This window comes from Marisediminitalea aggregata (genome assembly GCF_900129565.1).
Taxonomy (GTDB): domain Bacteria; phylum Pseudomonadota; class Gammaproteobacteria; order Enterobacterales; family Alteromonadaceae; genus Alteromonas; species Alteromonas aggregata.
Map to the genome: position 1 here is coordinate 461,373 of NZ_FQWD01000002.1, position 57,435 is coordinate 518,807.

A 57,435-nucleotide genomic window follows, 5' to 3' on the forward strand; every position below is an offset into this window, starting at 1 on the left:
CCATGCTGAACCGCCTGGGCGAAATATTCATTTTACAAATCCTGCGCCACGCCACCGAACACGGCAATTTGCAGGAAGGCACCGTGAGCGCCATCAATCACCCGCAGATGTCAAAAGTGATCAACCGCATCCATCAGGACCCGGCTTATCACTGGACCTTAGACAATCTTGCAAGTATTGCAGCCATGTCCCGGTCTAAATTCGCTGAGCAGTTCAAACAACTGGTTGGCCAAACGCCCAATGAGTACATCACAGGCCTGCGGCTCACGCTTGCACAGAAGTTACTGAAGAACAACAAGCCGGTGAACTATGTGGCCGGCGAAGTAGGTTACGAGCACGGTTCGGCGCTGGCGCGTATTTTTAAGAAAAAACTCGGTTTATCGCCGCGGCAGTGGTTGCAGCAAACGAAGCGCAACAGCGTGCAACAAGCCATTATTTAGAAGGAAATCTCGTGAATAATATTGCGGACATTCTACGTAAAACGGCCGTTAAGGCAGATGTATTTTTTAGCGGCCGACTTTGCGGTATTCAGTCGTTTGAAGGCAACGACAAAGGGCATTTGCACCTGTTGCGTTCAGGCAGGCTTACCCTGCTCTTGCGCGAAAAACAAAAGATCGTTATCGACGAGCCCAGCGTGATTTTTATTCCCGGGCCGGTCGAACACCGCATTCTGGCCAACCAGTCTGAAGACGCGCAACTGGTTTGCGCTACCGTGAGCCTGGAATCACACAATCGTTCGCTGCTGCTCGATGCCCTGCCAGAACTGTTGTGTTTGCCTCTTAGCATTGAAAAACACATCGGCCAGACGGCCAGTTGGCTGTTTGAAGAAGCGTTCAGCGAGTCGGTTACCCGCTCGGTGATGATCGACAAACTCAGTGAAATGTTTTTACTGCAAGTGATGCGGTATGTGCTGGACAACAACCTTAGTCAGGGTGGCATGCTGGCGGCCTTGTCTCACCCGGCGATTGCCAAGGCTATGAGCGCGATGCACCGCAATCCAGCCCACAACTGGTCGGTTGAATCGCTGGCTGGCGAGGCTGCTATGTCACGTTCTAAATTTGCCGCGACGTTCCGCGAAGTGGTAGGCACCACACCCAACGAATACCTCACGGAAATTCGCATTAATCAGGCGCAGGAACTGCTGCTTAGCCAGAAGCCCGTTAATTTGGTAGCCAACGAAGTGGGTTATGAGCATGGCTCGGCGCTAGCTCGCATCTTCCGTAAAAAGCTGGGCCTGTCGCCCAAAGCCTGGCTCAAGTTGCGCGGCAACGCCTGATGTAATTTGGTTTGAAACGCAGGACGCACGGTTTCAACGCCCCGCCCGAATCCCCTTACATTAGCAGAGTGACACAGCCATTGCCGGGTCATAAGCCAAATTGACAACTTCTACACAAGGAATGCTTTTATGAAATCCATTGTATTGCAGACAGGCCGCGTTCTGGGCGGCATGTCTGGTGTATTTAACACCGTGCAACCCCTGCTTACCCTGGCGGGACGTATCTATGTTTCCTGGGTATTTTTTGCCTCGGGATTAACCAAAATTGCGGATTGGGAAACCACCTTATTCCTGTTCGAATACGAGTATCACGTGCCGTTTTTACCCGTAGTACTGGCCGCTTATTTAGCCACGCTGGCTGAGCTGATTGTACCGGTTCTGCTGACCTCAGGTTTAGCCAGCCGCTTAAGCGCTATTGTGCTGAGCATTGTAAACGTTGTGGCTGTCATCAGCCTGGAAGAGATTGCGCCCGCCGCTTTGTATGGCCATGTAATCTGGGGACTTATTCTTGCCCACGTTGTGTTTTGGGGTGCAGGGCAACTGTCGGCCGACCACGTTATTAAATGGTTGTATAACAAACGGTTGCCACAGGCAGCCACGGCGTAGGGGAACGGTAATGAGCAATCTGGCAGTCAGTGCCGAGCGCCCGCTACCCAATGCACCGCGTGTTCAGTTGAGCAGCGGTGCGTCCTGCGTGCCCCAGCATTACTTACAATACGTACAAACTCAGCGCAGCATTGAGCAAGTTGCGCTCGAATGTGCGTTTAACGACAACACCATAATCTTTGCCGGCCAGGACAGCCATGGTTTATACGTCCAGATTGGTTTAGTCGGGTTCGATACGTACCTGCCGGTTGCATCCCAGTCCAAACGTAAAATTGTCTATGGTCGAAAATGGCGCATTGACTACAACGTACCGACTTCCGAACTGGTACAAACCATCTTCTTAGCCATAAAAAAAGCCCGAGAACACGAAGTGCGTGAGCTACTTAAGATTCGCTTCGACAATCACGCCAGCGCGCCCTTCAGTACCCATCAGGATGCCCGGTTGATTGCTGAACAGGCAGACCGGTTATTCGACGTGCAAACCCCACTGTCACTGATGCAATTCCGGCGTCAGGCGACCACGCTGATGAAACGTTCCCGGTACGATACCTCGCCCATCCAGATCCTGAACATCGAACAGCGTTTTAATCAGCAAGTTCTGGTCGATATTCATATGCCGGGCGGTGACACCCCAATGCTTAACGACACTGCTGATTCCTCTCTGACCTTGCTGTTGCCTGCGCCCTCGGTGAACGCCCTGCTGTTCGCGCTGATGGACGCACTGATTGCTAAAAGCGATCGTCTGGTTAGCGAGGCCTTTACTTACCAGGGCGTTGCACGTTTCAGTCACGCCATATCGGTTGAAGAACTGGCTGGTTTGTCGGTGCATACCCGCCTGGCAGACAAACAGGCCCCACGCAGCTTTCGGCATCAATTGAAGCAATATAATCATGTTACCGACGCGTCACGGGTGCCCAATGTCGTCACGCCTGAACTGGCCGAGTCAATTCGCTCCCGACTTGCCGACTTCGGCGAGCTGGCGGGTCATTACCCGACGTTTACCGTGCCCCCTTCATTAACCTAATCTTTTGGCTGGCTGCCCACACAACACAATACAAAAAGCCCCGGTATTTATTGATACCGGGGCTTTTTTTATCCAGTCAGTTGCGTCTCTGGTATTTGGTCTCTAGTCTCTTACTTTCAGACTGCCATATAAGTACACACAAAACGGCACACAATAGATCAGCACGGCTTTGGTTACGTTTATCGCCATTGTGCCTTCGAACGCTTCAAACTGATTGATCAACATTAACACCGTGCCTACTACCGACGCGGTTTTAGCCGCTTCCACCAATAAAGCCGGCGAAAATTTTCTGGCCTGCTTGTTACAGGATGGCGGCAGTTGCATTTCTTCTGCTATGGGTCTGTTTTCTGTCATGGCCCTGTCTCCGAATTAGAAGCTGTTGCGCGACAGAACAGCTTCGATTCCCGCCGGGTAACGGTGACTGCGATACAGTATTTCACCGTGCTGTGATAACACCACGAACACCGGCGTACCATTCACCAAAAACTCGCTGGTCAGCTCGGCACTTTCGTCAAACATCACCGGAAAATCCATCGCATAGTCATGCAGGTACGCGTGCATCTTTTCCTGGGTATCGTTAATAGCCACGTTAACACCGAGCACATCTATGCTGTCACCGTAATCATTGTGCAGGGCAGTGACTGCCGGGGTCGCCTTTTTACAATAGGGACACCAGGTAGCCCAGAAGTAAAGCAACACCGGCTTTTGCTCCCAGCGTTGCTGAAGTGAAAAGGTCTCGCCATTAACCGAGTTGAAGGTTAAGTTTGGCGTTAAATCCGGGGCTAGCGCCTCGCTGGCGATATTGGCTTGTTGTGCATGGCTGCTGAAGGATGCCCATGCAGCAAGTGAAAGAGTGGCCGCCACAACCAGGCGGCGCAGGGTAAATTTCGTCATCATTAATGTCCGGGTTGGGTTGATAGTACATTGATCCTATCGCGAGGCGTTGTTGAAAAAGCAACCAAAGCGCCTTGAATACAACCCTATCTTCCAGCCGGACTACAAACGCTTGGAAAAGGACAGGCTAATATAGTCGTAGCCCGGATTCGGACTTTTAAGCCCGCCATTGGAGTAATGGAAATACCGTAGCGTAACTGCGTACTGTCGCGACTGACCAAAGCGATACCCCAGCCCCAGGCGATCCTCGAACTGAAAGTGGGTACTGATGTCCTTCCCCGCAAAGCGAGTGTCATCCAGCAACGATACCCCAATACCAAATTCACCATACACTTCACCGTGCTGATTTTCGTGAAAGGTGTGGCGAAATACCGGCGAGAACGCCAAGACAAAATTGCTGTCGTAACGACTTGGATTACCGTATTCCCAAACATTGATGCTGGCCTCAAAGCTCAGGTCCAGCTGAGGGAAGTACGCGTGCAGATAGTCACTGTCGCGACGGTAAGCCAGTTTGACTCCCTGAACGTCGCCTTCGCCTTGCAGGTAGTCAACAGACAGTTCATCTGCCAAACCAGACTGAGGCGCAGACAGGGCCAGTAAACCGGCCGTAAATACGGCACCTAACGATTGTTTAATTGTGCTAAATTTCATTATAACGTTCACCAAATGTAGTTAAGATGACGCCATTTTCGGTGAAATGAGATAAACAAAATTAGCCGTTCGTCTGTAAAACTGAACCCGCTTTACTCACAAACAAAGAGATGCGAAAGACATAAAAAAAGCGGCGCATTGACCTGAATGTATCCGGGCAGGAGTGTAGTGCCGGAGTCCGCTCAGGGTGCGCCGCAAGCAGGAGGGAGGGTTTTCACCTCGGGGACAAAATGGTCTCTATCCATTGACGCTCAATGGCCTGCGACAGCCATTGGGCAAAATCGATACCGGGATAGGTATCCAGCAGAGCCGCCAGATGCATGCCATGCTGCACACCTTGTAGCCAGGCATATTGCTGCTGGTCTACCACATCCGCTTTGGGCTTGTTGTGCTGCTGATACACCACAGCAAAGTGGGTGTTTTCACGATTTTGCATAATGATCTCCAGTCCTTCAGACAAGTCATGCTGGCCATGCGAGTCGCGGTGAAGCTGCCACATGGGCTGCACGGGAAACGGGCTTTCCAGCACTGTCAAAGAGGGTTGCAGCTTAATAGTCAGGTGCTCAGGGTCGACCTCTGTCAGCAGTTGCAAACTGGCGCGGTCAAACGCGTTAACCGTGCTGCGTCCAACTACCTGTACGGCCCATTCCAGTCTGGCTATGTCAGCCAGGTACGGGTGCTCGCCCGCCAACTCGCTGCTTTCTACAACCTGACCAAGCTGGCTTCCCCAGTCGGCCCAGTCACCGGTTGCAGGCTTTTCCCAGGCGAGCAGTCGCTGGGCCAGTATAAACATCGCTTGCTCCCCTACCATTTGCTGCAGCACCGGGTAGGAAATCGAAAGACTGCGCGCTGCGGTCATTTGTAAATTCTGCTGGTAAATCTTCAGGGCGCGCTCAGGCACGCCGCTTAGCGAGGATTGTGTAAAAATGTCAGTGATCAGGGCAGACTGATGATGGTTAGTTCGTCGGTGTCCTGCCAAGTCTGTGCTAAGGCGCGGCTTGTTATCAGTAACTACATTCATGACATTTCCTCAATCAGGGTTTGCGCTAAAATAAAACGTGCCGTGCCGGCTTCTTCCTGCAAGCGGCTCCAGGTGGGCAGTTGGTTATCCCACTCAATTAACGTAGTCGCGCCGGGAAACAGGTGAATGGCCTGTTGAAACAATGCCCAGCACGCATGGGATACCGGCTGAGCGTGATCGTCGATAACCAGTTCGCCAGGTGCTACCGCACTGCTGCCGGCAAGATGAATTTCCCGGACTGCTTTGGCAGGCAGTGTTTTTAACCAGTTAAGCGCGTACTGCGCTGTGTTGCCCGGATAAAAGTTCTGCCCGTTTACCAGCACATTGTTCAAATCCACCAGCAAGCCACAGCCGGTCAAAGTCGCAGCCTGTGCCAGGAATTCCGCTTCCTGTATAGGGTCACTGCGGTGGTTCACATAGCTCACAATGTTTTCAATAAGCAACTGCCGTCCCAATGCTTGCTGAACCCGGTCAATGTTGTTCACCAGGATGTCCAGCGAAGCCTGGTCGTAAGTCAGGGGCAACAGGTCACCGGCATGCAGAGGCTGATTGGCTGTGTGCCCCCAGGTAAAGCAGGCGTGATCTGACACCAGAATGGGATCCACCCGGTTTACCAATGCACAAAATCGTTTTAAATAGCCAGTATCAATGCCATTTGCCGAACCGAGTCCCATCGCCGTGCCGTGAATGCTAAGCGGATACTGTTCGGCCAGTGCGTCCAAAAACGCGGGGATCACGCCGCCTTCGGCGAAAAAGTTTTCGGCGTGTATCTCTAAAAAATCCACGGAGTGAGATGTCTGCGCCAACGCCTCGGCATAATGCTCGTGACGCAGGCCCACACCTACCCTGGTGTTTTCTACACGCTCATAGTGTTGCGAAATCGCAGACATCATATTCTCCTTTTGCTCATTTAACGAAACGCCCTGGCTTAGCCTTGTTTCGCAGCGTCGTAACGCTTTTTAGCTTCTGCTTTCAGCATGCCGCCCAGCGATTCACAGGTGCCTTTTGCCACCAGTTTCCACTCACCCGGGTCGTTATCTACGGTGGATTGCCCTGCGCAGGAATGGGTGCCCGCCAGGTTACCGCAGTCGTTTTGACCAGCGGCTGAAATGCCGTAGCACTTTTCTTTGCCTGCGGCCTGCGCCGGTGCAGACACGGCGGTTGCTAATGCCATTGCCAGTGCAGCGGCAGCAATTTTTTGTTTCTGATTCATGGTGATTTCCTATACGTCTTTAATTCAGGTGATAAGACACCCACTTGTTGAGTTCGCCGTAGTTCGACAAACCAACGTGTGTGTCCAGTCGTTTGGTGCGATCCATCAGGATCAGCGTCGGCACAGCCCGTACCCCCAGCATTTGGGCTAACCCATGCTCTTCATCTGCATCCACTTTAATGATCCGCAGTGAATCTTTATGCGCTTGCTCCAGCAAGTTAATAATGGGCGCAAGCTGCTTGCAGGGGCCGCACCAGGAGGCGGTGAACCACAACATCACCACCTGCTCCGGGTATTCATGGCCATTCGACAAAATGCCTTTCAGCTCGGTTTCCATATCGGATTAGTCCTCAGCGTTGGTCGCTTCAACAGACAGGCTTTCAATGCCATCCCATACGCGGTAAGCGGTTTTCAGGTTACCCGGCACGTCTTCCATCCATTTTTTCTGAACGGCTTTGTTCAGGTTCAGATACAGTTTGTCGTCTTTGATGTAGAACGCATCCGGATCCACATCCAGCTTTTTGTTCAGCGCTACACCCATTGCACAGTAACCACCAAATTGTGGGGCATAGTGCTCGGCATCGGCTTTAAACAGGTCGCGGTTTTTCGCGCTTGAGAAGCGGTAAATAGCGCCGTCATAGGTGGCGGTGTATTTTGCTGAACCTTCCACAGCTTTGTGTTTTACAAAGTAAGCAACCGGGTCATAGCCGTGAATGGCTACATCGTTTTCGCCCAGGTTGACTGCCGAAGCAAACGACAGGCTGCTGAATAACAGTGAGCCAGCAAGGCCGGCCAGTTTTAACGCGTTTAGTACTTTCATTGCTCTTTCCTCATTTTGACGCCGAATATCGGCTGGGTAGTGGTGGGAGAGGCTGTTTGCCTTCCCTGTGATATAAGGTAAGAAATTGAACGCATCGAAAGGCAACTGAAACACTTCAAAAACAACCGTAACGTCCAAACCGTATTTTGAACGTTTGGTCAAAGGATATGAACGCATTGTGACGCGCGCACAAACACAGGCATGGACAATACAAATAGCAACAACCAGGAGGCGAACCCATGCTTGTATTCACTGTGCTAACCACACTCGGCAAACTGAGTATGCTCATAATGACGGGGATTTACTTTATCTTTTCTTGCACCGTTATGGCTGCTTTGAGGCAATCGGAACAAGGCGCAGAAACCATGGTGCGGATCAACAAGGAAATCCTGAACCCGCTTTTTTACCTGTGTTTTTTTGGCTCTGCCCTCACCGCGCTGGTATTGGTGGTTACACGCTCAAACGATTATCTTGCCGGGCTAATCTTCTTCGCTGGCACCTTTCTTGTCACACTAATAAAGAATGTTCCGCTCAATAATGCTTTGTTAGCGGCAAGCGGTGAAATTGGATTTCAACACACCTGGCAGGCATACCTGCGCAACTGGGTATTTTGGAATCATGTGCGCACAGTGTCGGCAACCGTAAGCGGTGCATTGCTACTCTGGTCAGCGGCACTCTGATCAGCCAAACGGGAGAAATTGTCATGTCTTCTGCATTTCGCGTATATTGGTCTGCGGCCCCTCACAACAGGACAGGCAGACCTACCGATATGGAATTCGACCCCAATCAGCGCGCGGATACGCCCCTCGAAGACAGCCCGTTAGGCAAGTTGCTGAACAACCTGCATATCGCCACGGCCTTTTGCACCGACTCGCTGTTAAGCGATCCCTGGGCGGTGGATATGCCCGCTATTCCCCATTGCCTGATGTTCCACCTGGTGTTAAATGGCGCAGCCGAATTTCACTTTGATGATTCGTCCTGTACCCTGCAAACCAATGATTTTATTTTGTTTCCACGCGGCGAAGGCCACCAGCTCAACGGGCAGTCTCCTACGCCAGGCGTACCACTGACATCATTGCCCATACAGTGTGTGTCAGAGCGCTTCGAGACCCTGGAGTATGGCGGCAATGGCGAAACTTCACGGCTGTTATGTGGCGCCTTGTTCTTTACCCATCCGCTGGCCCAAAAGCTACTTTCCGGTTTACCTACCGCGCTGGTGATCCGGGAATCTCACCGCCCTACCCATACGCTGGTAAAACACATTAGCGAATTGATCCGCACCGAAACTCAATATGTGGGCCTGGGCACCGAGGCGGTGTTGTCGAGGCTGGCTGAAATTCTGATTATTGCGGTGCTGCGCGAGCACCTTAACAGTCTGGAAGCAGGTACTTTGGGCTGGTTGAGTGTATTGTCGGACGATCGCATCGCCAAAGCCTTACAGCTGATCCACAACGCTCCAGATGAGCACTGGCGTTTAGAGAGTCTGGCTAAAGAAGTGGGTATGTCGCGGACCAATTTTGCTCAGCAATTTAAGCAATTGGTGGGGAACACCCCAATGGATTATTTAACTGAATGGCGCATGTCACTGGCCTATTCGAAACTCCAGTTCAGCAATGACACCTTGCTGGCCATTGCGCTGGACTTAGGTTACCAGTCTGAATCCGCCTTTTCCCGCGCCTTTAAAAAAGTCATCGGGAAAAGCCCGGGTGAAGTACGCCGTAGCGAACAGGCTGGTGTCAGCTGAGGGGTTCGTATAGCGACTCGGTGGCTTGCTTCAACCCGGCATGGGGCAAAAATTGATCGGTAATCGTTAAAATTGCATGCAGGTTATTGGTTAGTTTTTCCAGGTCAATGTCGCCCGGTTTTACCGATGTCTGGAGTAAATGCAGGGCCATGTCGGCTAACAGCAAACGCTGTTTTTCCAGCCATTCCGGACTGTTTTTCACAGCCCCGTTAGCCAGATAGCCAGACTCAACAATGTCGTGTAATTTCCAGCTGGCTTTAATGATACTTGCGCGATCGGCATCCTTCATGTGTCGCCTCCGTAACCTGTTCGTAATGGCGTGAAGTGTATCAACCCCTCGTAATCAGCACTATACAGATCGTCCCGATTGTCATACTGTTTCACTCTGGCTTATTACCAACAGCAACAAAATGAATCGACGTACCTTTGTGATATCCGCGCTGTCTTGTGGCGCTATTGGCGTGGCGGGTGGCTATTGGCTGAATACACCGCAGCACAACGACGACATGGGCATCAGCGCCCTGCAGGTATTTTTGCGCTCATTGGATGCCAGTCAGCTGACTTCACAAACCAATTGGTCGATCGCCAGGACATTCCATCACATGACCCAAAGTGTGGATTATTCAATAACCGGTTACCCCGAACACAAGCCTGAATGGTTTAAATCCTCACTGGGCACAACGGCCTTTGCGGTGTTCGCCGCCAAACGCGTTATGACCCACAACCTGGAAGAACCTATCCCAGGCGCACCAGATACCCCGACATTGCTGACCGCCGACGCGGCTATTGGCCAATTAGTGGAGGCGCTGGAGCGATTTCAGGCACACACAGGCCCGCTCGCTGAGCATTTTGCCTATGGCGCGCTGAGTAAAGCGGAGTATGCCCTCGCCCACGTTATGCATGTACGCAATCACTTCGAGCAAATAACCTGATATCAAGCCGCATAATGCTTGCAGTTATCCCAATTCGAGCCAAAATCGCTGACTATTCGTTATACAAAACATTAACATTTTTTGCGTTTTAAACCGGTGAATGCCTGTTCACCGCTACCGTATCACCTGTCACACCCTCCATCTAAAAAACCATAAAACACTGATTAATATAGATATACATCAATAAAACGAAGAGAATCTCTATTTCTTCATTAACAATCGTTAATGAAATGTTGACTATAATATTATCATACAATAGTATCCTTACCCCAGAATAACAATAAGAACAAATGGCGACGCCTAATACGGGATGGTCGTAAACCTTACTACGCGCAACACAACACGGTATTGATCGGCAGGGTAATTCGTGATGGTTGCGCAACTACAAACATTCTTGGAGAAGATACATGTTTAAACGTGCACAGGTAGCCAGTGCTATTTTAGCCGCATTGGCTTCGCAGTCTCTTTACGCTCAGGACACCAGCAACACGCAACCCACCGAAGACACTATTGAAATCATCGACGTACGTGGTGTAAAAGCCAGCTTGAACTCCGCGCAAAATATGAAAATGAATGCGTCGAACATCTCAGACCTCATCGTGGCCGAAGACATTGGTAAATTACCCGACAACAGTGTGGCTGCAGCTCTGCAGCGCGTTACCGGTATTCAGGTTGCGCGTACAAACGGTGAAGTCGCCCAGGTTCTGATTCGCGGTTTACCCGACATCGTTACAACCATGAATGGCCGCAATATCTTCACAACAACCGGCCGCTCGTTGTCACTGACCGACGTGCCTGCTGATCTGGTTTACTCGGTAGACGTGAAAAAGTCGATTAGCGCGTCTGATATCGAAGGGGGTATTGCAGGTAGTATCGATATCCAACTGCGTAAGCCATTTGACTTTGATGATGGCTTCTCTGCTGCAGGCGGTTTACGTTATGTGTACAGCGATGAGGCTGAATCCTGGAATCCCATTGGCAGCGTCACACTGAACAACAACTGGGATAACAGCAACGGCCGCTTTGGCGCTATGTTAAGCGTGTCGCATCAAAGCCGTGATTTTCAGGACCAGGTAAACTTCGTAACGGCCCCGTTTGCATTGCCAGACTCGGTAGTCAACAACCCGAATTCTGCACCGCTGAATGTAGCTGGCGAGCCTGCACTTGCACCGAACGTTATCGGTGGTTATTTCCGTTACGGTGACCGCTCCCGCGACTCATTCAACGCGACATTCCAGTTCGAGCCGAACAGCAACAGCACTTATTACCTTGATGTATTTGGGGTGAAATACGAGCAAAACAGCCAGCTTAACTTCTGGGTACCCATCCCTAGCTGGGGTGGCTGGGGTAATGGTTACGTTGAGTCTTACAAAGAAGGCTCTAACGTGGCGCAGTCTGTGGTTCGTCCGGATGCACCGGGTACCATTACCAGTAACCAGTCGTTCTTCAACGAGTCTGAAACCTACCAGTTTGCACTGGGCGGCAAGTGGTATTTCGACAACATCACCGTTAAGTCCGACCTGGCGTACACCGACACAGAAGCCAACAACAAAGGCTTTATTCTTGATTTAGCGTTTTTTGCCGACACCATTATTTATGACTTCGACAAAAACGGCGCAGGCATCTCTGACGTACAAATCCTGGATGCGAGCGGTCAGCCTTATGACATGACCGACCTTAGCCAGTACTCCCTGTGGACTAACTTTGACAGCCTGGGTCATCAGGAAGGTGATGCCATTGACTGGACCCTGGATGCGAACATTGCGTTGGATTCATGGATCCACTCTGTTGATGTAGGCCTGCGTATTAACGAGCGTTCTGCCTTTAATCAGGAAGCCGATACCGGCGGCCGTGGCAACATCTCAGGCCGGAATATACCGCTTACCGAATTCCCGGGTCTGGAAGATTACTCGCCAGCCGGCTACATGAGCGACGTTACATCACTGAACAATACGCAGTGGTTAACGCCTAACGCCGCGTATTTGCTGGCCAACCGAGGTGATATCCGTGAGGCCATGGGTTACTCACGTGACGACCCTGACTTCCTGCCAGCGCGCTATTACGACAACACAGAAAACAACTATGCGATTTACGCACAGGCTAACTTCTCTACAGAAATTGGCGACATGCTGTTAGACGGTGAAGCGGGTGTGCGCGTTGTTAAGCTGGAATCTGAACTGAACGGTAACAGCATTACCGATGGCGTGGTTACGCCAATTACGGTCGACACCAGTTCAACGCAGGTGTTACCGGCAGTGAACATGCGTCTGCAGGTAGCCGATGAAGTGTTCCTTCGTGCAGCCTACGGCAAAACCATTAATCGTCCGAACTTTGCTGACCTGAACCCAAGTGCAACCTACTTCCTGCCTTCAGAAACCGGTACGCTGGGCTACGGCAACGGCGGTAACCCGGAGCTGGATGCCGTAGAGTCACAAAACTACGACCTGGCAGCAGAATGGTACTTTGGTGAAGCCAGTTCATTAACCGCAACTGTGTTCTACCGCGATATCGACGGCTATGTGAAGTACGTAGCGATCCCTGAAACCATCAATGGTAACGAGTTCTCGATCACCCGCCCGGTAAACAGTGGCGCAGGTTCCCTAGAAGGGGTTGAGCTGGCCTATACCCAGTTCTTCGAAAACCTGCCTGACATGCTGGACGGCCTGGGTATCCAACTGAATACCACATTAATGGATCACGAAGCAGAAAACGCCGAAGGGGTTATGGAGCCGCTGCCTAACGTATCAGACAAGTCTTACAACGCTATCCTGATGTATGAGCGTGAAGGCCTTAACGTGCGTCTGGCTTACAACTGGCGTAGCGAATGGTACGGCAGCTTCAATGAAGCTGGCGACCAGCCTGGTAGCTCAGTCATTCATGAGGCCATCAGCTCACTGGATTTCTCGGTGAACTACGACGTAAACGAAAACCTGACTATCAGCTTCGACGGCACCAACCTGGCCGATGACGTCGCCAACGATTACTTCGGCGGTGACTCTGCAGCCGATGCGCGTTTGTATCCTCGTGATACCTACATCCGCGACCGTACTTTCTCACTGGGTGTACGTTACAGAATGTAATCTGCGGTTTATTTAAACCATTAAGAAACCCGCCATTTGGCGGGTTTCTTTTATCTTTTTTAAACTGAACCAACTTAGCTCATTTTGGCAATCCAGCTTTGCGGCGCGATGCGCAAAATCCAGTGTAACCAGGCCCACGGCCAGGTCGGCACATAACTGTTTGCCTTCTCTTTGTTGATAGCCCTTACCATGGCTTTGCAACCCGTTTCGGTGTCCACAATAAACGGCACTTTTTCTACCTTGTCGTTTATTTCACTGCGGATAAACCCGGGGTGAATACAGGTTACTTTTATGGGCGTGTTGCGCACGTCTATGCGAATACCTTCCGACAGCGACGTGATCGCTGCTTTGGTAGCCGCATAAACCGTCATAGCCCGGCGGAAGCCTCGCACAGCGCTAATGGAAGAGATTGTCACCAGATGACCGGCGTTCTGCTCGCGAAAAATGTCCATAGCCGCTTCACACTGAGCGACGGCCGACACAAAATTGGTCACCGCGGTTTGTTTGTTGGCATGAAAATACCCGGTACCAATTGACGCGCCTTTACCCATACCGGCATTCACAATCACCCGGTCCAACGTGCCCATGTCATCACGAAACGCCTTAAACACACTGAATACCGCATCGTGATCGTTTACATCCAGCGACCGGATAAACACCTTGATGTTGGGGTTAATGCCTTCGAGCTGTGCTTTCAGCTCCTCAAGTCTTTCTACACGACGCGCGCAAAGCGCCAGGTTGCAGCCCTGTTTGGCAAACTCTACCGCCATACCGTGGCCCAGGCCCGAACTCGCGCCGGTAATCAAAATATTTTTACGCATTGTTGTTCTCTTTATTTGTAGGTAATCATCGAGCGACTGGCCGGTGTATCCAAATGCTGATGTTCGTTTACCGATGACACCATGAAGCGGCCGCCGGTGCGAAGAATTTTTGTGATCCCCGTATTTACCAGTGTCCAGTTCAGGCTAAACCAATTTTGTTCAGGGAGCTGCATCAGGCTTGAGAGCACCAGTGCGATTGGGCCACCAGACGTTACCACCAGCGCCTGTTCCCCTTTTTCCAGCTCCACGAAAGTCGCTTCAAGCGCTTTCAATACCCGTCTTCTGAAGTTGCACCAGGACTCCGCATAGTCGTCGTTATACTTACCGCTTTGCCAGCGATGAACCGCCTGGGTAAACACGTTCAAAAACGCCTTCTCTGGCTCAGGTTGCGTCATTAAATATTGTCGCATGCTGGCTGCCGTAGCCAGTCGCTCGTCGAATACGCCCAGTACGTTGTGATGATCGATTTCATTCCAATCCCGGTTAACTGGCGCTGCTGGCAATGCCGCGCCGTAGCCTTTTTGCAACTGCGTCAGTGTCTGGCCGTGACGCTGCATTCCGCCACACACGACTTTATTAAAGGTAATCCCCCTGCGCGCCAGATCTGCGCCGGTGCGGTAAGCCTGTTGCTCGCCGGTACCCGACAACGCATCATAGTCGTCTGCTTCAAAACTGGCTTGCCCATGGCGGAGTAAATACACACAGCTCATGGCTACCGCCCCTTTATAGCGCGCTCGCAGCGCCACAGTAAATAATGCACAAATAACCAGAAGCGTTTAAACGCCGGATTGCGGGTTTGTTTGTGATGGTATCGGTAGTAAATTTGCTGGGCAATCGCGGCGAGCCTGAACAGCCCGTAGACTTCGTAAAAACGAAAATCACCCACGTCCAGCGACATGTTTGACAGGTAATAATCGACAATCTCGTTGCGGCTCATCATGCCGGGCAAATGGGTAGGCTGACGACGGGTCATTTGCGCCATAAAATCATCACCGGGTTCAACCCAATAGGCCAGCGTATTACCCAAGTCCATCAACGGGTCGCCCAGGGTTGCCAGTTCCCAGTCCAGTACGGCGTTAATATGGGTAATATCGTTCGGGTCCAGCACCAGGTTATCGAGCCGGAAGTCATTATGCGTCAGACAGATGTTCTCTTTAGACGGCAGGTTGCGTTCCAGCCAGTTGATGACTTTTTTACCCGACGGCACATTCCAGGTTTTGGCTTTCTGATAGCGCGTGCGCCAGCCACTGATTTGCCGTTCGGTGTACCCTTCTCCTTTACCCAGATGATCGAGACCGGCTTGTTTATAGTCAACGCTGTGCAGCGCTATCAGGCTGTCGAACATGTTTTTACACAGTTGTTGGCATTGTGCTTTGCTGACGTCCAGACCCCGAGGAAAATGCTTGCGCGGGATCACCCCGGTGATTTTCTCCATGACATAAAAGTCGCTGCCAATCAGATTTTCATCATCGCAATAGCCCACCATGGCCGGCACATAATCGTAAACAGGTTTTAGCGCTTGTTGCAGACGAAACTCCCGCCCCATGTCGTGCGCGCCTTTTGCTTTCGTGCCGGCGGGTGCGCGGCGCAGGATAAATTCTGCATCCGGGTAAGACAGGCAATATGTCCAGTTCGAGGCACCACCAGAATATTGGGTAATGGCCGGTAACCCAGCCAAACCGTTAACCCGTTGCTGAAGCCACTGATGCACCGGCTCCACGGGCAATGTTTCACCTGCTCTTACCGAGCCAGCGGTATCGATATACTGCGAAGTCATGCTGTTTTATTGCCCCATTTTCCGTAACCGTTTGGTGTGGTCGGCCATCATTTTTAAGTAATACTGCGGGAACCAGCGTTTAATGCGATAGGCCTTAGCGCCCTCTTTATGACTCAGCAACATAAAGCGCTTTGCCTGTACGCCGTCAAACGCGCAATTAGCCACATCATCAGCGTTAACCTGGGCTTTGTCCAGCAATCGGGTCACCACGCCTTTCATGGCCGGGTTAGCGCTGCGCACTGACTCATCGAGGTTGGTTTTAAAAAAGCCCGGGCACAGCACACTGACACCAATCCTGGCATCAATCAGTTCCAGCCGCATGGTCTCAGAAAAGCTCACAATCGCGGCTTTGCTGGCGTTATATGAGGCCATTACCGGGGCGGCGGTAATGCCCGCCTGGGATGCCACGTTCAGCAGATAACCGCCATCCTGCGCTTTTAACAACGGCAACATGGCGCGGGTCATGCGCACTGCTCCAAGCACGTTAATATCCAACACCCAGGCCCACTGTTCAATGTCTTCCTCGAGCAGACTGCCGGCGGTGGCCACCCCAGCGTTGTTGATCAGTAAATCCACCGACGGCCAGATTTCCCCGACGCGTTCGGTTAATGCCTTTACCTCTGCGTCACTGCGAATATCGCAATGAACATACCAGGCTTGTACACCCAGCGTTTTGAGTTCAGCCAACACCTGCTCACCGCGCTCGGCGTGAATGTCGGCAATGACCACATCGGCGCCGGCTTTCGCCCAGCGCAGCGCCAAAGCTCTGCCCAGTCCCGACGCACCGCCGGTGACTACAACCCGTTTTTGCATGTTACGACTCCTTTGCCAACGATGATGACTGCGCTTCTCTGGCGGGTTTATATTTTGCCAGTTCCAGACGCGACACCATGGCTTTGTGCACTTCATCGGGACCATCCGCCAGCCTCAGACTGCGCGCCATTGCCGCAAACCCAGCCAGTGGCAGGTCGCCACACATGCCGGCTCCGCCGTGCATTTGGATAGCCATATCCACCACCTGTTGCAGCATGTTGGGCACCACCACTTTAATGGCGGAAATATCGGTCATGGCGTGCTTTACCCCCACATTGTCGATTTTCCAGGCCGCACATAATGTGAGTAAGCGCGCCTGATCGATAAGCATTCGGGCTTCCGCCACCCGTTCCATATTGCCGCCCAGTTTGATAATGGGCTGACCAAAGGCAACCCGGGTACTACCGCGCTGAATCATTAACGACAGTGCGCGCTCGGCAGCACCAATGGCACGCATACAATGATGCACCCTGCCCGGCCCTAATCGGCCCTGAGCAATCGCAAACCCTTTACCTAACCCCATGATCAAATTGGCGGCGGGCACACGTACGTTGTCGAAGTGCATTTCGCCATGCCCGTAAGGCGCATCATAGTCACCATAGGCAGTCAGCATGCGTTTAATGGTAAGCCCCGGTGTATCAAGTGGCACCAGCACCATGCTGTGTCGGTTGTGCTTGTCGGCATCAGGAACAGACAACCCCATCACAATGGCTATTTTTGCATTGGGATGGCCCAGGCCGGTTGTCCACCACTTGGTGCCGTTAATAACCAGTTCGTCTCCCTCGGGGGTAATCGTGACCTGCATGTTAGTAGCATCCGACGAGGCAACGTCGGGCTCGGTCATGCCGAACACCGAGCGAATGTCGCCGTTTAACAATGGCGTTAGCCATTGTGACTTCTGAGCGTCGCTACCAAAGTGATACAGCACCTCCATATTGCCGGTATCCGGTGCGTTGCAGTTAAAAATTTCAGGCGCAAGCAAGCTTTGCCCCATGGCTTCTGCCACCGGCGCATAGTCGACGCAACTGAGGCCCTGCCCCCATTCAGAATCAGGTAAAAACAGGTTCCATAACCCCTCGGCTTTGGCCTGCGCTTTCAACGCCTGAACAGTCGGGTTTAACTGCCATTGCTGCCAGTTACCATGACCGTTCTGGGCATGGTTCTCGCGCATAATACTGGCTTCCTGAGGCAACACTTTTTGCTGCATAAAGTCCCTGACTTTAGCAACGTAGGCCCGGCTTTTTTCACTGTGCTCAAAATTCATCGCAGATACACCAACATGTTACTCAATTGTTAACTAGTCTAACCAGTTGCAATAAATGAATGAAGTGAAATAAACTAAAGCCAAACTATGAATAATATTCACAGCACTGTTCATGAACGATAAGCCCCTGCAACATCTGGATCTCAACCTGCTCAAGATCTTTGAGGCGCTTTACGAAGAGCAGAATATGACCCGTGCCGCCGAGCGCCTGTTTATTACGCCGTCGGCTATCAGTCATGCGGTAAAGCGATTGCGCGAACACTTGCATGATCCATTGTTTGAACGCAAAGCATCGCGTATGCAACCCACCAGTCTGTGCCGTCGCATTGCGCCCTTATTGCTGTCGCATTTAAATGGCTTGCGCATGGCGGTGCAGCAGTTTACCCGCTTTGATCCTGCCAGCAGTGAACAGCGCTTTAACATCATGATCCACGACGCGTTGGAACCGCTGTACATTCCGGTATTGTTTTCCAACTTGCGGGAACTCGCACCGCGGGTGCAGCTGGCCTGTCGGCCTTTAGACCGTCCCAACATCGGCCGATTACTGGCAACCGGGCAGGCGGACATCGCCATTGACGTGGCCCTGCCGTTGTCGAAGCCTGTGCAGCACCAACGCCTGAGCAGAGACGAGTTTGTGGTACTCCGGGGCAAGCACGTTCAATCACCGCTAACTCGTCAGGCCTACCTGGCAGCTGAACACATTGCAGTAAGTCACCGCGCCTCCGGGCGTGTGGTTGAGGACATCAGCCTGCAACAGCAAAGTATTAATCGTCAGCATGTGTTGCGTTGTCAGAGTTACCAAACGGCTAAACACCTGTTAAAAACAGGTGAGTACTTACTGACGATACCCGTATCGATAGCCAGGAGTTTGCGGGACGACGAATTGGAAATACTCCCACTACCTTTAACCCTGCAAGGGCTCGATGTGGATATGTACTGGCACGAAAACAGTGAGCAGGACGACGCCATCGCCTGGCTCAGGCAGCAGGTGGAAAAGATCAGTAATCACCTCACTATTCGCAGCTAAATGCGCTTAAGCCTGTCTTAAGGTTTACCCGCTATTGTGAGCACTGATTCAGCATTAATGAGATTTACCTGCCGTGCTTTCTGTTGTGATCCCTGCAAAAAATGAACAGGACAATATTGCCCCTTTGGTAAAAGAAATAGTCACTGCATTACGCGGTGTGTGTTCGTTTGAAATTCTTTATGTGGATGATGGCAGTACGGACAATACCTATCATGTGCTACGCCAATTGTCGTTAAGCCACTACCCTCAACTCAGGGTTATTCGTCATGTCTTTTCCGTTGGCCAGAGCACCGCAGTGCATACTGGGGTTTACCATGCCAGAGGCGAGCTCGTAATCACCCTCGATGCTGACGGACAAAACGATCCGGCAGACATTCCCGCGCTGCTTTCTGCGGCCCGGGCATATTCGCCTGCACAGTGTTTTTGCGTTGCCGGCTATCGCAAAAGCCGCAAAGACACTGCCTGGAAACGGTTTCAGTCCCGGGTGGCAAACGGTGTGAGAAGTCGCTTTCTGCACGATGACACACCGGATACCGGTTGTGGCATGAAGCTGTTTCCCCGCGAGACTTTTTTGCGACTACCCTATTTCGACCACATGCACCGCTTTATTCCAGCTTTAATAAAGCGTCTGGGTGGAGACGTTATCGTGGTGCAGGTGAATCACAGAGATCGCCAGCACGGCACTTCAAATTACACCATGATGAGTCGCCTATGGGTTGGCATTATTGATATGATTGGTGTTTTATGGCTGCAGAAACGCACTAAGATTGCACACGTAGTATGTGAAGATGAATAAACAACGCCGTATCTCCCTATTGAAAAACAGTTTATACCTGCTGCTCATCTTGCTAGTGTGTGTTGGGGTTAGCGAAGTAGTCCGGCAACTCCCCGCCGTCGCTGCGTTTAATCAGGACTGGGTCGATGCCAATACCCGGCACAACGGATGGACAGGCGTTGCGTATTTTATCGGTATGGCTGCAGCATTAACCGCTATTGGCCTGCCGCGTCAACTCACCGCGTTTCTGGCCGGTTACGCCTTTGGATTCAGCGAGGGGCTGCTCTACTCCGTTATCGGCGCCACCCTAAGTTGTACAGCGGTATTCTGGTTGTCTCGCACAGTGGCACGCCGTCCACTGAGAGCCAGATTCGCCAGTAAAGTAGCCCGGCTGGATGCTTTTGTAGCGGTGAAACCCTTTTTAATGACCATTGTGATCCGCCTGATGCCCTTCGGCAATAACCTCGCGACCAATCTGATCGCAGGCGTAAGCCATGTGCCTGCTCGGCTGTTTATAACCGGCTCTATGATTGGCTACATTCCTCAAATGGCAATATTTGCGTTGATGGGCAAAGGCATTGTGGTGCAGTCCTACTGGAAAATCGCCCTGAGCGTAGGGTTACTTGGGGTCTCTGCGTTGTTGAGTATTTATCTGTACAAACAGTTTAAAGCCGGTGCGCTGAATAATGACAACGTCAATGACAGTGACACCGCACAAGACGCCTCAACCACTCAACAATCTGGCCAATCTGCGTCGACTTCTGTCTAATGAACAATCACTCACTCTATCCTTCGGGGCTGTATCAGGCTTACCCGTTAGGTATCCTGCTATGTCTGAGTGCAGTTATCCTGTTAACCGGTTTAGGGCTCCGTGAGCCCTGGCCTGCCGATGAACCGCGCTTTGCACTGATCGCCAAAGACATGGTGGAAACCGGGCAATGGTTTTTCCCAATGCGCGGCGGCGAAATCTATCCCGATAAACCGCCGGTATTTATGTGGTTAATCGCCCTGTTTTATGTCATGACAGGGAGCCTGAAAGTGGCATTTTTGTTACCGTCAGCGCTTGCAGGTATGGTAACGATTGGGTTGGTTTACGACCTCGGTCGCCGCCTTTGGTCTGTGAATACAGGGTTTATTGCAGGCCTGTTACTGCTTTTTACCGTGCAGTTCACGCTGCAAGCAAAAACCGCACAGATAGACGCCCTGGTCTGCGTTTTTATCACCTTCGGCTGTTACGGGTTATTGCGTTTTTTACTCATTGACGGGCTATGGCGCTGGTACTTCCTGGCCTGGTTTGCCATGGGGTTGGGGATCATTACCAAAGGCGTTGGCTTTTTACCCGCCTTGATGTTGCTGCCCTATTTAGCTTATCGATTGAGAACAAGGCACGACGAATTCGCTTTGCCGTATCAGCCGTCAGTATGGAAATGGTGGTTGGGCCCGGTTGTTATGCTGCTGGCGATCTCGCTGTGGTTCGTGCCCATGTACTACCTGGTATCAGCAAGTGATAACCCTGCATTACATGCTTATCGCGACAATATTTTATTTAAGCAAACCGTCACCCGATATGCTGACTCCTGGCATCACATTAAACCTTTCTGGTATTACCTGACGTCGGTTATTCCGGTATTTTGGTTGCCCATGAGTCTGGCACTGCCGTGGTTAATACCGGCCTGGTGGCGGGCAATAAAACAACTGGATGCCCGCATAATATTACCCGCAGGCTGGATTGTACTGCTGGTGATTTTCTTCAGCATGAGTCCGGGTAAGCGTGGCGTGTATATCTTACCTGCATTGCCCATGCTGGCTTTAATTAGCGCTCCTTACTGCGCGCAACTACTTTCCAGGCGCTGGTTAAATCAGCTGATATGGGGGTTATGTGGCTTACTGACACTGCTTTTGTTCGTCGCCGGTGTCGGTGCGTTACTCGAAGCTTCGTGGATTCAACACGCGCTGGACGATAACAGTGTGGATGTATCTGGTTTCTTCTTCGCGGCTTCAACAATTGGCGTAATCTCATTGATCGTGAGTTACCGTAAGGCGAAGTGGAAGAGCTGGGCGATACTGATCAGCGGCCTATGGCTTATTTACAGTACCTGGGGATATGTGCTCATGGGGCCAATGCGCACGCCGGAGACTGTGTTTAATGCAATGCAAAAGATACTGCCAGAGGATTCGGAAATCGCTCTGGTGGAATTCTCCGAGCAATTCATTTTGTTTTCCCCTTACCCGGTAACCCATTTTGGTTATCACACCCCCACTGACATACAGCTGCAAGCAGCGAATCAATGGCTGGAAGGGCAATGTACACGGTATCTGCTGCTCGCCGAACCGCAATTGCAAGCCAGCTGCTTTAATCCGCATCTTGCTGAATATGTTGGCTTTGCCCATCGTCGCGACTGGTATGTAGTGAACGCTCAGGCTAAAACAACCCACTGCACGCTTCCTACACAACCGGTTCAAGAGTACAGCCGGTAAAATACCGGCTGTTGTTGTGGGTCGACAGGCGTTCAATTCAGCCTATTTCTTGGTCCAGTCAAACTTTGCAAAAGGTGCATCCACCGGTGTATTACCAATGTGGTTGATGTAATTACTCATGACCTTTTGTGCCAGACCCAGAATAATTTCCTGCACGTGACGCTCTGTGTAGCCTGCAGAATAAAAGGCATCCAGATCAGCGTCGCTCACCACACCACGATTTCTGGTGATCAACAGTGTCATATCCTGCAAAGCCTGCAATTTAGGCGTCGGCATTGGTTCAGCATTTCGCAGCGCTTCCGTTAGAGCAGCGTCCACTTTCATTGAATGGGCAATCGCAGTATGGGCAGGCACACAGTAATGACAGCCATGCTCTACATTGATGGTTTGCCACACAACCGTGAGCTCTTCCGCGGTAAAGTCGGTTTTCTGAAATAAGTCGTGTAATACCTTGTAGCCTTCCAATACCTGGGGCGACGCAGCCATAATGCCATGTAAGTTTGGCAGCATACCGAAGGCTTTAATGGAGTCCTCCAGCAAAGGTTTACTGGCTTCAGGCGCTGAATCTAATGTATGTACGGTTAAAGATGTCATGGGATTTTCCTCGTTTTAGATAGCTCTTCACACATTTTGTACCAATTGGTACAAATAAGAAATTTGAATTGTACCGATCGGTAAGCTAAAGTCAAATAACTTTGATCCTCGCGATCCCTGACAATGGAGAAACGAATGAAAACGGTGTTGGCATTTGATGTTTATGGCACGTTAATCGATACCCACGGCTTATTGAACGAGCTGTCGGAAATGGTCGGTGACAGGGCCGAGGTGTTTTCGCACACCTGGCGTAACAAACAACTGGAGTATTCGTTTCGACGCGGATTGATGCGTCGTTACCAGCACTTTTCTGTTTGCACAGCACAGGCACTGGACTTTACCTGCCAGCATCTGGCTGTGGCACTCCATGACGACCAGCGGCAATTGCTGTTAGACAAGTACTTGCGTCTGCCCGCATTCAGTGACGTGCAAAGCGCGCTGCCTGAGCTTGCACAAAATGCGACCCTGGTGGCGTTTTCCAATGGTGAACAACAGGCAGTAAACAGCCTGCTTAGCCACGCGGAGATCGCTGGGTATTTTGAGTATGTGGTGACCGCTGATGCAATTGAAACATTCAAACCCGACCCGGCTATTTATCGCCATTTACTGGATACTGTAAAATGCGATGCCAACCAAACCTGGCTGGTGTCGAGTAATCCCTTTGATGTGATTGGTGCCAGTGAATGTGGCTGGCGCACGGCCTGGGTGAAGCGCAGTCCACAGTCGGTTTTCGACCCGTGGGGTATTACGCCAACAGCAGAAATTAGCGAACTAGGACAGCTTGCCCCTTTGCTGAAAAATACCGTCTAACATACTGTCGACCGCGAATTCGAGCTGCGCTAACGAGGTACCGCATCTCGCCATAGACGCCGTGCCTTTTAACAAGGTGTACAGTGCCAGGGCATTGGCTTGCGCATGGTTATGAAGGCCGAGCTGAATAGACTCGGGAGACTGTAAAAATAAGTCAGTATAGAGCTGTTTTGGCAGTGCATCTGCCCGGGCAAGTACATCGGCGGCTTCTTCGGGTACGTTGCCGCTGATCATTTCAGACTGACACAGCACTAAATAACAGCCTTTAGCGTGTTCGGCGTCACACTGCATGGCCAGAATAGACATCATGTGGTTTTTAATGCGTTGCCTTAGTGGCAAATCAGCCTGTTGAAGCAGTTTCAAATGCGGTTGCATGCGGGTTTCGAGATAACGCTGAGTCGCTTTTACAAACAAGGCTTCCTTGTTGCCGAACGCGCGATACATGCTGGGTTTGTTGATCCCCATGCTATCAATCAAATCTGTCAGCGACGCGCCAGTATAGCCCTTCTGCCAAAATACCTGCATGGCGGCTTCGAGGGCAATCTCTGCATCAAATTCACGTTTACGGCCACTTGTCACGATTATCGTCCTGCTACTGCTTCAATGTGCATATTTTACCCTTCGGTACAATAAATGCAAAAAAAAGCGTATTCGCAACAACAGTAGAAAAATATTACGCGGGCACACGCTCATAGTGAGCGCGTTTTTTCTGATACATACGCTGATCCGCCATTTCAATGAGTGGTTCTATTTGCTGGGCATCGTCAGGGTAAACAGCGCTGCCTACTGAGGCACTTAAACGAATATTCTGGCCTTTACATTCATGCGGCCTGACTAATGCGCCTTGCAGCCGTTGTGTTGCTTTGCTCAATGCATCAGGGGTTTGCAGGTTACTCACTACCACCCCAAATTCATCACCGCCAATGCGAGCGACTAAATCAGAGGGTCGGAAAGCACTTTGTAAGCGCCTGGCCATTTCGGCCAGTAAGGTATCGCCTGCGCGGTGTCCCAATTCGTCATTAACGCGTTTTAATCCGTTCATATCAATAATCATGACGCCAAAACGATGCGCGTATTTGCAGTCGCTGACCTGCACTTCCCTGCGTAATCGCTCCATAAATGCGGAACGATTCTTTAGTTCTGTGAGGCTGTCGTGAGTGGCCTGGTGCACCAGATTGTCGGGCACATAACGATGGCAAAAATACAAAGACGCAGCTACTTGCTCAGACACCAATCGCAGTATCGCCGCGTGCTCAGTAGTAAAATGCTGCTTGCGACAGGACAAGACTTTCAGTACGCCGACCATATCGTTGGAATGTGCCAGCGGAATCAACAGCATCGACTCAATACCTTGGGCTTTACAAGCAGGCTGATTGACCCGCGGGTCTGAATCGACATCATTACACAGCTGCAGTTCGCCGGTTTGAATACTGTACCCGGACAGGCTTTCGTGAATAGGCAGACGTAAACCAGAGTGCGCATTCGCAATGCCGCTCGTTGCGCGGTACACCATGCAATCACCTTCGCGCAGTTCAATTGCCGCGCCATCGCATTGAATAAGTTCACAACAATATTCTACAACCAGTTGCATTACCGACGACAAGTCCATGCCGACTTTAGCAATAGCGGTTTGCATATCAATAATTTGCTTGAGTTTATTGCTGCGATCCTGCCAGGACGGCCCGATCGTGTGCCAGGAAGCTTGATTCATATGTTTTCGCCCGTATTCACGCGCTACAACGCTATAAAAGCAACGCTTGTCTATCTAATTATTCTTCTAAAACACCGGCACTGTCTGTGGTATCCCTCTCACTGCGGCGTAACTGTCGTTTATATCATGGTGTTAACCGTTGCCTTTTATACTCCACTTTGAATAATTTTTAAACTACAACAGTCTATTTTTTAGACAAAAAGTTTTATAACTTCTTTTTCGCTGCCTCTCCTGATCATTTAACGCCACAGCTCGATTCGCCACTGGGCAAATTTACAATAGTTGAAACAGTAAACACGACGAATGCCCTTCATATTGAAAAAAATGCTTTACCGCTGTATGAAAAACAATCGTTCGAACGAGATAAAAGTGTAACTCACTTTCAAATGGTATACTGTATGACATGGTGTTGAACGTACAAATTCGTACAGTCGCCGATAACAAAAAAGATAATAGACAAACTCTCCTTAGGAGTAATTTATAGATGTCAATTGTGGTTAAAACCCTGTCGGAACAAGCTTACGAAATTATTCGTGAGCGTATCCTCGCCAACGATATGTTTCCGGCAAAACCCATTCGTCAGGACGCACTCTCTCAGGACTTAGGAGTGAGTAAAATACCGCTGCGTGAAGCCCTTACACGTTTGGAGCAAGACGGACTACTGATTTCGCACCCAAACCGAGGCTTTATCGTTCGCCCGATTAGCCTGGCTGAAGCCGAAGACGTATTTCAATTACGTCAAACGCTGGAGCCCGAGGCCGCCGCTCAGGGTTGTAAAAAAGCAACCGAACAGGACAAGCAAAAAGTAGAGGAAATCTACAAGCGCCTGCAGAGTATGGCATACGAAATATCCCCCGCAGCCGTTACCGTAAACCGTGAATTTCACCTTGCATTAACCGCACCGGCCAATCGAAAGATTACCCAGGAGTTATTGACCAAGGTGCATTTGCTGTCAGAGCGCTATGTTCGCAGGCACCTTGAGCCACCTGATCGCGAAGCCGATGCGTATCGCGAGCACCAGGAAATCTTTGATGCCTGGATGAACAAAGACGCCAAAAGGGTGAAAAAGCTGCTCAAAGAGCACACGCAAAGTACCCTGGAAGACCTCCGCGGCGAACTTTTCGAATAACAAACAAATCCCGTTTCAGGTTGCCGCCTCAAACGGGATTTTTATTTACTCTGCCATATATACATACAAAGCAGGTCTCGCCCTCCACCAGATATTTTAGGGGGTTGATCCTATCCGCAGCTTGTTAACACAACAATTTTGTATACTCTGGAACAGATAACAACAACAGAGACGCTCCATGGTTTATACCCGTATCAGACAGTTAACGGCTATCGCCGCCGCTGTCGCAATCACCTCGTTGTCTGCCTGCAGCAGTACAGAATCTTCAGATGTCGTAAAGGCTACCGAGTCTACGGCCTACAGTTTAAAAAGCGGTGGACAGGTTGCACCGCTACAGCAAGGTCTCACTGTCGAACATGCCGACCTCACCTTTGCGTTCGATTTTGACAACAAAATTCTCATGGGTACAACAACCCTGACACTGAAAGGTGAAGGCAGCAGAAGCGCTTTCTCCGTCGATTTAGACAGTGTCTTTACGGTTAATAGCGTTGCGGTAAATGGCGAATCGCTAGCCGCATCACAATACCGTAACGTGGGTGGCGAGCTACAGATCACGCCTACTTCAGACATAGCCTTGCCGTTAACCGTGACCATTAGCTACGAGGGGCAACCCCGAATTCCGGTACGCGCCCCTTGGGATGGCGGCGTGATGTGGGAAAAAACACCCGATGGCGCAAACTGGCTGGCAACCGCGGTGCAAGGAGAAGGTTGTGACCTTTTCTGGCCTTGCATAGACCAGCCACACGGCGAACCCAATCAAACCGATTTACATATTCAGGTGCCCAAGCCTCTGGTCGCGGCCAGCAATGGCGTACTGGTTGATGTAACCGACAATGGCGACACGCGCACGTATCACTGGCAAACTCGCTCAGCCCACAACACCTACGGTATCGCACTGAATATTGCACCGTTTGAAAAGCTCGAAACCACCTATTCAAGCATCTATGGCAACACTTACCCCATAGTGTACTACCACCTCCCGGGCAACGAACAACAAGCAAAAGTACTGTTCGACGAAATCCCCACCATGCTGACGTTTTTCGAGCGCATGATTGGGCCGTACCCGTTTGGCAATGAGAAAGTCGGCGTTGCACAAACCCCGCATTTGGGTATGGAACACCAAACCATTAATGCCTATGGCAACGAATACAAAAAAGACGAATTCGGTTTCGACTGGCTGCTACAACACGAATTTGCCCATGAATATTTTGGCAACCAGGTGACTAACGACAACTGGGATCACATGTGGATCCACGAAGGACTCGGCAGCTACATGCAACCTTTGTTTGCTCAGTATTTGTCGGGTGATGTTGCCTACATGACTTACCTGAACAATCAGCGTAAAGGGCTCATTAATACCCACCCCATCGTGTCTAACAAACTCATGGAAGTGGAACAGGTTTACGAGCGCGGTGTCGGCCCGGCACTGGATATTTACTACAAAGGCTCCTGGATCATGCATACCCTGCGAAACCTGATTGGCGACGACGCCTTTTTCAGCGCAGTGCGCGAGCTTGTTTATGGCACTGACCAGCCCAAACCCGGTAACTTCACCACTATTTACCGCAATACCCAGGACTTCATCGAGATAGTTAATCGACGTACCGGCAAGGATTTAAGCTGGTTTTTCGACGTGTATTTGTATCAGCCCAAGCTGCCGAAACTGGTTGAAACACGCACCGAAGACAGTGTGACTTTTAGATGGAATACTCCGCAAAACTTACCCTTCCCAATGCCTCTTGAGGTATCGGTGAATGGCGAAGTACAAGTGCTGGATATCACGTCGCCGAACACCATAACCGTTACCCCCTTCGATGTAGTGATTGCCGATCCCAATAGCAAAGTGCTCCGATACGAAGCGCGATACGACAACAAACAATAAACTTGTGTAATCTAACTTTGGGCCACTTCGCACCTGACAGTTTGAGTCAGGTGCGAATAACCGCAAAATTCGGTCGTTTGGCCCAAATTGCCCGGTATAAACTTGTTGTTTAGCACACCCTGAGCAAACATAGTAATAACAGGTGGTGTACTTGTCTCTAGCGCAACGTACCCGCACTAAAAACAGAAAAAAATATAACGACAGGAGTACAAGGTGAACTTCGTTAAGTTAACCCTGATGTGTTTAATTATGAGCCTCAGCGCGACCGCGACTGCAGGTTTAAAACGCTACCCGCACCCCAATCCAGATATGCCATTTTCACTCGCCACACAAGTCGACAACATTGTGTATTTGTCTGGCCAAATCGCCGCAGATGAACACGGACAGCTCGCCGACAATATCACCGAGCAATCTCACCAGGTTATGAAAAATATCAAGTCCGCACTTAACAGTATCGGCCTGGATATGGAAGATATCTTCAAGTGTACGGTGATGATAGACGACATCGCCCAATGGCCTGATTTCAATAAAGTCTATGTGCAGTACTTTTCCAAAGGTGCCCTACCCGCCCGCAGCGCGTTCGGTGTCGACGGCCTCGCCATGGGCTCCATGCTCGAAGTAGAGTGCATGGCACACAAACGCCGTATGTAAAACATCATCCCGGCCCAGAGGTGGCAGATAAATCAACCGTCATCCCGGGCTTGTCCCGGGAACTAATAAAAAGGCCGCGATCTAAAAACAACCACCTTCTGCACTTCGATTTCTAAGATCCCGGATATCGCTGGGGCGATTCCGGGACGACGGATGGGGATATACGCTGCGCGATTCCGGGACGACGGAAAGGAACAAGCGCTTCGCTTTTTTCGCTACAACAGTTACTGGATAAAAGAAACGTCATCCCGGACTTGTTCCGGGACCTTCCGGACTTGTTCCGGGACCTTGGCTTGTCCCGGGAACTAATAAAAAGGCCGCGATCTATAAACCCCCACCTTTTGCACTTCGATTTCTAAGATCCCGGATATCGCTGGGGCGATTCCGGGACGACGGATAGTAGATAAAAATCCGAAAGTACCACATGCAATCAATTACATGTAAACTACACGCACTATGTCATACCCCGTTCCAGATACACCACTAGAAGTACTCTTCGAAGTTAAAAAGAGTAAATTTTTTGCGTTTGCCGCCTGCACACCAGATCGCGAAACCGCGATGCAGTATCTGGCAGCAAAACGTGCAGAATACCCCGATGCCCGCCACCATTGCTGGGCGTATCTACTGGGGAATCCGCATTCTCCCACCAGTGCAGCAATGTCTGACGACGGCGAGCCCAGCGGCACTGCCGGTAAACCAATACTGAATGTGTTACAACACAAGGGCGTGGGTGATATCACTATCATCGTGACCCGCTATTTCGGCGGTATAAAACTTGGCGCAGGCGGTTTAGTGCGCGCTTATTCTTCTGCCGCGCAACAAGTAATGGAAAACCTATCGCTTAAGGAACAAGTAACACTGAGTAAGTTACTGGTTAAAGCAGACTTTAGACACGAGCAGTTCGTGCGACATATCGTCACCGAGCAACAGGGCATTGTCGAAGAATGTGACTATGCAGAGCAGGTCTCCATGCAAATTGCACTACCTGCACCGGCCATTGAAACCCTCACGCAGCTTTGTGTAAGTCAGGGTATTCAGGTAATTCAGCCGGACTAGCTACACAATAGCTGCCGCTTGCTGCAGTTCGCGTCTCGACAACAGATTAGCCTTCTCTCCACCAAAGCTGTGTACAATGGCGTAAGCGCTACTGGCGGGAATTTTAAGGTGAATACACAGAGCAAAAAGAAATAAACGACACCGCTCGCAGGCACCATCGCAATGTAAATATACCCGCCCACCTTCATTCAGCGTTTGTGACACCTCCAGCAAATACTGCTGTAAAAAGGCTTTTTCCGTTTCGTTTTGTACAAAGATATCCGACACATTAAACGGCAGCCACAACCAATGCATACCGGCACTTTCAACGTCGGTTTTTAACTCAGGTTTATTTTCTTCAGAGGTTTGGATAGTGGCAATATGTGTGATGCCCTGCTTTTTTAAGGCATGCATATATTCAGCTGTGGGCCTGGCTCCAAGGGTGATTTTTCCTGCCCCTACAGCAAACCAGTTTAGTGTTGTGGTCATAGTTACCAGTTAGGTAATGGCTCTACACCACATAATAGTAAATTGAGAAGTAATGGCAACTACAGCCGCCAATAACAAACAAATGCCAAATGGCGTGTGTAAACTTTTTTGACTTAGCAATGTAAAACAACACACCTACGCTAAAGCACAGTCCACCAGCCACAATCAGCCACAAACCGGAACCGGGTAACGCCTGATACAGCGGATAAATCAGCGCCAACGCTATCCAGCCCATTACCAGATACGTCATCACAGACACTTTGGGGAACCGGTGTTTGGCAATCAACTTGAACGCGACGCCGGCCAGCGCCAACATCCATATTCCCGCTGTAGCGGCAATACCGAGAGTGCCCCCTATGGCGACTAGGGTGAGCGGTGTATACGTACCCGCAATCAGTAAATAAATGGCACTGTGGTCAAACAGCTTTAACACACCTTTGGTCTGCTGATGTGTTACTGCGTGATAAATAGTAGAGGCTAAAAACATGAATATCAGCGTGCCGCCATAGATCGCCGATGCGGTTATACTCACAGACGATTCTGCACGTAACAGCATGAATACTAAGCCGACAATAGCCGCCACGAATCCCAGCCCGTGACTAATGCTGTTCATCCATTCTTCCATTGCTGAATATGCGCGGTGTTTAAGCGTAGACATAACTGCTCCGACCATTGAATAAGTACAGTGTAATAATTCAGCGTACACTTGTACACCGTAACTATTGCAGTTTCATTTCAAAAACACTTTTAGTATTGAAATATATGGAAATTTTTTATGTTTTAGTTCCCGGATTGAAAGGATGGGGATAAATGCTTAGAGCTTTCAACAACCGCAGACGTTGGATAAAAGAAACGTCATCCCGGGCTTGTTCCGGGACCTTCGGTTGCATGGATACATCCTTTCCACGTCATCCCGGACTTGTTCCGGGACCTACTCAAAAAGGCCGAGATTTAAAAACAACACACCTTCAGCACTTCGATTTCTAAGATCCCGGATATCGCTGGGGCGATTCCGGGACGACGGATGATGGATCAAAGAAACGTCATCCCGGGCTTGTCCCGGGACCTTTGGTTGCATGGATACATCCTTTCCTCGTCATCCCGGACTTGTTCCGGGACCTTAGCTTGTTCCGGGACCTTAGCTTGTTCCGGGACCTTAGCTTGTCCCGGGACCTTCGGTTGCATGGATACATCCTTTCCACGTCATCCCGGACTTGTTCCGGGACCTACTCAAAAAGGCCGCGTTCTAAAAACAACACACCTTCATCACTTTGATTTCTAAGATCCCGGATATCGCTGGGGCGATTCCGGGACGACGGATGGGGATATACGCTTCGCGATTCCGGGACGACAGATGATGGATCAAAGAAACGTCATCCCGGACTTGTTCCGGGACCTTAGCTTGTTCCGGGACCTTGGGTTGCCCCGGGACCTAAACGAAAAGGCCGCGTTCTAAAAACAACACACCTTCATCACTTTGATTTCTAAGATCCCGGATATCGCTGGGGCGATTCCGGGACGACGGATGGGGATATTCGCTTCGCGATTCCGGGACGACGGGTGCGTGGATACATCCTTTCACCGTCATCCCGGACGTGTTCCGGGACCTTGGCTTGCCCCGGGACCTTTTCAAAGGCGGTAACCGCTTAAACTACTTCGAAAGTAACTTCAACGTTGCCGCGTGTTGCATTTGAGTAAGGGCACACAACGTGCGCTTTTTCTACTAACGCGTTTTTGTCTGCGTCTACGTCACCCAAATCAACGGTGAGTTTAACCGCAATGGCGAAACCGGTTGGGATAGGGCCGATACCTACTTCACCCGTTACTTTAATGTCAGCAGGCAGAGCAACTTTTTCCTGACCCGCTACAAATTTCAGAGCACCAATGAAACACGCAGCATAGCCCGCAGCAAACATCTGCTCAGGGTTTGTGCCTGGACCATCGTCGCCGCCTAACCCTTTGGGTACCGATAAACCGGCTTCTAAGCGACCGTCGTCAGACGCAATTTTACCGTCGCGACCACCTGTCGCTGTTGCCACACCTGTGTATAACACTTGATCTAACTTATGCATAACATGCCCTCTTGGTTGTGAAATACGTTGTGCTAATCATCTTTGGCACAACACTTACTTTGTATGCAAAATAAAATAACAAAGGAGTGATTGCCTTGCAACTATTTTGTATGCAAAATATAAGACAGAGGTAGCACAACATGCATGAACACGATTTACTAAAGCTGGAGAATCAGCTTTGCCATCGCTTTTACAGCGTATCCAATGCGTTTACGCGCGCTTATCGGCCGTTGCTGAAGTCGCTCGACATCACCTATCCCCAGTACCTGGTGATGATGGCGTTGTGGGAGCAAGACAACGTCACCATCTCACAACTGGTTGAAAAGTGCCGTGTTGATGCAGGCGCCCTGACACTGATTTTGCAGAAGCTGGCACAAAAAGCATTTATTGTTATTAAACCGTCACAGCATGACAAAAGAGTGAAAGAAGTGGCGTTAACGGAAAAAGGCCAAGCGACTAAATCGGAGGCGTTACAGATCCCCAAACAGTTATTGTGTCAGTTGCAAAACCTGGATGCAGGAGAAATGCACCAACTAAAGGTGCTTATAGACAAACTGTACTGTGAACTCGCCACCCCACAAGACAGAGTAGCGGCAAACGACTCATAGGTGTCGCTGCGTCAATTCGTAACCCGCCCAGTAATAGGGATGCTTGTAACGCCTTGAGCTTTGCATCCCTGCTATCGCCAAATTCAGTGCTTGTTCGGCATTGCTGCCCGATTGGATCGCTCTGTAAAAGTGCGCAGCAAACATACCTGAAGCCCGGTCGACAATTGGCCATTTGGTCGCCACTACGGTTTGCGCTCCCGATTGTAAAAAGGCCCTGGCCAGACTCAACGAACCCACTCCGTCGAAATCCCGGCCGTTGGCAGTATCGCACGCATTTAAAAACACTAGATTGTTGGCAAACCCAGAGTGTTCGATGGCCCGAATATCAATAAGCGTGCCGCCCGTCCCATTGGCAGAAGCCTGATTCAGAGCAAGCCCAACCACGTCGGGTTCAGTGGGATCGTAAATATTATGCGCGGCAATGTGCAGGATGTTTGCCTGGCGTGTATCTTCGGAAAACAAAGCCTCGTCGGTGGCCGCATTATTCAACAGTACGTCTATCGGTTGTGGGGCAAACGCAGCCTGTATCTGCTCAGCTTCCACTTTGGCCCAGGGAAGCGCATCCAGCGCCGCCAGCTCACCTGACTGCGCATTGATTTGTTGTGTTGCCAGCACGCGGATTACTGCGCTGTCTGACGCCATATTCTGATTTTGTACTGTCCGTGTCGACGACATCACCCGTTTAAACGCCGCGGGAGGCGACGGTAAAGAGGCCACAAGTGCATTCAGTGACACAGTATTCACCGGCACATGACCGGCGACAATCCAGGTACTTGCGCTGTCTTCCGTCAACATGGGCGCAAATAGCTGTTCCGCTAGTGTTTGAAGGCGCCTTTCAGCATCCTGGCGGCGTTGCATTACAGACAGCGCGGCCTCCTCCGCCAGTGCCACCAGCGTTTGCAGTGGTGCAATAGCGTGAAGAGTAACGGTATCGGCGCTTATTACCACAGCTCGAATATGTTGTTCAGCAGGAACATACAAGACAACACGCTCCCCAGCACCAAGCGATGCTTGTACCTGAGCAAGGCAATCCTGAATATCACACAGCGTTTGAGACGTGCCACCTGCCGTTACTTCGTTCACTTGCTCAGAGGTTTGCGTCTTAGATGCATACATACTGGCATGGCGAAGCAAATCGACTTCAAGCAATTGCTGTAACCTAACCGCAAGTGGTGCTACGCCGCTGTCGAAACGCTGGGTATTAAGTGCGTTTAACCGCTGCTGGCGCGTTGCATCGAGAGAGAAAGGCTGTTGCCGAATATTCAACTCATTCAGAAGCAACAGGTTACCGGCAAGGTAGGCATTCGATGCAGGCGTGTTCTTTTTCATAAGCTGAGCCAGCCATAACGTATAAAAATCATTAACGCTATGACGCCATGCCGCACTCATGTCATTGCCAGACATCGCTCGTAATTGCGATATGATCATGGCATGCGTTGCTTCCGCGTAGGCATCACTTTCGACATCACCACGCTTTAGCAGAATCTCGTACTGGCGTTTACGCACTTTTACCGCCAATAAACTGGTGACCTGCACCTGTTCGTCAGAAAGCGATGCCAGCCAATCTGAGGCCTCGTTTGTCGCGCCCCGTTGATAGGCTATATCCGCCAGTTTCAATACGGCTTCTGTTTTTAAAGACACATCAATGTCTTCGTTGACCAACTGCTTTAGCTGCTCTGTGAGTGCATCCGCAGCCACTGGTGTGGCTATGCCCAAGTCCGCTGCTTCCAGTGAAGCTACTAACGCGATCGCCTGCTTTTCATAAACCGTGCCGGTCATCAGGCCTTCATAGCACGCTCTGACCAGCGGCGCCGCAGAGGTGGTTACACCGCTTCGCATCAGGCTTTGCGCAAGACGACACTGTAATTCGGCTTTTACCTTGGGTGCGTTGTCCGCCACTCGCTCTATAGCACCATGTAAGTAAGCCGCGGCTTTATTGTATTCACCCAGCCTGAAATATACCGTACTGACATTCTGGTAGGTAAAGGCTTCCAGGTCCGGGTCTTCGTGGGACTGTAGCAGTACTAACAGCGTCAGCAAGTGATATTGAGACGCATTGAAATCCTGACGACGACTTTGCAACCAGGCAATATTGGAATGAATGGTAATCTGTTGTTTTATATTGTTATCTTTTTCAGCCGCGGCGAGCGCTTTACGCTCGTATCGCAATGCTTCGCTGAGATTATAATCCGCGGTTTCAGGTGTTTGTTGAGCAAGCTTGATGTAAAGAAACCCAACATTGTCGTACAGGGTAATAACGTCATCATTTGCCAGCAGATGTCCGTCGGGGCCTTCGAGTAGCGCTTCACTGTTCGATAGCGCCAGCCTGCCCGCATTTACCTGATTGTCGTCTAAATAGGCCTCGCCCAATAGCACGCCCGCTTTAAATTGCACAACAACAGACAACGAATCGTCATTTACCAGGCTTTTGAATATCTCAATCGCCTCGGTATTTTCGCGCTGACGCAAATAGATTTTTCCCTTAAGCAAGGTCATGACCGGACCCAGCGCTTGCGGCATGGACGATGGCGGAAACCGGGTTAGCACATCGGTTGCTAATTCAAATTGGTAGGTATTAAACAATAGCTCTGCAGTAATCGCTGCCAGCACGGCTTCAGACGGTGACATGCTTGCCAGCGATACCGTTTCAGTAAGCGTGCTATAAGCCGTATTGGCCAGATCTTTTTCAGCAGAAAACGGGTCTGCCAGATAGTGCTGTAAAATGGGTAACCACAAGGCGTGCTGTTGTGCATCCAGGCTGATTGAATTGCCCTTTTCTGCACAGGTTGAGTTGTCGACTGCTTGTGCCACGTAAAGCTGAACGACAGACAACACCAGCGCTGGCGAATTCGAGGTACCAGAATGCGCCTCTATAAACTGCCACCGCACTGCGTCTCGCGTTTCATCCGATTGGGCGTCGATGGCATCTGAGCAGGCAGTGGCATGAGCCACCACCCAACAACTAATAAAAATCCACAACGTTAGTCGCAGTATTGCTTTCATTTTGCTGTGCTCATGGTATTGCTACCCACCAGTGTTAGTGCAGCGCCAACGTGGTGCCGTGCGGGACGACGCGTAGATAGAACCAATCAGGCTCTTGGTCGTTACGCCCAATTTATACCGCGCAACAATACAGGCGGTGACTTCTTCTTCCGACATGCCGGGCTTCACATTTTTATTCTCATCACCTGCCGTCCAGTGGGTCTGGTCGCTCCAATAATAATCGTGGTTCATGGCGAAATTACCGGACTCCATATCAAGATCGAAGAACACAACATCCAGTAAATACACGCCAGGTGACGGTTCTTCAACCATGTAAAATACCGTTGTGCCGGCAAACCCCATCGGTTCGTAAATCTTTTCGCGATCACCACCATCCATAGTAAGAATTAACTGGCTCGCTTTTACATCCAGCTTTGCCGTTATCTCGCTGTTTAACGCGGGCAGATACTGGGCATGGAAGTCAGTTTTATCTTTAATTGTTGAAGCAACTTCGTTTACCACCCAGGTTCCTTTTAACTCATTGATCATGCTGTTTTCCTTCTTGCTGTAGTACATAGCGAACCATTTCGCTCATGCTCGAAATCGTCTCGATTTGCAGAGGCAATGCACGCACATCAAAGTCTGCCTGCCCCGGCGTATGCTGTAAGGTTAACTTGAAAAACGCAGCAACCAGTATACTACCCATCGGCCCTAATATGCCTTGGTCGCGGTATGCTCGCCCACGCATCACTTCACCTTCACGCAAAATGAAGTACCACAACGGTGTTGTGTTATTAAACATTTCACCGTTACTAATATGCGAAAAATAGCCGTTATCCAGATTGTCGCTATGCAAAATACCAGACGGCGATGCCAGTTGTTGGCATACCTGCTGAAACGTCTCGTTTTGCATAATGGCCTGAGCGCACGGCAATTCCTGATCGCGGCTGCGCAGTAAATTTCGTACGGCCAAGCGATTTAACGGCGACGCAATGTGGGGAATTTTTAGCGGCACGGTTGGCCTGACTGGCAGGGCAACCTGCACAAAGGGATGATCCGTCACTGAATCATAAAAAAACAGCTGCCAGTCTACGCCGAGTTCAGGCGGAATATGCCGGTGATGTTGGTAATAATCCCGCCCGCCGCGGTAGTCAAACAGTTCGTCCAGCGTGATGCTTCGCTTCGCATTCACACCATAAATGCCTCTCACCTGAGCGTGACCAAATCGATAGGCCGCCAAATTAAACGCATTCGGGCGGTTAAAGTCAGCGTCACTGTACAGCGACCAATGGGTCCATTGCTGTTCCGGTGTGCCAAAATAGCCATGCCACACCTCGTCGCACAGCAAGCGCTTTAAGTAGTCCTGCACAATAATTCGTCGATACACCTGCTCAACACAGGCTCTGGCCTGTTGCCTTAACACCGAGGGATCACGCTCAGCGCCAGACGCAATAAGTTCAGCGATTACCGCATTGTGCAGTCGCAGCATAAGAGTGTGAAACTGAGAAAGCAGAAAGTTTTCGTCGTTGCGGGCGTCACCTATCAAAGCGAAGCCTTCGGCATCGCGGGGCATATCCCACACGGTTATATTTGCGTCATTCACGCCTAAAGACTGCAATGCAAACGCACCCGGCATTGTGTTACACAAAGCATCAGGCTGCGCCGATACATGGCTGTAAAGCCCGTGTAAATCTAACATCGGGCGCATTTTCTGGGTTAGCTTACCGGGGCCATCAAAGGGGGTATCTTCGTCGGTAAAATAAGAAAGGTCATGGTCGACAAACTGACCTAAATAAGTGAAGCCGGCAGGTAAATCGTAAGGCGCTTTAACAGTAGTAGTGCTGGCAATCCGATTAGACATTGCCAGCCCAAGCGCCATTAATTGCTCGTTTGTTGGCTCATTTAACGGCTCATACTTCACAGCACAATGGCCAAGCGCCATACAAACTTCCTTATTCCATGTTTAGGATAAATCCAATTTCCTGAGGGGCGTTTTCGCCAGCATCAGTCACTTCCACTTTGTATTCACCACTATGCACTTGCTCACGCGATAATACCACCAGCAATTCACCGTGTTCGTTGCCTTTCACCTGATAGGCCATTACAACCCGGGCAGAATCCTTGGCCGTTACGGTTACCGAATACGTTGCATCCGGTTCAGCAAAATACGTTTGTACCATTAACGCCATTACGTCTGAGTCTTTCTTCAGAACAAAAACCGGTAGCGCCGACGACGCCGAGCGAACGGTTTCCAGGTACTCCACCTGAGAGCTCACCAGGCCATTAGATTTACCACCGGTATGCGAAAGTGTAAACACGATAGCGCAAGCGGCAAATGTACATACACTGGCACGCATTGGCGATGCCCAGCAGTTTGCTCGAATCCACTGCCAGAAGCCCGCACCGGCTTTGTTGTGTTGCACGGCGTCTACCAGCGTTTGCTTATACAGATGGTCGATTTCTACGGTATCAACTAACGCCGGATTGTCCAGCATGTGCAGCTCAAATTCGACTCGTTCAGAGTCCGATAATTTGTTGTGCAAGTAGCGTTGTAACATGTCCGGGTTATCAAATTTAGGAGTGTTGTGTTGTGTCATATTCCTTACCTTCACTACTGTCAGACACGCCGTCTTTGGTAATGTTATTGCTTATCCGTTGTGACAAGTGATATGAAACCTGAAGTTCTCTCACTTGTTCATCCGCAATGGTCGTTGGTGAAGTCTCACCACACAACAACACAACCAAACCACATCCCAATAATGACACCAGAGAGAAATTGCTACCCTGTTCGCTAATCGCCAGACTCAGTTTCTGCTTTAGCCGCTGACGCGCTCGATAAAGCACCCGGTCAAAATGCTCCGGCGACAACGACAGTAAATCGCACAACTCTTCTTTTGACGTGCCGTGAACAAAATATTCCACCAGAATATCCCGGTCACGTTCTACCGGCATTTCATTCAGTACGCCTGCAACCAACGCGACTATCTTTTCGCGCTGGCACTGCTGCGCGGGTCCGTCGAGCTCGCCAAACAACCTGTCGAGATCGTCTGTAAATTCAGTTTTCTGACGTTTTTCTTTGCGTTTGTGGGCAATAAGCAGATTAGTAGCGGTTCGGTGAACAAATGAAGTAAGTGCTTTGGCTTCACGAATTTCGCCAGCACGGGCTTTTACCAGGCAAACACACAGGGCTTCCTGAGCCATGTCACTGGCCATGCTGTGGTCGTGGCAATCTCTGAACAACATAAGATACAGCGCGCGCCAATAGTGACGCACGAGTTCTTCTTCTGCAGACTTGTTGCCTGAAGCAATACCACTTAATAGAGATTCAGGTGAGCCCGAGATAGCTGGTTTAGTCTCAGGTAGCACCACGTTCTAACTGTATGAAAATAAGATAATTACGAGGCTAAGGTAAAACAGAGTCGGTGGCAAGAGTAATACATGGAAATCTGTCTATTATCTGCTACACCTTATCTGTTAGTAAAAAAATGAAATTTAAGTGAGAGAACTTAGGTTCATGTGACACAGGGTTAAAAGACACAACAAAGTTCTGAATACCAGACAGGCATTCAGGCGACATTATTTAACCCAACAACAGTGTGAAGTAAGCTATGCAGCAGTCAAAGAAGCTCCATAAATACACGTTACAGGAAGATGTACACTTACTGATTGGTATAAAGCCACCTACCGACATCATTACGTCAGACGTTTCACTGTTACGAGGAGGACGCCTCATCATTAAGCAGGGGTATCAATGGGATGGGCCAAAATGTCGTGGTTTTTGGTGCAAGAATGCCGTTCGAGGTGCACTTGTACACAGCGTGTTGTACAAATTAATGCAAGAGCAGCATATTCCGACTAATTGCAAAGACGTGGCAGATAAAACACTTCTCATGCAATGCATCGACGACGGCACACCGTCTATTGTCGCCAGACTACTTTACTCCATGGCAAAGCGGGAAAAGCTGACGACCTCCAAACAAAGTCCGTTTAAACAAACTTCGACTAACAGCGTTAACAGCAGCAACTGTTAACGCGTTAGCGGCTCTGAATTACATGCCATAGAGCTTTACGTCGCCCGCCTGGCCATCGTAGTTATATCCACCACCGGAGTAGCTGAAAGCATCGGAGTAATACACAAAGTGTGGAGAACTGCTTTGATATACGGCCTCTCCGCCATCGCTTTTGATGTATCCGCATATCTGATTATAGGCAAATGCGTTCCACCCCGGGCTCAAGGTAGAGGTGAACGACGCAGCCACACTAATAGGCTCAGCATTGCTGAACACTTTATTCCACAGGTCAGCACACCCGGCACTGTCGGTTGTTGAACCAACCGGCCAGCCAACGCTGTTAAAATCGACTGACTGATTCCCAATAGCAATAGGTGTTGTCTGTCGAACCTGATATTTAGCATGCAGTAAAGCTACACCACTCTTAAACGCACTTGATGTCGCAACCGTAGTGGCATCGTTTGCATCGTCACTGAAATCAATGAACTTCGGTGCAGCAACGACCGATAAAATGCCCAAAATCACGATGACGATAATTAATTCAATAAGGGTAAAACCATGGTTTATATTTTTCATTCTTAATTTGCCCTTCTACTTCAACAGGGCACGCAGTATATGCGTAGAAAATCGTCGCAGAAACCCATTTCCGCCGAATGTCGTATACCTGTAGTTACTTACGTACAGCATTTAATACCCTCAAATGCAATCGTTTGCGATGTTAGCGTTGGGCTATTGGTGTTTGCACGAATAATGTTGATGTTTCTCTGGTTCCCCGCCTTCGCGGGGATGACGGATAGAGTGGAGAAGCGGAGACGCCTCCCTCCCCGTCATCCCGGGCTTGCCCCGGGACCTTGGCTTGCCCCGGGACCTTGGCTTGCCCCGGGACCTTGGCTTGCCCCGGGACCTTGGCTTGCCCCGGGACCTTTTCAAACAGCACGCTCATACCTGATAAGTTCCCCGCCTTCGCGGGGATGACGGTGGAGTGGATGGGATGACGTGTGGGGTGGTTACAAGATCCCGGATAAGCTCTGCGCGTTTCCGGGACGACGGATGAAGGTATCTCACTTTGATGCGGAGACGCCCCCCTCCCCCGTCATCCCGGGCTTGCCCCGGGACCTTTTCAAACAGTACGCTCATACCTGATAAGTTCCCCGCCTTCGCGGGGATGACGGTGAAGTGGGGGACGACGTGTGGGGTGGTTACAAGATCCCGGATAAGCGCTGCGCGTTTCCGGGACGACGGTTGTATGGATATATCCTTTCCCCGGTCATCCCGGACTTGTTCCGGGACCTTGGCTTGTCCCGGGACCTTTTCAAACAGCACGCTCGTACCTGATAGGTTCCCCGCCTTCGCGGGGATGACGGTGAAAGAGCGGAGACGCCACCCTCCCTGTCATCCCGGACTTGTTCCGGGACCTTGGCTTGTCCCGGGACCTTGGCTTGTTCCGGGACCTACATTAACCCAATGGCTTGGATTGGAGCGTTGATTCATCTTTTGGCACAGACACATCGTGGCACATCAGCATGTCCATTACCCTTGATGAAGCGCCAGAATAAAACCCTGTCTCTGCGGCAAAATTGGTGGGATTTTTAAAGGTGCCAAACAACATATCGAAAATAGGCAAGTCGGCATAATTGTAGGCGTGAATGCCTTTTTCATGATGGACAGAATGACTTTCCGGTCGCTGAATAACGTAGCCAATCCAGGTTGGCGTCTTTACATTCATGTGTTGAAACAGCGGCAAAAATACCGATGCGTACAAGTACAACGTAGCGGCCTCAACCGACAAACCTGCCACCAGCACCAAACTAACGCTGCCCAGGAAAGTGAACCCTATAATGTCCATCGGGCTAAAGTAAAAAGCGCCGAATGTGTCTACCCGCTCAGCGCTGTGATGAAACTGGTGAAATACCCGCCACAACACGTTTGACTCATGTATTAGGCGGTGCCAGACATACAAAAAGAAATTGAACACCAGTAACCCAACAACCGCGCCGATGTAAGGGTTCAGATGGCGTAAATCCACCAGTTGATAAGGCAGCAAATAGGCATCCCAAACCATTGGCAAATACGTAGCAAGATAAAAGAACACAACAAAAGCGCAGAACGATCGTATCCGCCAGCCAGCAATCTTGGGTAATTCCCTGGCAGGGAACAAAGATTCAACCAAAACAAATGCGCCGTATAAGGCAAACACAACTAATGAAAGGGGGTCGAACAGAATTTCAACAGGACCAGGCATAACCGTCTTCCTTTGCAGTGAACCATGCTGTGGCTCGGTAAATGACGCTTTGCACTATTGGTCATTCACACAAGAAAGTCCTAACGAAAGCCTAATATTCGTCTAATAATCTTCGAATTACTGCGAATGAGGGTTAAGTGAGCCAGGCAACATAATCTCGCCGCTATCTTCCAGTTTCCGCAGCCATTGGCGGGCATTTTTCAGCGTATTCTGCATGTCCGACAATGCCCGTTGAAAGACCGGGTGGTCTTTCAGTGGCGCATAGGTAGGCGATGATACAATAGAGTCCGCGCCGTGCCCCGCAGCAACATAATCAGCGAATGACCTGGCGGCCAACTCTATCTCCCCTTTTGCAAGGTAAATTCGAGTTTTCCAGTCACTCTCTTTTGTTGACCAACCGCCGAACGGCGCAGTAGTCACCACGGTCAGGCATTTATCTAACAGTGCGTGACCGCGGGCATACTCTCCCCGGTTTATCATTAACCTGGCAACGGCGACCGCCGGTATAAAGTTCGAGGCATCAACATTGACTGCATCCTGAAACAACGATGGGAAAAACTGCCGATAGTGGTTCTCAACGTCCCGGGCCCGCCCGAGCCCTTGCCCCACTTCCACCAAATCAAACATATAAACAGGGAACACGTGCTGGTTGGCGGGTAATTGCAGAAACATATCGAGCGCCTTCCCATGCTTTCCGGTTAAATGTGCAATCATGGCATTTGCCAGCAACATGTTGTCGGAGCCCGGCGCCAGCGACAAACTGTGCGCCAACCAATCTACGGCCTTTTGGGTATCTCCCGTTAATATGTATACCTGCGCCATAATCATCGAATTGAACGGCGCTTCAGGCGAATATTGCAAGTTTTGACTCAGCGCAACCTGTGAAGCGGGGAGTGCATGACCCAGCCAATAATAGTAATCCGACCGGGATCGGTAGGCCGGCGCAAACGTCGGATTCTGCTCAATCAACGTATCGATAATCATGCGGGCCTGGACAAATCGACCGGCATCAATCAGAGCGCTCACCCACTGCGTTTTAAGCAATGGGTCTAACGGACTTATTGCTACGGCTTTGGCAAACACAGCTTCAGCCTGCTCAATGCGCCGTAATTTCCACAACAGTAAATTACCGTATTCTGACAAAGCGGTAACATTGCCCGGAATAATATCGAGCGCCTGGGTAAATGCCGTTTCAGCATCGCCAAAACGTTGTTTAAAGACGTGCAACACACCCAGTGCCACAAAGGCTTCTCCCAATGTTGGTTGCAGCGCCAGCGCTCTTTCAATAAGAGGACTGGCTATACGTACTTGCTGCTCAACAGGCTTGCCCGCCCAATGGATCTGATTTAACTCCAACCGGGCTAATTCGGCATAGGCCAACGCAAAGGAGGGATCGGCCTTTATGGCCTGCTCCAGGTATTCAATGGCCTTGGTGTTGTCCTGTGTTGTCCCCTGATTCGCCAACGATTTGCCCTGAAAATAATATCCCAGTGCAGCCAGGTTTTGGGTTGGAAAGTGCTGGTGCTGGCTGTTTTGTTTTGCCGTTAACGCCAGATTCAGCGCTTTCGCTATGTCCAGTGAAATTGCCTGCTGAATAATAAAAATGTTTTCCGCTGTGAGTGCTCTGGTATAAGTACCAGCCCAAAGCTGGCGCGCATTGGCAGTATCAATTAACTGCACATCAACGCGAATTTGCTGCCCGGCACGCTTCACTTCCCCCAATAAAACAGTAGCAACCGACAATGTCGTGCCCACCGCTTTCACATCTGCCGTAGCGGGGTCGTAGTGAGCAACTGACCCCTTTGCGATTGTTTTTAATGCCGGGTAAGCCGCAATTTGCGCCAGTAAGGCTGAGTGCATACCGTCTGAAAAAAACGCATCTTCGGCGGTATCGGATGCGTAAGTAAAAGGCAGAATAGCAATAGATTTATCGGCAGCAGTCGATACGCCAGATTCGCTGCTTTCTGATTCAGAGGGGGTTATGCCACCGTTTATTTGCCAGATAAACAACATGAGCACGGCAAGCGTTAACAGAGTAATCGCGGCAAAAACAAATCGATTAAAGCGGGAATGTACACTGTTTGCCTGTGAGCCGCCCGGTGCTGTTTGTTCAGGCAAGACTGGATTATTGGTTGGCGGATCGGGTATTTCCGTTACCGGTGCAACAAACTGATACCCCCTGCCATGAATCGTTTTGATTACGGCCTGCCGCTGCCCGTCGTCATGCAGCGCGGTGCGTGCAAATTTTATGTGATTACTCAAGGTCGCATCCGACACCGCCAGCCCGGTCCAAATGGCATCAAAGAAGGCCTGTCGGGTAACCACCCGGTCCCGATTAACAATCAAATATACAATGACATCAAAGACTTTTGGCTCAACGGCAATCGGCATATCACGGTGTTTGATACTGTAGGCGTTGGTATCGATTTCAAAATCATTCACCCGGTAACGCATTTGCCTGTCCCTTGCCTGCCCCCGCGGTGTGCATACCTGCTGCTTCGGGGCTTAAGTATCAATCCGTTCAGTGTGTGCAAAGTTTAACCACAGGTCAACCGTATGCGCAGGAAAAGCCTGTTTCATTGCACTTTCAACTCTCGATTGCCCAGATAAACCCCACTGCAAGACGTAATATCTGTATGGAGCAAAATTTATTCATGTGTACCTGTACGTTTTTAGTGGCAAAGCTAGTATGCTCTGCACAACTTTAATTACCGACTTGGACCTCATGCAACTTTCTCACCTGCTCACGCCTCAGGCACAACAAATGGAGTCGTCGCTGGTTCGCGAGCTACTGCAATATTCTCAACAGCCAGACATTCTTTCATTGGCAGGTGGACTCCCAGACGAAACCCTGATGCCACCGTTACCAGACCTTGCACCGGTCACATCATTTGCTCAGTACGGTCCCAGTGAAGGTGAGCCAGCACTACGCCAGCAAATCAGCCATATCATCAGTGAGCGTGGTCTGTCAGTTGAGTCCAGTCAGGTATTGGTAACCAATGGCTCACAGCAAGGGCTGGACTTGATTAGCCGGCTCGTGTTGAACCCGGGCGATGTTGTACTTACCGAGCAGCCCACTTACCTGGCGGCACTGCAAGTGTTTCAACTGCAAGGTGCTGTAGTCAAAACGGTGGAGTCGGACGAAACAGGTATGAACCCGGAAGCACTGAAGGCGGCAATCGAGCAGTACAATCCCAAAGCAGTGTACCTTATTCCGAACTTTCAGAATCCGGCGGGACATTGCTACAGCGTTGCACGCCGTGAAGCGATTGCAGAGATCATCGACGCGCACAATATTTTGCTGGTAGAAGACGATCCCTACCGCGATCTGTACTACGACGATGTGGTTATTACGCCCATCGCCAGTCTATTGAATGCCGCGCCATGGGTTTACATGGGTAGCTTTTCAAAAGTATTGTGGCCTGGACTGCGGGTGGGTTATGTTTCTGCAAGTCCATCTGTTATGCCGTTTCTGGTAAAAATAAAACAGGCCAGTGACTTACACACCAACCGCCTTGGTCAATCACTCGTTTCGACATTTATTGCCGAAGGCAAGTTACCTGCGCATTTAGAGGTGATTCGTTCTTCGTACAAAGGCAAACGCGACGTTATGGCCGCCGCACTAGAGCGCGAATTAGGTGATTGCATGACCATACACGCCCCGAAAGGCGGTATGTTTTTCTGGCTGGCACTACCGGAAGACGTGTCTTCCAAGCAAATTCTGCATGACGCCCTGGAACAGAAAGTACTGGTACTGCCCGGCACCCCGTTCTTCCCGACGAGAGAAGCATACACCGACGGCTTCCTGCGCCTAAGCTTCGCTCGCCTGTCGCACGCCGACATTGAAAAGTCGATTACCGTTCTGGCAAGTGTGATTCGTTCACATATAGGGTGATTTTTAGTTCCCCGCCTTCGCGGGGACGACGGTGTAGTGGAGGCCCCCCCCCTCCCCGTCATCCCACCAATATTTCGTCATCCCGGGCTTGCCCCGGGACCTACTCAAAAAGGCCGTGATTTCAAAATAACTGGTGTTGGATGTTTTCTAAGATCCCGGATATACGCTTCGCGATTCCGGGACGACAACCTCTTCGTCATCCCGAGCTTGCCCCGGGAACATATAGCCGTCATCCCGGGCTTGCCCCGGGACCTAAACGAAAAGGCCGAGCTCTAAAAACAACGACCTCTTGATGCTCATAAGATCCCGGATATACGCTTCGCGATTCCGGGACGACGGATGGGAAGGCTAACTAATTCCCGGATATACGCTTCGCGATTCCGGGACGACGGATGGGAATAACGCTGCAGGGCTCCGGGACGACAACCTCCCCCGTCATCCCGGACTTGTTCCGGGATCTACTCAAAAAGGCCGTGATTTCAAAATAACTGGTGTTGGATGCTTTTTTAGATCCCGGATATACGCTTCGTGATTCCGGGACGACAACCTCCCCGTCATCCCGGGCTTGCCCCGGGATCTACTCAAAAAGGCCGTGATTTCAAAATAACTTGTGTTGGATGTTTTTTAAGATCCCGGATATGCGCTTCGCGATTCCGGGACGACAACCACTCCGTCATCCCGGACTTGTTCCGGGATCTATGCAAAAAGGCCGTGATTTCGAAACAACCATTGTTGGATGTTTCCTAAGATCCCGGATATGCGCTTCGCGATTCCGGGACGACAACCTCTTCGTCATCCCGGGCTTGTTCCGGGATCTATTCGAAAAGGCCGTGATTTCGAAACAACCATTGTTGGATGTTTCCTAAGATCCCGGATATACGCTTCGCGATTCCGGGACGACGGATGGAAATATCGCTTCGCAATTCCGGGACAGCGGTAGTAAGGGTTACGATATCCCGGATAAAAGAATTAAGCCCGGCTACCGGCGTTAGCCCACGCGCCTTTAGAAGAAGGTGGTGGAGCTTTGCCTTCGCTGCGAGGCTTATTGCCAGAACGCTTAGGAGCGCCAGAACGGCGGCGTGCGGCCTGCCCTTCTCTTGGCTTTTTAGGTTTCTTCGGCTTCTTAACCGTCGCCGCTTTAATTTTTACAGGATGTGTTGGCAACGGCTCGGAAGGCTCAAACCCTTCCAGGCTTTCACGTGGGATATTCTGTTTAATAAAGCTTTCGATATCGCGAAGTTCTGCCACTTCGTCAGCACACACCAATGACCAGGCGCGACCGCCCTCACCCGCACGACCAGTACGGCCAATACGGTGAACATAGTTAGCAGGTACATTCGGTAAGTCTAAGTTGATTACCGCAGGCAGACGGTCAATATCAATACCGCGCGCTGCGATATCGGTAGCCACCAGCACCTGAATAGTACCGTCTTTTAATGCACTTAGTGCTTTAGTACGTGCGCCCTGACTCTTGTTGCCATGGATCGCTGCACTGCGAATACCCGCCCCAGACAGCTTTCTGACCACTTTGTCGGCTCCGTGTTTAGTACGCGCAAACACAAGCGTTTGCTTGGCGTCGTTTTGCTTCAACAACGCAATCAACGCTGGAATTTTTTGTTGTTTATCTACCGCTACCAGCTTTTGTTCAATCACTTCAACGGTTGAGTTTTGCGGCGTTACCGACAACTTCACCGGATTATTGGTAACGGATTCAGCCAACGCCATTACGTCTGGCGCAAAGGTCGCCGAGAACAACAAGGTCTGGCGCTTGGCAGGAATAAGTTTCAAAATGCGTTTAATGTCGTGAATAAAGCCCATATCCAGCATGGTGTCGGCCTCGTCTAACACCAGGATTTCCAGCTCTTTCAGCGTTACAGCGTTCTGCTGATATAAGTCCAGCAAACGCCCGGGCGTGGCAATTAATACATCCGCGCCTTTTCGAAGTGCCATCATCTGCGGGTTAATACCCACCCCACCAAACACAACGGTACTTCTAATTCGCAAATCAGCGCTGTAGTCACGCACATTCTGACCTACCTGTGCTGCCAGCTCACGCGTTGGCGTAAGAATAAGCGCACGCACTCGTCCACCACGAACATTGCGCGGTGACTCAGACAAACGGTGTAACATTGGCAGTGAAAAGCCCGCCGTTTTACCAGTACCCGTTTGCGCAGACGCCAGTACATCCTGGCCGTTTAAAATAACCGGAATAACTTGCTGCTGGATAGGAGATGGTGTGGTGTAACCTTGTTTAGCAATAGCGCTAAGAATTGGTGCACAAAGCCCCAATTGGGAAAAAGACATTAAGACCTCAGATTGTATTTAGGGATGTAGAACAGAAGAGTGGCTGGCAGACGCAAGACGCGTCTGCCGGAGCGTAATTAGCGTACAACTACCTGAGCCGCTTGAGGGCCCTTGTTGCCTTGCTCAACTACAAACTCAACAGTTTGACCTTCAGTCAGGGTACGGAAACCTTCAGACTCGATAGCGCGGAAGTGTACGAATACGTCTTTGCCGCCGTCAGCTTGAGAAATAAAGCCAAAACCTTTGCTCTCGTCAAACCATTTTACTGTGCCAGTTGATTTATTAGACATAAATAAAGTCCTTACAAATTAATTAAAAGATAAAAGCCTAACGTGCAGAGAAACTATTGGAGCACTGGGGCGTAAATCGGTTGACGTTTATTTATGAATCGAAAGACGAACAAACAAAGAGTAAACAGATGTAGCAAACAAAGTGGAACGACATAGCACCTTCACAAGGCCGCGCGATAGTAACACTCATTTTCAGATCCACCTAGCACAATTTTTAATCGACACGATAAAGTCGGGTTGTTGGGGTGTTTTGTAAGATCCCGGACACATGTCATCTCGGGCTTGTCCCGGGACCTACTCAAAAAGGCCGTGATTTACAAACAATCTTTGCTGGATGTTTCCAAAGATCCCGGATATACGCTGCGCGATTCCGGGACGACGGATGGGGGACATTCCTGTGAATTTCAGGAGCGACAACCTCCCTGCGTCATCCCGGACTTGTTCCGGGACCTATTCAAAAAGGCCGTGATCTAAAAATAACCTTTGCAGGATGTTTCCTAAGATCCCGGAAATACGCTTCGCGATTCCGGGACGACGTGTGGGGAGATATCACTTCACCTTTTAGGGACGACAACCTCTCCGTCTTCCCGGACTTGTTCCGGGACCTGGCTTGCCCCGGGACCTTCGGGACGACGAATGTGTGAGTACGCCCCTCCCCGTCATCCTACCAACATTTCGTCATCCCGGGCTTGCCCCGGGACCTATTCAAAAAGGCCGTGATCTAAAAATAACCTTTGCTGGATGTTTCCAAAGATCCCGGATATGCGCTGCGCGATTCCGGGACGACGGATGGGGGACATTCCTGTGAATTTCAGGAGCGACAACCTCCCTTCGTCATCCCGGACTTGTTCCGGGATCTTCGGGACGACAACCTCTCCGTCTTCCCGGACTTGTTCCGGGACCTTGGCTTGCCCCGCATTCGCTGGGACAACGAAGCATGTAAAACTAAACAATCAACAACAACGTAGCAGCGGTAACCGCCCCCATTGTTAAATTAAACCCACGGCGGCGCTTGGGCGTGCTCAACCACACACGGATTTTGGAACCCGCACCGGCCCACAACGAAATGCTCGGAAAACCAATTAATGCAAAGGCAAGCATAATAACGGCACCCGACTGCACATAAAGCTCACCAGGCTGAGCAAACGTACTAACACTGCCCAGCGCCATCATCCAGGCTTTTGGATTAACGAACTGAAATAACGCACTTTCCCACCAGCGCAGCGGGCCTTTGTCTTCCCCTGCCACCACTTCAATTTCGCCCACCGGCGCACTGGCAATTTTGTAAGCCAGCCACAACAAATACAACGCGCCCACTACATTCAATACGGAATACAAAACAGGATACAACGAGAACAACATGCCAAGTCCAAGTAATACACTCAGCAGCAACACGGCTACCCCAAAAACAATACCCAGCATGTGAGGAATAGTGCGTGCGTACCCGTATTGTGCGCCCGACGCCAACAACATCACGTTATTTGGACCCGGGGTAACGGTGGTAATAAACGCGAAGGTACAAATTGCCAACACCAAAGAATGTTCCATAACACTTACTCCTCTTATCAATACACATGCTGAAATCCCTGACCGACCCATATTCACTTCGAAATACTTCTCAGCCAGTACGGAAATCGTACCCAGCGGCAAGCAAACGAGTTAGATGCAGACAACAAAAAATCACCACACACAATCTCTCAACAACCACAACTGTATGGCACTATTCGCCCAAATCTGTATGGTTATTTAAACCAAAAAGTCAGTGTATAGTAATGTGTATGGTTTCTTAGGGCATTTTCAGACACGTCATGACACTCTACGCACAACTGGCCGACCGGCTCAGAGAGCACATACAGCTTGGGGTTTTCCACGCTGGCGATAAACTGCCGTCAGTGCGCCAGTTAGCCAACGAGCACGGCGTGAGTATTTCTACCGTACAGGAAGCATACAGACAGCTTGAAATGGAGCAACTGGTAGAAGCCCGCCCCAAGTCAGGCTACTTTGTACCACAAAAGAATCCCCTCGTAACAATGCCACGTGTGTCCAGGCCACCGCAGCGACCTCTTGACGTATCCTTGTGGGAAGACGTACTCAGCATGTTGTTGAATCAGGGCAACGACGCTTTCTGTCAGTTTCAGCATGCCATGCCCGACATGGAAGCCAGCACCTTAAAACCACTGCTGAAATCCTTGTACGAGCTTAACAAAAACCGTCCTTTCGACGGCATGGTATACGGCGACGTGCAAGGCGACTACAGCTTGCGCGAACAACTTACCCGGCTGGCCGCTGCATCCGGGTGTCAGGTGCATCCAGACGAAATCGTGATCACCTCGGGATGTCAGGAGGCGCTGTCTGTATGCTTGCGCACTGTGGCCCAGGCTGGCGACATTATCGCTGTTGAATCACCAGGCTTTTACGGCGCCATGCAGGCCATTAAAGCCGCGAATCTCAAAGCCCTGGAAATCCCGACCGACCCCGCCAACGGTATGAGCATAGAAGCCCTGAAACTTGCTATAGACCAGTGGCCTATAAAAGCCATACTGGTTACGCCAACCGTGAATAACCCGCTGGGTTATGTAATGCCCGATGCCAAGAAAAAAGCCCTGTATCAACTGGCTCGCGAATACGACATTGCCATTATTGAAGACGATATTTACGGTGATATTGCCTTTGAATACCCCAGACCAAAATCGATTAAATCTTACGACGAAGATGGTCGCGTATTGCTGTGCTCGTCGTTCTCAAAAACCCTCGCGCCCGGCTTCAGAGTAGGTTGGATTGCTCCGGGTAAATACCGCAGCAAAGTTACCCATATTAAGTACGTCACCAGCTCCATGTGCCCCACTCTGCCACAACTGGCAATAGCCAGCTTTATTCGCCAGGGCGGCTACGACAAACACCTGCGCAATATGCGGCAAAAATACCGCAAGGCCCGCGACACCATGTTGAAAGGCATCAAGCAGTATTTTCCCCAAGGCACACTGGTAAGTTACCCGGAAGGCGGGTTTGTGTTGTGGGTTGAACTCCCCAGCCAATACGACGCCGTTAAACTGGCTGAACAAGCCAAAACAAAGGGCGTTATTGTGGCCCCAGGGCAGCTGTTTTCGGCTACAGGCAAATACCGCAACTGCCTGCGCCTGAATTACAACGACAAAGACAACGACACCCGCATGCGCGGGTTGAAGATTCTCGGGGAAATCATGCGGGCTATATAGCCCTTCTACGTCATCCCACCAACATTTCGTCATCCTTCCAACATTTCGTCTTCCCGGACTTGTTCCGGGACCTTAAGCTGTCATCCCGGACTTGTTCCGGGACCTTAGCTCGTCCCGGGACCCAAAGCCGTCATCCCGGACTTGTTCCGGGAACTAACAAAAAAAGCAACGAAGTAAAAACAACCACAACACGCAACTATCAAAGCGAATAAACAATATTACTTAGTAACCCACCACAAAATACGCTATATTTGGCAAACCCAAGCGCATAAATAACCCGGCACAGGACATGTCTGTTCAGGAAGAACTCACCACCAAACCACCAAAATCGAAATGGCTAATACCATTCCCAATTGTCCTCGTGATTGCGTTTTCTATACTGTCAGTATTATTTTTTATCCCAATTCCCCCATTTATTCAAAACAAACTGGGCAGCGCTATTCTAAACACCGGGCACATCATCTTCTTTTGCATGTTTGCTATAGGTTTTTACCGCTTTACCAAAGGCAAAAACCGCACGCGAATTCCACGCTTTCTGTTCATCGTATTTCTGCTAAGCGTTTTGGTTGAGTTATTGCAAAGCTCGGTGGGCAGAGCCTTTCAGTGGGACGACATACTGCGGAACATTCTTGGTACGATTTTGGGGATCAGCGTATTACTACACTTCCAACGACCGCACAAACCCCACTGGGCATTGCGAGTTTCATTAATGATTGGCATTTCAGTAGCCGTAGTTATAGAACGCATTCCCCTGTTCGAAAAACTCATGGCCATGTAATTACCGTTTGAAACAACACGCCTGTGTGAAAGGCCCTCGATTACTGGCATAGTAAGCAGTAACATATACCTAGCAGTAAAAAACAACATTAGTACACCCAACCCACTATGAATGTAAAAACTACCGCAATAAGCAAAGCCCCTTTATGTAAAACCCTCGATATTGCCGACGATCAACGCGTGTTCGTGGTAGGTGATTTAGACGGCGATTACCAAAAGTTGCAGGCACAGCTGAACAAGGTAAGTTTTAATCCACAGGAAGACGTACTCATTAGCCTGGGCGACATAATAGATCGCGGCCAGGACAGCGCAGAACTGGTTGAGTACTTTCAGGAAATTGGCGCGCATGTTGTGTTGGGGAACCATGAACACATGATGATGGAAGCCCTCATGAGCCGGGACTCCTTTGCAATGCGATTATGGACTCAAAACGGCGGCGCATGGCACCAGTCTGCGTCGGTGCAAACCCTGCTTTCACTGTGCAGATGGTTTATAAAACAGCCGTTGGCTATAAAACTCAATTACCAGGGTCACAAAATTGGTATATCCCATACCCTGCCCGTTACCTGGAGCTGGGAAAACATGCCGGGTAATACCGAAGCCTGCGTATGGCCTTTGTTATGGGACAGAGAACGTTTCCTAAAACGCAAACACAACGTTAACCACGGCGTAGACTTTTCAGTGCACGGCCATAACTCCACCCAGGTGTGCTTATGGATAGGCAACTCGTATCATATCGACACCGGCAGATACGGCCACCCTACGGTAATTAACTTGTCTGACACCATTGACGCGTTTAAGCAACTCTAACAGACAAGTTAGTCGCATGGATGTAGTTACAGGTCCAGGATAAACGTCATCACGAGATTAAAAAGAAACGTCATCCCGGGCTTGCCCCGGGACCTACTCAAAAAGGCCGAGATTTAAAAACAACCACCTCTTGATGCTCATAAGATCCCGGATATGCGCTTCGCGATTCCGGGACGACGGATGGGGGTAATGCTTCGCGCTTTTAACAACCACAGACGTTGGAAAAAAGAAACGTCTTCCCGGACTTGTTCCGGGACCTTGGCTTTCATAGGGACCTCAGCTTATTCCGGGGCCTCTACAAGCAGCAGCTCATACCGACTAAGGTCCCCGCCTTCGCGGGGATGACGGAGAAGTAAAAGGGATGACGAAGAAGTGGATGGGCGATGGAGAAAAGCGGGACGACAACCTCCCCCCTGTCATCCCGGGCTTGCCCCGGGACCTAAGCTTACCCAGAGTCCTACCCCTCCAAAAAAATGACGCTTCAAAAACGCCATTTCTTATTCAAACGTAGTGCAGTTCTGTAACCTAACCTCTGAAGTTATCCTGGTTCTCTAGGAACCAGTCAAATGCGTGCTTCAGCCCATCTTCCAGGTTATAGGTATGCTTCCAGCCAAGCGCATGCAAACGAGAAACGTCCATCAGCTTTCTCGGAGTTCCGTCAGGTTTCGTGGTGTCCCACACTATATTGCCTTTAAACCCAGTAACTTTGGCTACAGTTTCTACAAGCTCTTTAATTGTGCAGTCTTCACCAGTACCCACGTTTATATGGCTTAGCATCGCTTCCGTGTTTTCATCATAAGTCGCTTTATCGAGCTCCATTACGTGAACACTGGCAGCTGCCATATCATCAACGTGCAAAAACTCGCGCATTGGCTTACCACTCCCCCATGCAACCACTTCAGCATCGCCGCGCTGCGCTGCTTCATGAAAACGGCGTAATAGTGCCGGAATAACATGCGAGTTTTCAGGATGAAAATTGTCGTTTGGCCCATACAGATTTGTTGGCATTACTGAGCGATAATCTCGTCCATATTGGCGGTTATAGCTTTCACACAGTTTTATGCCGGCTATTTTAGCAATCGCATATGGCTCGTTGGTTTCTTCTAACGTTCCCGTTAGTAACGCTTTTTCTGTCATTGGCTGTTCGGCCAACTTGGGATAAATACAACTGGAACCTAAGAACAACAATTTCTGAACATCATTCGCATGAGCAGCATGAACAATGTTGGCTTCAATCATTAGGTTTTCATAAATGAATTCTGCAGGGTAAGTATTATTGGCGTGAATGCCTCCCACTTTAGCTGCCGCCAAATACACTTCATCAATGTTGTTATTGGCAAAAAACTCACTCACTGCCTGCTGACAGGTTAAATCAAGCTCAGCACGAGTACGTGTAATAATATGCACGCCACCACGTTTTTCCAGGTTGCGAACAATAGCCGCACCAACCATGCCTCGGTGCCCAGCCACAAAAACCGTTTTCATATGATTATCCTTAATGCAAAAGGCCTCTTTCGAGGCCTTTTAATTGTCTGGTTTACCGGATTATTCTTTTGCTACCGCTACAGAGTAACCATGCTGTTTAAGCAACGCATGTTGCTTGGCTTTTTCCAAATCAGATGCCACCATTTCAGCACACATTTCTTCAACTGTAATTTCAGGCACCCAACCCAACTTTTCTTTCGCTTTGGTTGGATCTCCAAGCAACGTTTCTACTTCAGCCGGACGGAAATATGCAGGGTCAACCTTAACGATTACATCACCAACTTGTACACCAGGTGCCTTTTCTGCATCAACTGCAGTTACCGTAGCAATTTCGTCTACGCCTTCCCCTGTGAACTCAACCGTGATACCTGCTTCTGCACAGCTCATACGAACAAATTCACGAACCGATATTTGCTTGCCCGTGGCAATAACAAAATCTTCGGCATTGTCTTGCTGAAGCATCATCCATTGCATACGAACATAATCTTTGGCATGTCCCCAATCGCGCAATGCATCCATATTTCCAAGATACAAGCAAGGTTCCAGGCCTTGAGCAATATTAGCTATACCTCGAGTAATCTTGCGAGTTACAAAGGTTTCACCACGGCGTGGCGATTCATGATTAAACAAAATGCCGTTGCACGCATACATGCCGTAAGACTCACGATAGTTAACCGTGATCCAGTACGCATACATTTTCGCTACGCCGTATGGTGAACGTGGGTAAAATGGAGTTGTTTCTTTCTGCGGAATTTCCTGTACTAAACCGTAAAGCTCAGAGGTTGAAGCCTGATAAAAACGGGTTTTCTTTTCCAGCCCCAAAAAGCGTATGGCCTCTAATAAACGCAGCGTACCGATGGCATCTACATCCGCAGTATATTCAGGTGCTTCAAACGACACTGCAACATGAGACTGAGCCCCAAGGTTATAGACCTCGTCAGGCTGAATCTCCTGCAAGATCCTAGTTAGGTTTGAGGTATCAGTTAAGTCACCGTAATGTAAGTGAAACTTTGGGTTATCGTTGTGGGGATCTTCATAGATATGGTCAACACGTTCTGTATTGAACAAAGAAGCACGACGCTTGATACCGTGAACCTCGTATCCTTTCTCCAATAAAAATTCGGCTAAATATGAGCCATCCTGGCCGGTAACACCGGTAATGAGCGCTTTTTTCATCTTACTTCTCTTTAAATCCAATGAGACAAATTCCTTGTGCGAGACTATACCAAAATTCAGGAAGTGAAAACCACTCACATCAGCAAACTGTTGTTCAAATTACATGGTGTCTTCAACACAATCTTTTATGGAGTTAACAAGTATCAGGCCAACTCGGTTCAACTATAAAATCATAGATTGTGAAAAATGGGCAAAAACCATGTTTACAGCAAGAATTTGAACAGTATTATAAACCATCACACTACTGTAAGATGTTGGATAGATAATTGCATCGGGGTACAGAAAAGGACTTTTGTAGTGCATTAGCAGCGTCACCATGCAAGTTTTTATGCAATACGCGCTAAAATGTTGCAATATGTAGCACTTAATTGGTGCAGGTAATAATGAATACTCAACAGGGATCACAGTGACTAGAAGTACATCTCAAACTGCTAACGATCCGGCAGTTAAAAGTTTACTGGATCGAATGCCTCCCGAGGTAGCCGAGTCTTTTACCGAAGAGCAACTTGCGCACTTGCACAGCGCACTTGGGGCTCGAAGTTGGAAAAAGCACTCTGTAGACTTACGTTCTACCTTTCCAATTCCTTTCATTAGGCGCCGAATCTATTTCGTATTACTGATGGGACGTAACCGTAGGGATTTAACTCGCCGGGAAAAGCAAATTTCAGCAGTAACATTGGCGTTACTGGTTGCTGCATTTATATGTCTTTCAACGATATTTGGATTGCTTGTACTTTATTTAATTAAATGGAAACTTGGTATCAATTTATTTGATAATTATTCCTTTGAATTTGGACATTGGTTTTGGGATTTATGGAAGTAAAAATGTTGCACAATAAAATAAAATTTTTAGCAGTTAGTTTAGCTCTAACTTCGACATTAAATATTGCGCAGGCAGAAGAAATTGACAGAGGATTTTCTGGTAAAATCGATTCATCAGTAGTTTATGACGATAATATATATAGACTAAACAAAGATTTAGCAAAAGATGACACATATTTCAATTTATCTCCAACCGCCAGCCTTATAGGCGGCTTTGGTAAACACGTTTT

General features: G+C 49.9%; 58 protein-coding genes (2 of these 58 running past the window's edge). 25 read left to right on the forward strand and 33 right to left on the reverse strand.

Annotated elements, in window-relative coordinates:
* The 4 genes from BUB81_RS06135 to BUB81_RS06150 form a co-directional block, all read left to right on the forward strand.
* Window positions 1-440, forward strand: partial view of an AraC family transcriptional regulator gene (locus BUB81_RS06135; RefSeq protein ID WP_073319850.1) — the 3' portion only. It extends 403 nt beyond the left edge of the window; 440 of the gene's 843 nt are visible here — the last part of the coding sequence; the start codon falls outside the window, past its left edge; the stop codon is at window positions 438-440.
* An 11-nt stretch (window positions 441-451) separates the two neighbouring features.
* Complete coding sequence (locus tag BUB81_RS06140; RefSeq protein WP_073319853.1) at window positions 452-1,276, forward strand: AraC family transcriptional regulator; 825 nt, start codon at window positions 452-454, stop codon at window positions 1,274-1,276.
* 129 nt (window positions 1,277-1,405) lie between these two features.
* Window positions 1,406-1,882 (forward strand): DoxX family protein, encoded by a 477-nt coding sequence (locus BUB81_RS06145; RefSeq protein ID WP_073319856.1) that lies wholly within the window; start codon window positions 1,406-1,408, stop codon window positions 1,880-1,882.
* Between the two features lie 10 nt (window positions 1,883-1,892).
* Window positions 1,893-2,906, forward strand: coding sequence for a hypothetical protein (locus tag BUB81_RS06150; protein WP_073319859.1), 1,014 nt, complete (start codon window positions 1,893-1,895; stop codon window positions 2,904-2,906).
* Window positions 2,907-3,008: 102 nt separating this feature from the next.
* Here the strand turns inward: BUB81_RS06150 and nrtS are convergent, their stop codons facing one another.
* The 8 genes from nrtS to BUB81_RS06190 all read right to left on the reverse strand — a co-directional run bounded on the left by nrtS (window position 3,009) and on the right by BUB81_RS06190 (window position 7,505).
* Window positions 3,009-3,260 (reverse strand): nitrate/nitrite transporter NrtS, encoded by a 252-nt coding sequence (gene nrtS, locus BUB81_RS06155; protein WP_084526272.1) that lies wholly within the window; start codon window positions 3,258-3,260, stop codon window positions 3,009-3,011.
* A gap of 15 nt (window positions 3,261-3,275) precedes the next feature.
* Entirely contained in the window at window positions 3,276-3,803 is a 528-nt protein-coding gene (locus tag BUB81_RS06160) for a TlpA family protein disulfide reductase (RefSeq protein ID WP_084526274.1), read from the reverse strand.
* 99 nt (window positions 3,804-3,902) lie between these two features.
* On the reverse strand, window positions 3,903-4,451 hold the full coding sequence (locus BUB81_RS06165; RefSeq protein ID WP_073319865.1) for an acyloxyacyl hydrolase: 549 nt from the start codon (window positions 4,449-4,451) through the stop codon (window positions 3,903-3,905).
* 214 nt (window positions 4,452-4,665) lie between these two features.
* Window positions 4,666-5,472: an HvfC/BufC family peptide modification chaperone gene (locus BUB81_RS06170; RefSeq protein ID WP_073319867.1), complete on the reverse strand. Its 807-nt coding sequence runs from the start codon at window positions 5,470-5,472 to the stop codon at window positions 4,666-4,668.
* Window positions 5,469-6,362 carry an MbnB/TglH/ChrH family RiPP precursor modification enzyme gene (locus BUB81_RS06175; protein WP_073319871.1) on the reverse strand — a complete coding sequence of 298 codons (894 nt, stop codon included), beginning with the start codon at window positions 6,360-6,362 and terminating at the stop codon, window positions 5,469-5,471. Before BUB81_RS06175 ends, BUB81_RS06170 begins: the two co-directional genes overlap by 4 nt.
* 38 nt (window positions 6,363-6,400) lie before the next feature.
* A complete protein-coding gene (locus BUB81_RS06180; RefSeq protein ID WP_073319875.1) occupies window positions 6,401-6,685 on the reverse strand; it encodes a BufA1 family periplasmic bufferin-type metallophore in 285 nt (94 codons plus the stop codon).
* 19 nt (window positions 6,686-6,704) lie between these two features.
* Window positions 6,705-7,022, reverse strand: coding sequence for a thioredoxin family protein (locus BUB81_RS06185; protein ID WP_073319877.1), 318 nt, complete (start codon window positions 7,020-7,022; stop codon window positions 6,705-6,707).
* Window positions 7,023-7,028: 6 nt separating this feature from the next.
* Window positions 7,029-7,505: a YHS domain-containing (seleno)protein gene (locus tag BUB81_RS06190; RefSeq protein ID WP_073319880.1), complete on the reverse strand. Its 477-nt coding sequence runs from the start codon at window positions 7,503-7,505 to the stop codon at window positions 7,029-7,031.
* A gap of 239 nt (window positions 7,506-7,744) precedes the next feature.
* Here BUB81_RS06190 and BUB81_RS06195 point away from each other — a divergent pair, with 239 nt between their 5' ends.
* On the forward strand, window positions 7,745-8,185 hold the full coding sequence (locus BUB81_RS06195; RefSeq protein WP_073319883.1) for an anthrone oxygenase family protein: 441 nt from the start codon (window positions 7,745-7,747) through the stop codon (window positions 8,183-8,185).
* A 23-nt stretch (window positions 8,186-8,208) separates the two neighbouring features.
* The gene (locus tag BUB81_RS06200; protein ID WP_245819127.1) at window positions 8,209-9,249 is read left to right on the forward strand and encodes an AraC family transcriptional regulator; all 1,041 of its coding nucleotides are present in this window, start codon (window positions 8,209-8,211) and stop codon (window positions 9,247-9,249) included.
* Here the strand turns inward: BUB81_RS06200 and BUB81_RS06205 are convergent.
* Entirely contained in the window at window positions 9,242-9,538 is a 297-nt protein-coding gene (locus tag BUB81_RS06205; protein ID WP_073319889.1) for a hypothetical protein, read from the reverse strand. The genes BUB81_RS06200 and BUB81_RS06205 overlap by 8 nt on opposite strands.
* Before the next feature lie 121 nt (window positions 9,539-9,659).
* Here BUB81_RS06205 and BUB81_RS06210 point away from each other — a divergent pair, with 121 nt between their 5' ends.
* Both BUB81_RS06210 and BUB81_RS06215 read left to right on the forward strand, forming a co-directional pair.
* Window positions 9,660-10,181 (forward strand): DUF1569 domain-containing protein, encoded by a 522-nt coding sequence (locus tag BUB81_RS06210; protein WP_073319892.1) that lies wholly within the window; start codon window positions 9,660-9,662, stop codon window positions 10,179-10,181.
* 407 nt (window positions 10,182-10,588) lie between these two features.
* The gene (locus BUB81_RS06215) at window positions 10,589-13,261 is read left to right on the forward strand and encodes a TonB-dependent receptor (RefSeq protein WP_073319895.1); all 2,673 of its coding nucleotides are present in this window, start codon (window positions 10,589-10,591) and stop codon (window positions 13,259-13,261) included.
* Between the two features lie 74 nt (window positions 13,262-13,335).
* Here BUB81_RS06215 and BUB81_RS06220 read toward each other — a convergent pair whose 3' ends face one another.
* From BUB81_RS06220 to BUB81_RS06240, 5 genes are read right to left on the reverse strand one after another with little or no spacing between them, the layout of a single operon-like run.
* Entirely contained in the window at window positions 13,336-14,082 is a 747-nt protein-coding gene (locus BUB81_RS06220; RefSeq protein ID WP_073319899.1) for an SDR family oxidoreductase, read from the reverse strand.
* Window positions 14,083-14,093: 11 nt separating this feature from the next.
* Window positions 14,094-14,792 carry a histidine phosphatase family protein gene (locus BUB81_RS06225; RefSeq protein ID WP_073319902.1) on the reverse strand — a complete coding sequence of 233 codons (699 nt, stop codon included), beginning with the start codon at window positions 14,790-14,792 and terminating at the stop codon, window positions 14,094-14,096.
* Window positions 14,793-14,794: 2 nt separating this feature from the next.
* Entirely contained in the window at window positions 14,795-15,859 is a 1,065-nt protein-coding gene (locus tag BUB81_RS06230) for a phosphotransferase family protein (protein ID WP_073319905.1), read from the reverse strand.
* Window positions 15,860-15,865: 6 nt separating this feature from the next.
* Entirely contained in the window at window positions 15,866-16,672 is an 807-nt protein-coding gene (locus tag BUB81_RS06235) for an SDR family oxidoreductase (protein WP_073319919.1), read from the reverse strand.
* 1 nt (window position 16,673) lies between these two features.
* Window positions 16,674-17,936 carry an acyl-CoA dehydrogenase family protein gene (locus tag BUB81_RS06240; protein WP_073319921.1) on the reverse strand — a complete coding sequence of 421 codons (1,263 nt, stop codon included), beginning with the start codon at window positions 17,934-17,936 and terminating at the stop codon, window positions 16,674-16,676.
* Between the two features lie 112 nt (window positions 17,937-18,048).
* On the opposite strand from BUB81_RS06240, the gene BUB81_RS06245 reads away from it, so the two are divergent.
* The 4 genes from BUB81_RS06245 to BUB81_RS06260 all read left to right on the forward strand — a co-directional run bounded on the left by BUB81_RS06245 (window position 18,049) and on the right by BUB81_RS06260 (window position 22,216).
* Entirely contained in the window at window positions 18,049-18,963 is a 915-nt protein-coding gene (locus BUB81_RS06245; protein WP_073319923.1) for a LysR family transcriptional regulator, read from the forward strand.
* A gap of 73 nt (window positions 18,964-19,036) precedes the next feature.
* Complete coding sequence (locus tag BUB81_RS06250) at window positions 19,037-19,759, forward strand: glycosyltransferase family 2 protein (protein ID WP_073319925.1); 723 nt, start codon at window positions 19,037-19,039, stop codon at window positions 19,757-19,759.
* Window positions 19,752-20,507: a TVP38/TMEM64 family protein gene (locus tag BUB81_RS06255; RefSeq protein ID WP_073319927.1), complete on the forward strand. Its 756-nt coding sequence runs from the start codon at window positions 19,752-19,754 to the stop codon at window positions 20,505-20,507. The genes BUB81_RS06250 and BUB81_RS06255 overlap by 8 nt, the downstream gene beginning before the upstream one ends.
* Window positions 20,507-22,216: an ArnT family glycosyltransferase gene (locus BUB81_RS06260; RefSeq protein WP_073319930.1), complete on the forward strand. Its 1,710-nt coding sequence runs from the start codon at window positions 20,507-20,509 to the stop codon at window positions 22,214-22,216. The genes BUB81_RS06255 and BUB81_RS06260 overlap by 1 nt, the downstream gene beginning before the upstream one ends.
* A 42-nt stretch (window positions 22,217-22,258) precedes the next feature.
* Here the strand turns inward: BUB81_RS06260 and BUB81_RS06265 are convergent, their stop codons facing one another.
* Complete coding sequence (locus BUB81_RS06265; RefSeq protein ID WP_073319932.1) at window positions 22,259-22,810, reverse strand: carboxymuconolactone decarboxylase family protein; 552 nt, start codon at window positions 22,808-22,810, stop codon at window positions 22,259-22,261.
* Window positions 22,811-22,945: 135 nt separating this feature from the next.
* Here BUB81_RS06265 and BUB81_RS06270 point away from each other — a divergent pair, with 135 nt between their 5' ends.
* The gene (locus BUB81_RS06270) at window positions 22,946-23,620 is read left to right on the forward strand and encodes a haloacid dehalogenase type II (protein ID WP_073319934.1); all 675 of its coding nucleotides are present in this window, start codon (window positions 22,946-22,948) and stop codon (window positions 23,618-23,620) included.
* Here BUB81_RS06270 and BUB81_RS06275 read toward each other — a convergent pair.
* Together BUB81_RS06275 and BUB81_RS06280 are read right to left on the reverse strand one after the other, a co-directional pair.
* Window positions 23,582-24,199: a TetR/AcrR family transcriptional regulator gene (locus tag BUB81_RS06275; protein WP_073319936.1), complete on the reverse strand. Its 618-nt coding sequence runs from the start codon at window positions 24,197-24,199 to the stop codon at window positions 23,582-23,584. The two genes, BUB81_RS06270 and BUB81_RS06275, sit on opposite strands and share 39 nt — an antisense overlap.
* 94 nt (window positions 24,200-24,293) lie before the next feature.
* Window positions 24,294-25,331 (reverse strand): sensor domain-containing diguanylate cyclase, encoded by a 1,038-nt coding sequence (locus tag BUB81_RS06280; RefSeq protein ID WP_073319938.1) that lies wholly within the window; start codon window positions 25,329-25,331, stop codon window positions 24,294-24,296.
* Window positions 25,332-25,815: 484 nt separating this feature from the next.
* Here BUB81_RS06280 and BUB81_RS06285 point away from each other — a divergent pair, with 484 nt between their 5' ends.
* The 4 genes from BUB81_RS06285 (at window position 25,816) to BUB81_RS06300 (ending at window position 30,049) form a co-directional block, all read left to right on the forward strand.
* Window positions 25,816-26,460, forward strand: coding sequence for a GntR family transcriptional regulator (locus tag BUB81_RS06285; protein ID WP_073319940.1), 645 nt, complete (start codon window positions 25,816-25,818; stop codon window positions 26,458-26,460).
* Between the two features lie 178 nt (window positions 26,461-26,638).
* The gene (locus BUB81_RS06290; protein ID WP_073319943.1) at window positions 26,639-28,342 is read left to right on the forward strand and encodes a M1 family metallopeptidase; all 1,704 of its coding nucleotides are present in this window, start codon (window positions 26,639-26,641) and stop codon (window positions 28,340-28,342) included.
* 213 nt (window positions 28,343-28,555) lie between these two features.
* Window positions 28,556-28,993 carry a RidA family protein gene (locus BUB81_RS06295; RefSeq protein WP_245819128.1) on the forward strand — a complete coding sequence of 146 codons (438 nt, stop codon included), beginning with the start codon at window positions 28,556-28,558 and terminating at the stop codon, window positions 28,991-28,993.
* Window positions 28,994-29,449: 456 nt separating this feature from the next.
* Window positions 29,450-30,049, forward strand: a complete 600-nt coding sequence (locus BUB81_RS06300; protein ID WP_073319946.1) for a YigZ family protein — start codon at window positions 29,450-29,452, stop codon at window positions 30,047-30,049.
* On the opposite strand, the gene BUB81_RS06305 is transcribed toward BUB81_RS06300, so the two are convergent.
* The 3 genes from BUB81_RS06305 to BUB81_RS06315 form a co-directional block, all read right to left on the reverse strand.
* The gene (locus BUB81_RS06305) at window positions 30,050-30,517 is read right to left on the reverse strand and encodes a protein-tyrosine phosphatase family protein (protein WP_073319950.1); all 468 of its coding nucleotides are present in this window, start codon (window positions 30,515-30,517) and stop codon (window positions 30,050-30,052) included.
* A gap of 22 nt (window positions 30,518-30,539) precedes the next feature.
* Window positions 30,540-31,190 carry a PAQR family membrane homeostasis protein TrhA gene (gene trhA, locus BUB81_RS06310; RefSeq protein WP_073321010.1) on the reverse strand — a complete coding sequence of 217 codons (651 nt, stop codon included), beginning with the start codon at window positions 31,188-31,190 and terminating at the stop codon, window positions 30,540-30,542.
* 973 nt (window positions 31,191-32,163) lie between these two features.
* Complete coding sequence (locus BUB81_RS06315) at window positions 32,164-32,589, reverse strand: organic hydroperoxide resistance protein (protein WP_073319953.1); 426 nt, start codon at window positions 32,587-32,589, stop codon at window positions 32,164-32,166.
* A gap of 140 nt (window positions 32,590-32,729) precedes the next feature.
* Between BUB81_RS06315 and BUB81_RS06320 the strand changes: the two genes are divergently transcribed.
* Window positions 32,730-33,197: a MarR family winged helix-turn-helix transcriptional regulator gene (locus BUB81_RS06320; RefSeq protein ID WP_073319956.1), complete on the forward strand. Its 468-nt coding sequence runs from the start codon at window positions 32,730-32,732 to the stop codon at window positions 33,195-33,197.
* Here BUB81_RS06320 and BUB81_RS06325 read toward each other — a convergent pair.
* From BUB81_RS06325 to BUB81_RS06345, 5 genes are read right to left on the reverse strand one after another with little or no spacing between them, the layout of a single operon-like run.
* The gene (locus BUB81_RS06325) at window positions 33,192-36,200 is read right to left on the reverse strand and encodes a CHAT domain-containing protein (RefSeq protein WP_073319959.1); all 3,009 of its coding nucleotides are present in this window, start codon (window positions 36,198-36,200) and stop codon (window positions 33,192-33,194) included. The two genes, BUB81_RS06320 and BUB81_RS06325, sit on opposite strands and share 6 nt — an antisense overlap.
* 21 nt (window positions 36,201-36,221) lie before the next feature.
* On the reverse strand, window positions 36,222-36,728 hold the full coding sequence (locus BUB81_RS06330; protein WP_073319963.1) for a hypothetical protein: 507 nt from the start codon (window positions 36,726-36,728) through the stop codon (window positions 36,222-36,224).
* Window positions 36,718-38,121: a peroxidase family protein gene (locus BUB81_RS06335; protein ID WP_073319966.1), complete on the reverse strand. Its 1,404-nt coding sequence runs from the start codon at window positions 38,119-38,121 to the stop codon at window positions 36,718-36,720. Before BUB81_RS06335 ends, BUB81_RS06330 begins: the two co-directional genes overlap by 11 nt.
* A 10-nt stretch (window positions 38,122-38,131) precedes the next feature.
* Entirely contained in the window at window positions 38,132-38,776 is a 645-nt protein-coding gene (locus BUB81_RS06340; RefSeq protein ID WP_073319969.1) for a hypothetical protein, read from the reverse strand.
* Complete coding sequence (locus tag BUB81_RS06345; protein WP_073319973.1) at window positions 38,754-39,548, reverse strand: RNA polymerase sigma factor; 795 nt, start codon at window positions 39,546-39,548, stop codon at window positions 38,754-38,756. Before BUB81_RS06345 ends, BUB81_RS06340 begins: the two co-directional genes overlap by 23 nt.
* A 239-nt stretch (window positions 39,549-39,787) precedes the next feature.
* Between BUB81_RS06345 and BUB81_RS06350 the strand changes: the two genes are divergently transcribed.
* A complete protein-coding gene (locus BUB81_RS06350) occupies window positions 39,788-40,210 on the forward strand; it encodes a hypothetical protein (protein WP_073319976.1) in 423 nt (140 codons plus the stop codon).
* Between the two features lie 18 nt (window positions 40,211-40,228).
* Here BUB81_RS06350 and BUB81_RS06355 read toward each other — a convergent pair whose 3' ends face one another.
* The 3 genes from BUB81_RS06355 to BUB81_RS06375 all read right to left on the reverse strand — a co-directional run bounded on the left by BUB81_RS06355 (window position 40,229) and on the right by BUB81_RS06375 (window position 44,885).
* A complete protein-coding gene (locus tag BUB81_RS06355; RefSeq protein ID WP_073319979.1) occupies window positions 40,229-40,765 on the reverse strand; it encodes a prepilin-type N-terminal cleavage/methylation domain-containing protein in 537 nt (178 codons plus the stop codon).
* Window positions 40,766-41,645: 880 nt separating this feature from the next.
* Window positions 41,646-42,431, reverse strand: coding sequence for a sterol desaturase family protein (locus tag BUB81_RS06370; RefSeq protein ID WP_073319988.1), 786 nt, complete (start codon window positions 42,429-42,431; stop codon window positions 41,646-41,648).
* Between the two features lie 117 nt (window positions 42,432-42,548).
* The gene (locus BUB81_RS06375) at window positions 42,549-44,885 is read right to left on the reverse strand and encodes a winged helix-turn-helix domain-containing protein (RefSeq protein ID WP_073319991.1); all 2,337 of its coding nucleotides are present in this window, start codon (window positions 44,883-44,885) and stop codon (window positions 42,549-42,551) included.
* Window positions 44,886-45,156: 271 nt separating this feature from the next.
* Here BUB81_RS06375 and BUB81_RS06380 point away from each other — a divergent pair, with 271 nt between their 5' ends.
* Entirely contained in the window at window positions 45,157-46,326 is a 1,170-nt protein-coding gene (locus BUB81_RS06380) for an aminotransferase-like domain-containing protein (protein WP_073321013.1), read from the forward strand.
* 969 nt (window positions 46,327-47,295) lie between these two features.
* Here BUB81_RS06380 and BUB81_RS06385 read toward each other — a convergent pair.
* The 3 genes from BUB81_RS06385 to BUB81_RS06400 all read right to left on the reverse strand — a co-directional run bounded on the left by BUB81_RS06385 (window position 47,296) and on the right by BUB81_RS06400 (window position 50,468).
* Window positions 47,296-48,630 (reverse strand): DEAD/DEAH box helicase, encoded by a 1,335-nt coding sequence (locus tag BUB81_RS06385; RefSeq protein ID WP_073319994.1) that lies wholly within the window; start codon window positions 48,628-48,630, stop codon window positions 47,296-47,298.
* A gap of 77 nt (window positions 48,631-48,707) precedes the next feature.
* Window positions 48,708-48,920 (reverse strand): transcription antiterminator/RNA stability regulator CspE, encoded by a 213-nt coding sequence (cspE, locus tag BUB81_RS06390; protein ID WP_073319997.1) that lies wholly within the window; start codon window positions 48,918-48,920, stop codon window positions 48,708-48,710.
* A 945-nt stretch (window positions 48,921-49,865) separates the two neighbouring features.
* The gene (locus BUB81_RS06400) at window positions 49,866-50,468 is read right to left on the reverse strand and encodes a LysE family translocator (RefSeq protein ID WP_073320003.1); all 603 of its coding nucleotides are present in this window, start codon (window positions 50,466-50,468) and stop codon (window positions 49,866-49,868) included.
* A gap of 260 nt (window positions 50,469-50,728) precedes the next feature.
* Between BUB81_RS06400 and BUB81_RS06405 the strand changes: the two genes are divergently transcribed.
* From BUB81_RS06405 to BUB81_RS06415, 3 genes are all read left to right on the forward strand, one after another.
* On the forward strand, window positions 50,729-52,135 hold the full coding sequence (locus BUB81_RS06405; protein ID WP_073320006.1) for an aminotransferase-like domain-containing protein: 1,407 nt from the start codon (window positions 50,729-50,731) through the stop codon (window positions 52,133-52,135).
* A 289-nt stretch (window positions 52,136-52,424) separates the two neighbouring features.
* The gene (locus BUB81_RS06410; RefSeq protein WP_073320009.1) at window positions 52,425-52,913 is read left to right on the forward strand and encodes a VanZ family protein; all 489 of its coding nucleotides are present in this window, start codon (window positions 52,425-52,427) and stop codon (window positions 52,911-52,913) included.
* Window positions 52,914-53,020: 107 nt separating this feature from the next.
* Window positions 53,021-53,722 carry a metallophosphoesterase gene (locus BUB81_RS06415; protein ID WP_073320012.1) on the forward strand — a complete coding sequence of 234 codons (702 nt, stop codon included), beginning with the start codon at window positions 53,021-53,023 and terminating at the stop codon, window positions 53,720-53,722.
* 525 nt (window positions 53,723-54,247) lie between these two features.
* Here the strand turns inward: BUB81_RS06415 and fcl are convergent.
* Entirely contained in the window at window positions 54,248-55,207 is a 960-nt protein-coding gene (gene fcl / locus BUB81_RS06420) for a GDP-L-fucose synthase (protein WP_073320015.1), read from the reverse strand.
* A 60-nt stretch (window positions 55,208-55,267) separates the two neighbouring features.
* Window positions 55,268-56,383: a GDP-mannose 4,6-dehydratase gene (gmd, locus tag BUB81_RS06425; RefSeq protein WP_073320018.1), complete on the reverse strand. Its 1,116-nt coding sequence runs from the start codon at window positions 56,381-56,383 to the stop codon at window positions 55,268-55,270.
* 406 nt (window positions 56,384-56,789) lie between these two features.
* Between gmd and BUB81_RS06430 the strand changes: the two genes are divergently transcribed.
* Entirely contained in the window at window positions 56,790-57,206 is a 417-nt protein-coding gene (locus BUB81_RS06430; protein ID WP_175555774.1) for a 3-phosphoshikimate 1-carboxyvinyltransferase, read from the forward strand.
* 2 nt (window positions 57,207-57,208) lie between these two features.
* Window positions 57,209-57,435: the beginning of an outer membrane beta-barrel protein gene (locus BUB81_RS06435; protein ID WP_073320024.1), read on the forward strand. The gene runs 946 nt beyond the window's last position; 227 of the gene's 1,173 nt are visible here — the first part of the coding sequence; its start codon is at window positions 57,209-57,211; its stop codon lies beyond the right edge, outside the window.

Bases quoted from the DNA above. Each gene is read 5' to 3' on its own strand.
- BUB81_RS06300 (WP_073319946.1), top strand. From the start codon at position 29,450: ATGTCATACCCCGTTCCAGATACACCACTAGAAGTACTCTTCGAAGTT.
- BUB81_RS06370 (WP_073319988.1), bottom strand. From the start codon at position 42,431: ATGCCTGGTCCTGTTGAAATTCTGTTCGACCCCCTTTCATTAGTTGTG.
- trhA (WP_073321010.1), bottom strand. From the start codon at position 31,190: ATGGTCGGAGCAGTTATGTCTACGCTTAAACACCGCGCATATTCAGCA.
- BUB81_RS06240 (WP_073319921.1), bottom strand. From the start codon at position 17,936: ATGAATTTTGAGCACAGTGAAAAAAGCCGGGCCTACGTTGCTAAAGTC.
- BUB81_RS06410 (WP_073320009.1), top strand. From the start codon at position 52,425: ATGTCTGTTCAGGAAGAACTCACCACCAAACCACCAAAATCGAAATGG.
- BUB81_RS06265 (WP_073319932.1), bottom strand. From the start codon at position 22,810: ATGACATCTTTAACCGTACATACATTAGATTCAGCGCCTGAAGCCAGT.
- BUB81_RS06175 (WP_073319871.1), bottom strand. From the start codon at position 6,362: ATGTCTGCGATTTCGCAACACTATGAGCGTGTAGAAAACACCAGGGTA.
- BUB81_RS06315 (WP_073319953.1), bottom strand. From the start codon at position 32,589: ATGCATAAGTTAGATCAAGTGTTATACACAGGTGTGGCAACAGCGACA.
- BUB81_RS06230 (WP_073319905.1), bottom strand. From the start codon at position 15,859: ATGACTTCGCAGTATATCGATACCGCTGGCTCGGTAAGAGCAGGTGAA.
- BUB81_RS06205 (WP_073319889.1), bottom strand. From the start codon at position 9,538: ATGAAGGATGCCGATCGCGCAAGTATCATTAAAGCCAGCTGGAAATTA.
- BUB81_RS06245 (WP_073319923.1), top strand. From the start codon at position 18,049: ATGAACGATAAGCCCCTGCAACATCTGGATCTCAACCTGCTCAAGATC.
- BUB81_RS06165 (WP_073319865.1), bottom strand. From the start codon at position 4,451: ATGAAATTTAGCACAATTAAACAATCGTTAGGTGCCGTATTTACGGCC.
- BUB81_RS06180 (WP_073319875.1), bottom strand. From the start codon at position 6,685: ATGAATCAGAAACAAAAAATTGCTGCCGCTGCACTGGCAATGGCATTA.
- BUB81_RS06330 (WP_073319963.1), bottom strand. From the start codon at position 36,728: ATGATCAATGAGTTAAAAGGAACCTGGGTGGTAAACGAAGTTGCTTCA.
- BUB81_RS06215 (WP_073319895.1), top strand. From the start codon at position 10,589: ATGTTTAAACGTGCACAGGTAGCCAGTGCTATTTTAGCCGCATTGGCT.
- BUB81_RS06235 (WP_073319919.1), bottom strand. From the start codon at position 16,672: ATGCAAAAACGGGTTGTAGTCACCGGCGGTGCGTCGGGACTGGGCAGA.
- BUB81_RS06270 (WP_073319934.1), top strand. From the start codon at position 22,946: ATGAAAACGGTGTTGGCATTTGATGTTTATGGCACGTTAATCGATACC.
- BUB81_RS06150 (WP_073319859.1), top strand. From the start codon at position 1,893: ATGAGCAATCTGGCAGTCAGTGCCGAGCGCCCGCTACCCAATGCACCG.
- BUB81_RS06415 (WP_073320012.1), top strand. From the start codon at position 53,021: ATGAATGTAAAAACTACCGCAATAAGCAAAGCCCCTTTATGTAAAACC.
- BUB81_RS06385 (WP_073319994.1), bottom strand. From the start codon at position 48,630: ATGTCTTTTTCCCAATTGGGGCTTTGTGCACCAATTCTTAGCGCTATT.
- BUB81_RS06195 (WP_073319883.1), top strand. From the start codon at position 7,745: ATGCTTGTATTCACTGTGCTAACCACACTCGGCAAACTGAGTATGCTC.
- BUB81_RS06280 (WP_073319938.1), bottom strand. From the start codon at position 25,331: ATGAATCAAGCTTCCTGGCACACGATCGGGCCGTCCTGGCAGGATCGC.
- BUB81_RS06225 (WP_073319902.1), bottom strand. From the start codon at position 14,792: ATGAGCTGTGTGTATTTACTCCGCCATGGGCAAGCCAGTTTTGAAGCA.
- BUB81_RS06350 (WP_073319976.1), top strand. From the start codon at position 39,788: ATGCAGCAGTCAAAGAAGCTCCATAAATACACGTTACAGGAAGATGTA.
- BUB81_RS06400 (WP_073320003.1), bottom strand. From the start codon at position 50,468: ATGGAACATTCTTTGGTGTTGGCAATTTGTACCTTCGCGTTTATTACC.
- BUB81_RS06290 (WP_073319943.1), top strand. From the start codon at position 26,639: ATGGTTTATACCCGTATCAGACAGTTAACGGCTATCGCCGCCGCTGTC.
- BUB81_RS06405 (WP_073320006.1), top strand. From the start codon at position 50,729: ATGACACTCTACGCACAACTGGCCGACCGGCTCAGAGAGCACATACAG.
- nrtS (WP_084526272.1), bottom strand. From the start codon at position 3,260: ATGACAGAAAACAGACCCATAGCAGAAGAAATGCAACTGCCGCCATCC.
- gmd (WP_073320018.1), bottom strand. From the start codon at position 56,383: ATGAAAAAAGCGCTCATTACCGGTGTTACCGGCCAGGATGGCTCATAT.
- BUB81_RS06340 (WP_073319969.1), bottom strand. From the start codon at position 38,776: ATGACACAACACAACACTCCTAAATTTGATAACCCGGACATGTTACAA.
- BUB81_RS06220 (WP_073319899.1), bottom strand. From the start codon at position 14,082: ATGCGTAAAAATATTTTGATTACCGGCGCGAGTTCGGGCCTGGGCCAC.
- BUB81_RS06305 (WP_073319950.1), bottom strand. From the start codon at position 30,517: ATGACCACAACACTAAACTGGTTTGCTGTAGGGGCAGGAAAAATCACC.
- BUB81_RS06335 (WP_073319966.1), bottom strand. From the start codon at position 38,121: ATGGCGCTTGGCCATTGTGCTGTGAAGTATGAGCCGTTAAATGAGCCA.
- BUB81_RS06285 (WP_073319940.1), top strand. From the start codon at position 25,816: ATGTCAATTGTGGTTAAAACCCTGTCGGAACAAGCTTACGAAATTATT.
- BUB81_RS06170 (WP_073319867.1), bottom strand. From the start codon at position 5,472: ATGAATGTAGTTACTGATAACAAGCCGCGCCTTAGCACAGACTTGGCA.
- BUB81_RS06160 (WP_084526274.1), bottom strand. From the start codon at position 3,803: ATGATGACGAAATTTACCCTGCGCCGCCTGGTTGTGGCGGCCACTCTT.
- BUB81_RS06260 (WP_073319930.1), top strand. From the start codon at position 20,507: ATGAACAATCACTCACTCTATCCTTCGGGGCTGTATCAGGCTTACCCG.
- BUB81_RS06255 (WP_073319927.1), top strand. From the start codon at position 19,752: ATGAATAAACAACGCCGTATCTCCCTATTGAAAAACAGTTTATACCTG.
- BUB81_RS06190 (WP_073319880.1), bottom strand. From the start codon at position 7,505: ATGAAAGTACTAAACGCGTTAAAACTGGCCGGCCTTGCTGGCTCACTG.
- BUB81_RS06355 (WP_073319979.1), bottom strand. From the start codon at position 40,765: ATGAAAAATATAAACCATGGTTTTACCCTTATTGAATTAATTATCGTC.
- BUB81_RS06200 (WP_245819127.1), top strand. From the start codon at position 8,209: ATGTCTTCTGCATTTCGCGTATATTGGTCTGCGGCCCCTCACAACAGG.
- BUB81_RS06185 (WP_073319877.1), bottom strand. From the start codon at position 7,022: ATGGAAACCGAGCTGAAAGGCATTTTGTCGAATGGCCATGAATACCCG.
- BUB81_RS06210 (WP_073319892.1), top strand. From the start codon at position 9,660: ATGAATCGACGTACCTTTGTGATATCCGCGCTGTCTTGTGGCGCTATT.
- BUB81_RS06325 (WP_073319959.1), bottom strand. From the start codon at position 36,200: ATGAAAGCAATACTGCGACTAACGTTGTGGATTTTTATTAGTTGTTGG.
- BUB81_RS06380 (WP_073321013.1), top strand. From the start codon at position 45,157: ATGCAACTTTCTCACCTGCTCACGCCTCAGGCACAACAAATGGAGTCG.
- BUB81_RS06145 (WP_073319856.1), top strand. From the start codon at position 1,406: ATGAAATCCATTGTATTGCAGACAGGCCGCGTTCTGGGCGGCATGTCT.
- BUB81_RS06320 (WP_073319956.1), top strand. From the start codon at position 32,730: ATGCATGAACACGATTTACTAAAGCTGGAGAATCAGCTTTGCCATCGC.
- BUB81_RS06375 (WP_073319991.1), bottom strand. From the start codon at position 44,885: ATGCGTTACCGGGTGAATGATTTTGAAATCGATACCAACGCCTACAGT.
- cspE (WP_073319997.1), bottom strand. From the start codon at position 48,920: ATGTCTAATAAATCAACTGGCACAGTAAAATGGTTTGACGAGAGCAAA.
- fcl (WP_073320015.1), bottom strand. From the start codon at position 55,207: ATGAAAACGGTTTTTGTGGCTGGGCACCGAGGCATGGTTGGTGCGGCT.